This window comes from Paenibacillus xerothermodurans (genome assembly GCF_002220865.2).
Classification (GTDB): Bacteria; Bacillota; Bacilli; order Paenibacillales; family NBRC-103111; genus Paenibacillus_S; species Paenibacillus_S xerothermodurans.
Genome location: NZ_NHRJ02000015.1, coordinates 57672 through 100629, shown reverse-complemented (window position 1 = coordinate 100629; position 42958 = coordinate 57672). Strand labels below are relative to the sequence as shown.

Annotated in this window: 44 protein-coding genes, 1 rRNA gene and 1 pseudogene; 16 read left to right on the top strand and 30 right to left on the bottom strand. The window is 51.2% G+C overall.

Features of this window, described 5'->3' with window-relative positions; genetic code table 11:
* The 7 genes from CBW46_RS18030 to CBW46_RS18000 all read right to left on the bottom strand — a co-directional run.
* Positions 1 to 80: ribosomal RNA gene (locus CBW46_RS18030) — 16S ribosomal RNA — on the bottom strand; the annotation flags it as partial.
* Between the two features lie 347 nt (positions 81 to 427).
* Positions 428 to 1540, bottom strand: a complete 1113-nt coding sequence (gene tsaD, locus CBW46_RS18025; protein ID WP_089201358.1) for a tRNA (adenosine(37)-N6)-threonylcarbamoyltransferase complex transferase subunit TsaD — start codon at positions 1538 to 1540, stop codon at positions 428 to 430.
* 25 nt (positions 1541 to 1565) lie between these two features.
* Entirely contained in the window at positions 1566 to 2006 is a 441-nt protein-coding gene (gene rimI, locus CBW46_RS18020; RefSeq protein ID WP_089201366.1) for a ribosomal protein S18-alanine N-acetyltransferase, read from the bottom strand.
* A gap of 69 nt (positions 2007 to 2075) precedes the next feature.
* Positions 2076 to 2915, bottom strand: a complete 840-nt coding sequence (tsaB, locus tag CBW46_RS18015) for a tRNA (adenosine(37)-N6)-threonylcarbamoyltransferase complex dimerization subunit type 1 TsaB (protein ID WP_089201357.1) — start codon at positions 2913 to 2915, stop codon at positions 2076 to 2078.
* Complete coding sequence (tsaE, locus tag CBW46_RS18010) at positions 2912 to 3397, bottom strand: tRNA (adenosine(37)-N6)-threonylcarbamoyltransferase complex ATPase subunit type 1 TsaE (protein WP_089201356.1); 486 nt, start codon at positions 3395 to 3397, stop codon at positions 2912 to 2914. Before tsaE ends, tsaB begins: the two co-directional genes overlap by 4 nt.
* Before the next feature lie 15 nt (positions 3398 to 3412).
* A complete protein-coding gene (gene thiL / locus CBW46_RS18005; protein ID WP_089201355.1) occupies positions 3413 to 4438 on the bottom strand; it encodes a thiamine-phosphate kinase in 1026 nt (341 codons plus the stop codon).
* A gap of 286 nt (positions 4439 to 4724) precedes the next feature.
* Complete coding sequence (locus tag CBW46_RS18000; RefSeq protein ID WP_089201354.1) at positions 4725 to 4904, bottom strand: H-type small acid-soluble spore protein; 180 nt, start codon at positions 4902 to 4904, stop codon at positions 4725 to 4727.
* A 422-nt stretch (positions 4905 to 5326) separates the two neighbouring features.
* Here CBW46_RS18000 and CBW46_RS17995 point away from each other — a divergent pair, with 422 nt between their 5' ends.
* The 5 genes from CBW46_RS17995 to map all read left to right on the top strand — a co-directional run bounded on the left by CBW46_RS17995 (position 5327) and on the right by map (position 10480).
* Positions 5327 to 6280: an ATP-dependent DNA ligase gene (locus CBW46_RS17995; RefSeq protein WP_243633385.1), complete on the top strand. Its 954-nt coding sequence runs from the start codon at positions 5327 to 5329 to the stop codon at positions 6278 to 6280.
* A gap of 26 nt (positions 6281 to 6306) precedes the next feature.
* Positions 6307 to 7197 (top strand): non-homologous end-joining DNA ligase, encoded by an 891-nt coding sequence (gene ligD / locus CBW46_RS17990; protein ID WP_089201353.1) that lies wholly within the window; start codon positions 6307 to 6309, stop codon positions 7195 to 7197.
* A 242-nt stretch (positions 7198 to 7439) separates the two neighbouring features.
* Positions 7440 to 8570, top strand: a complete 1131-nt coding sequence (locus tag CBW46_RS17985) for a peptidoglycan DD-metalloendopeptidase family protein (protein ID WP_424446706.1) — start codon at positions 7440 to 7442, stop codon at positions 8568 to 8570.
* Between the two features lie 130 nt (positions 8571 to 8700).
* Positions 8701 to 9471 carry an HAD family hydrolase gene (locus tag CBW46_RS17980; RefSeq protein WP_089201351.1) on the top strand — a complete coding sequence of 257 codons (771 nt, stop codon included), beginning with the start codon at positions 8701 to 8703 and terminating at the stop codon, positions 9469 to 9471.
* A gap of 262 nt (positions 9472 to 9733) precedes the next feature.
* Positions 9734 to 10480, top strand: a complete 747-nt coding sequence (gene map / locus CBW46_RS17975; protein ID WP_089201350.1) for a type I methionyl aminopeptidase — start codon at positions 9734 to 9736, stop codon at positions 10478 to 10480.
* A gap of 343 nt (positions 10481 to 10823) precedes the next feature.
* Here map and CBW46_RS22105 read toward each other — a convergent pair whose 3' ends face one another.
* Together CBW46_RS22105 and CBW46_RS17970 are read right to left on the bottom strand one after the other, a co-directional pair.
* Positions 10824 to 10955, bottom strand: a complete 132-nt coding sequence (locus CBW46_RS22105) for a hypothetical protein (protein WP_279386472.1) — start codon at positions 10953 to 10955, stop codon at positions 10824 to 10826.
* Positions 10956 to 11110: 155 nt separating this feature from the next.
* Positions 11111 to 11426, bottom strand: a pseudogene (locus CBW46_RS17970) (transposase); the annotation flags it as partial.
* 381 nt (positions 11427 to 11807) lie between these two features.
* Between CBW46_RS17970 and CBW46_RS17965 the strand changes: the two are divergent.
* Together CBW46_RS17965 and CBW46_RS17960 are read left to right on the top strand one after the other, a co-directional pair.
* Positions 11808 to 12236 carry a hypothetical protein gene (locus CBW46_RS17965; protein ID WP_089201348.1) on the top strand — a complete coding sequence of 143 codons (429 nt, stop codon included), beginning with the start codon at positions 11808 to 11810 and terminating at the stop codon, positions 12234 to 12236.
* 3 nt (positions 12237 to 12239) lie between these two features.
* Entirely contained in the window at positions 12240 to 12686 is a 447-nt protein-coding gene (locus tag CBW46_RS17960) for a hypothetical protein (protein WP_089201347.1), read from the top strand.
* A 107-nt stretch (positions 12687 to 12793) separates the two neighbouring features.
* Here the strand turns inward: CBW46_RS17960 and CBW46_RS17955 are convergent, their stop codons facing one another.
* From CBW46_RS17955 to CBW46_RS17935, 5 genes are all read right to left on the bottom strand, one after another.
* Entirely contained in the window at positions 12794 to 15040 is a 2247-nt protein-coding gene (locus tag CBW46_RS17955; protein ID WP_089201346.1) for a hypothetical protein, read from the bottom strand.
* A gap of 30 nt (positions 15041 to 15070) precedes the next feature.
* On the bottom strand, positions 15071 to 16738 hold the full coding sequence (locus CBW46_RS17950) for a hypothetical protein (protein WP_089201345.1): 1668 nt from the start codon (positions 16736 to 16738) through the stop codon (positions 15071 to 15073).
* Positions 16739 to 16824: 86 nt separating this feature from the next.
* Complete coding sequence (locus CBW46_RS17945; protein ID WP_089201344.1) at positions 16825 to 17259, bottom strand: divergent PAP2 family protein; 435 nt, start codon at positions 17257 to 17259, stop codon at positions 16825 to 16827.
* A gap of 16 nt (positions 17260 to 17275) precedes the next feature.
* A complete protein-coding gene (locus tag CBW46_RS17940) occupies positions 17276 to 17626 on the bottom strand; it encodes an EamA family transporter (protein WP_165842370.1) in 351 nt (116 codons plus the stop codon).
* Between the two features lie 25 nt (positions 17627 to 17651).
* Complete coding sequence (locus tag CBW46_RS17935) at positions 17652 to 18497, bottom strand: decaprenyl-phosphate phosphoribosyltransferase (RefSeq protein ID WP_243633386.1); 846 nt, start codon at positions 18495 to 18497, stop codon at positions 17652 to 17654.
* A gap of 353 nt (positions 18498 to 18850) precedes the next feature.
* Between CBW46_RS17935 and glmS the strand changes: the two genes are divergently transcribed.
* Genes glmS through CBW46_RS17910 form a run of 5 tightly spaced genes read left to right on the top strand, consistent with a single transcriptional unit; the run spans position 18851 to position 26499 of the window.
* Positions 18851 to 20680 carry a glutamine--fructose-6-phosphate transaminase (isomerizing) gene (gene glmS / locus CBW46_RS17930; RefSeq protein WP_089201342.1) on the top strand — a complete coding sequence of 610 codons (1830 nt, stop codon included), beginning with the start codon at positions 18851 to 18853 and terminating at the stop codon, positions 20678 to 20680.
* Between the two features lie 28 nt (positions 20681 to 20708).
* A complete protein-coding gene (locus CBW46_RS17925) occupies positions 20709 to 21908 on the top strand; it encodes a HEAT repeat domain-containing protein (protein ID WP_165842369.1) in 1200 nt (399 codons plus the stop codon).
* A 13-nt stretch (positions 21909 to 21921) separates the two neighbouring features.
* A complete protein-coding gene (locus CBW46_RS17920) occupies positions 21922 to 23382 on the top strand; it encodes a glycosyltransferase family 2 protein (protein ID WP_089201340.1) in 1461 nt (486 codons plus the stop codon).
* A 43-nt stretch (positions 23383 to 23425) separates the two neighbouring features.
* Positions 23426 to 24244 (top strand): response regulator transcription factor, encoded by an 819-nt coding sequence (locus tag CBW46_RS17915; protein ID WP_089201339.1) that lies wholly within the window; start codon positions 23426 to 23428, stop codon positions 24242 to 24244.
* Positions 24245 to 24279: 35 nt separating this feature from the next.
* Positions 24280 to 26499, top strand: coding sequence for a hypothetical protein (locus tag CBW46_RS17910; RefSeq protein WP_089201338.1), 2220 nt, complete (start codon positions 24280 to 24282; stop codon positions 26497 to 26499).
* A gap of 29 nt (positions 26500 to 26528) precedes the next feature.
* Here CBW46_RS17910 and CBW46_RS17905 read toward each other — a convergent pair whose 3' ends face one another.
* The 4 genes from CBW46_RS17905 to gltB all read right to left on the bottom strand — a co-directional run bounded on the left by CBW46_RS17905 (position 26529) and on the right by gltB (position 32474).
* Positions 26529 to 26858, bottom strand: coding sequence for a helix-turn-helix domain-containing protein (locus tag CBW46_RS17905; RefSeq protein ID WP_089201337.1), 330 nt, complete (start codon positions 26856 to 26858; stop codon positions 26529 to 26531).
* A 161-nt stretch (positions 26859 to 27019) separates the two neighbouring features.
* Positions 27020 to 27142: an anti-repressor SinI family protein gene (locus tag CBW46_RS17900; RefSeq protein ID WP_111361090.1), complete on the bottom strand. Its 123-nt coding sequence runs from the start codon at positions 27140 to 27142 to the stop codon at positions 27020 to 27022.
* A 250-nt stretch (positions 27143 to 27392) separates the two neighbouring features.
* Positions 27393 to 27719 (bottom strand): DUF4870 domain-containing protein, encoded by a 327-nt coding sequence (locus CBW46_RS17895; protein WP_089201335.1) that lies wholly within the window; start codon positions 27717 to 27719, stop codon positions 27393 to 27395.
* A gap of 177 nt (positions 27720 to 27896) precedes the next feature.
* Positions 27897 to 32474 carry a glutamate synthase large subunit gene (gene gltB / locus CBW46_RS17890; protein WP_089201334.1) on the bottom strand — a complete coding sequence of 1526 codons (4578 nt, stop codon included), beginning with the start codon at positions 32472 to 32474 and terminating at the stop codon, positions 27897 to 27899.
* A 558-nt stretch (positions 32475 to 33032) separates the two neighbouring features.
* Here gltB and CBW46_RS17885 point away from each other — a divergent pair.
* Positions 33033 to 33611 (top strand): thymidine kinase, encoded by a 579-nt coding sequence (locus CBW46_RS17885; protein ID WP_089201333.1) that lies wholly within the window; start codon positions 33033 to 33035, stop codon positions 33609 to 33611.
* 119 nt (positions 33612 to 33730) lie between these two features.
* Here the strand turns inward: CBW46_RS17885 and CBW46_RS17880 are convergent, their stop codons facing one another.
* Together CBW46_RS17880 and CBW46_RS17875 are read right to left on the bottom strand one after the other, a co-directional pair.
* On the bottom strand, positions 33731 to 34714 hold the full coding sequence (locus CBW46_RS17880; protein WP_089201332.1) for a PfkB family carbohydrate kinase: 984 nt from the start codon (positions 34712 to 34714) through the stop codon (positions 33731 to 33733).
* A gap of 157 nt (positions 34715 to 34871) precedes the next feature.
* The gene (locus CBW46_RS17875; protein ID WP_243633384.1) at positions 34872 to 35468 is read right to left on the bottom strand and encodes a PadR family transcriptional regulator; all 597 of its coding nucleotides are present in this window, start codon (positions 35466 to 35468) and stop codon (positions 34872 to 34874) included.
* A gap of 148 nt (positions 35469 to 35616) precedes the next feature.
* Here CBW46_RS17875 and CBW46_RS17870 point away from each other — a divergent pair, with 148 nt between their 5' ends.
* Entirely contained in the window at positions 35617 to 35961 is a 345-nt protein-coding gene (locus tag CBW46_RS17870; protein ID WP_089201331.1) for a DUF1904 family protein, read from the top strand.
* A gap of 115 nt (positions 35962 to 36076) precedes the next feature.
* Here the strand turns inward: CBW46_RS17870 and CBW46_RS17865 are convergent, their stop codons facing one another.
* From CBW46_RS17865 to CBW46_RS17850, 4 genes are all read right to left on the bottom strand, one after another.
* Positions 36077 to 36670 carry a spore coat protein gene (locus CBW46_RS17865; protein WP_089201330.1) on the bottom strand — a complete coding sequence of 198 codons (594 nt, stop codon included), beginning with the start codon at positions 36668 to 36670 and terminating at the stop codon, positions 36077 to 36079.
* 112 nt (positions 36671 to 36782) lie between these two features.
* Positions 36783 to 37205: a hypothetical protein gene (locus tag CBW46_RS17860; RefSeq protein ID WP_133254012.1), complete on the bottom strand. Its 423-nt coding sequence runs from the start codon at positions 37203 to 37205 to the stop codon at positions 36783 to 36785.
* Between the two features lie 190 nt (positions 37206 to 37395).
* Positions 37396 to 37731, bottom strand: a complete 336-nt coding sequence (locus tag CBW46_RS17855) for a hypothetical protein (RefSeq protein ID WP_089201328.1) — start codon at positions 37729 to 37731, stop codon at positions 37396 to 37398.
* Between the two features lie 196 nt (positions 37732 to 37927).
* Positions 37928 to 38116, bottom strand: a complete 189-nt coding sequence (locus CBW46_RS17850) for a CDGSH iron-sulfur domain-containing protein (protein WP_089201327.1) — start codon at positions 38114 to 38116, stop codon at positions 37928 to 37930.
* 164 nt (positions 38117 to 38280) lie between these two features.
* Between CBW46_RS17850 and CBW46_RS17845 the strand changes: the two genes are divergently transcribed.
* Entirely contained in the window at positions 38281 to 38619 is a 339-nt protein-coding gene (locus CBW46_RS17845) for a hypothetical protein (protein WP_089201326.1), read from the top strand.
* A 109-nt stretch (positions 38620 to 38728) separates the two neighbouring features.
* Here the strand turns inward: CBW46_RS17845 and CBW46_RS17840 are convergent, their stop codons facing one another.
* The 5 genes from CBW46_RS17840 to CBW46_RS17820 all read right to left on the bottom strand — a co-directional run bounded on the left by CBW46_RS17840 (position 38729) and on the right by CBW46_RS17820 (position 41635).
* Positions 38729 to 39142 carry an NUDIX hydrolase gene (locus CBW46_RS17840; RefSeq protein WP_089201325.1) on the bottom strand — a complete coding sequence of 138 codons (414 nt, stop codon included), beginning with the start codon at positions 39140 to 39142 and terminating at the stop codon, positions 38729 to 38731.
* Positions 39143 to 39211: 69 nt separating this feature from the next.
* Complete coding sequence (locus CBW46_RS17835; protein WP_089201324.1) at positions 39212 to 39664, bottom strand: DUF441 domain-containing protein; 453 nt, start codon at positions 39662 to 39664, stop codon at positions 39212 to 39214.
* 146 nt (positions 39665 to 39810) lie between these two features.
* Positions 39811 to 40098 (bottom strand): hypothetical protein, encoded by a 288-nt coding sequence (locus tag CBW46_RS17830; protein WP_089201323.1) that lies wholly within the window; start codon positions 40096 to 40098, stop codon positions 39811 to 39813.
* Positions 40099 to 40176: 78 nt separating this feature from the next.
* The gene (locus CBW46_RS17825; protein ID WP_089201322.1) at positions 40177 to 40389 is read right to left on the bottom strand and encodes a hypothetical protein; all 213 of its coding nucleotides are present in this window, start codon (positions 40387 to 40389) and stop codon (positions 40177 to 40179) included.
* A gap of 376 nt (positions 40390 to 40765) precedes the next feature.
* The gene (locus CBW46_RS17820; protein WP_089201321.1) at positions 40766 to 41635 is read right to left on the bottom strand and encodes an alpha/beta fold hydrolase; all 870 of its coding nucleotides are present in this window, start codon (positions 41633 to 41635) and stop codon (positions 40766 to 40768) included.
* A gap of 279 nt (positions 41636 to 41914) precedes the next feature.
* On the opposite strand from CBW46_RS17820, the gene CBW46_RS17815 reads away from it, so the two are divergent.
* Positions 41915 to 42661, top strand: coding sequence for a stalk domain-containing protein (locus CBW46_RS17815; protein WP_089201320.1), 747 nt, complete (start codon positions 41915 to 41917; stop codon positions 42659 to 42661).
* An 18-nt stretch (positions 42662 to 42679) separates the two neighbouring features.
* On the opposite strand, the gene CBW46_RS17810 is transcribed toward CBW46_RS17815, so the two are convergent.
* A complete protein-coding gene (locus CBW46_RS17810; RefSeq protein ID WP_111361089.1) occupies positions 42680 to 42883 on the bottom strand; it encodes a hypothetical protein in 204 nt (67 codons plus the stop codon).
* Positions 42884 to 42958 lie beyond the last annotated feature (75 nt).

Sequence of the window (42958 nt, the reverse complement as noted above, 5' to 3'; positions counted from 1 at the left end):
GAAGGTGAGATCCGCTCGACTTGCATGTATTAGGCACGCCGCCAGCGTTCGTCCTGAGCCAGGATCAAACTCTCCAATAAAGTGCTGCGTAGCAGCGGTCTATCAGCTAAGCTTGTCTTAAGCTCAAAAGTAATGCTAGCGAGAATTTTCATTCTCTTCATTTGACACTCACTCGTTGTTCAGTTTTCAAAGGGCAATCCATCATTCGCCTCAACGTCTCCGTGAAAGGCGACCTGACTAATATATCACATCTGCGCTTCAATTGCAACCCATGGCAGAACTTTTTTTCACTCCAACATGGCTGCCTCAAAGCCGCAAGAAGTAATATATCAAATCTGACTCACGAATGCAAGTTTAATTTCAAAATCGATACTTATTCATATATTACACAACAAAAAATCGCCCGAATCACGGGCGATCAGGGTGTTTACACGGACCACGCTTCCAGGTCCAGCGCGGGATCCGCCTTAAGCTCGAGCGAGGACAACTGCCCCCGTTCGAGCTTAAGGTGCGCGGCGGCGGCTATCATCGCCGCGTTGTCCGTACACAAGCTGAGCGGCGGCGCGATCAGCGGAACCCCTGCAGAGGCGCAGCGGTCGGCCAGCTGCTGCCGCAGACCCTTGTTGGCGGCTACTCCGCCCGCCAACAGCAGCTGCTTCGCGCCATATTCTTGCACGGCGCGAAGCGATTTTTCAACCAGGACCTCGACCACCGAGTCCTGAAAGCCCTTAGCCACGGCGCGCGCATCAATCGGCAGGCCTTTCATGCCTGCCTGGTTCAACGCGGCCAGAACAGCTGATTTCAGCCCGCTGAAGCTGAAATCGTAAGACTCGGGCTCGAGCCAAGCCCGCGGCAGAGGCAGTGCCTCTTCCGCTTCATGAGCCAGCCTGTCGATATGAGGGCCTCCGGGATACGGCAGCTTCAATGCGCGTGCTACTTTGTCGTAGGCTTCACCCGCGGCATCGTCTCTGGTCTGGCCTATGATGCGGAAGCTGCCCTCTTTTTCCACGTACACCAACTCGGTGTGCCCGCCCGACACAACGAGTGATACAAGAGGATAGCGCAGCTCGTGCACCAGTTGATTAGCATAAATGTGGCCGGCGATATGATGAACACCGATCAAAGGCAGATCCAACGCGTATGCCAGTGTTTTCGCGGCAACAACACCAACCAACAGCGCGCCGATCAGACCGGGACCTTCAGTGACGGCTATCGCTGATAGCTGTCCAGGTCGTACGTCTGCTTTGTCCAGCGCTTCCTCGATAATCCAGGTAATACTTTCCACATGCTTGCGCGAGGCAACCTCGGGGACAACGCCTCCGAAGCGTCGATGAGTCTCAATCTGGCTCGACACTACATTCGAGAGGATCTTGGTGCCGTTCTCGACAATGGCTACTGATGTTTCGTCGCAGCTGGTTTCAATCGCCAGAATCAGGCGACGATGCGCTTCAGGCCGCACTGTGTTTTCCTCGCTATTTGCATTCCTATTCACCGGCTCATGCCTTTGTTGAGCGTCACCGGCAACATCGCTGTTTGACATTTTTGCATTCCCCTGTGAATTCGTTTTAAATGCGGTTGTGATTCGCTAGGTCGGCCCACATGACGAGGGCATCCTCCTTATTATCGGTATAATACCCCCTTCGGACCCCAACGGAGTAAAATCCCAGTTTTTCATAGAGCCGCTGCGCCACCAAGTTAGACGGCCGAACTTCCAGCGTCATGCGAGACGCCCCCAAAAAGTCGGCCAGCTGCTTCAGTTCCCGCATCAACCGTTCTCCCAGCTTTCTTCCTCGGCAGTCTTTTCGCACTGCGACGTTCGTAACATGAGCTTCATCCATAATCATCCACATGCCGCCGTAACCAATGACTTCGCCATGGTGCTCCATTACCACATATCTGGCAAATTGATTTGTCGTCAACTCATTTTGGAAAGCACCCGCGGTCCACGGTGTCGCAAATGCCTCCTGCTCGATAGCACAGATAGCCGGAATGTCGTCTAACCTCATGGAGCGAAATTCCACTGGTCCCGCCGCCTCGGTCGGTCGTCCGTTTGGCTCCACCCGTTTGCGCCTCCCTTATGATTGTTTTTGCGATAGCAGTTTGGCTTCCGCTTCCGTCAGCTGTGTGTAGTTCGGGACGAGCCGATGTGCATTCTCCACGTGTCCGGCCTGCCACTGGCGCCTTGCGAGATCTGCGATATGGCGCCCGCGCATCTCCTGTGCCACAACGCCGGATTGCCCCGGCCAAGCCCCAAAAAAGCGTTCAAGCACTTCTCCGTGAAGGGCAGTTTCACCTGCGAATAGGATTCGATCGGGCTGTTTGTCTTTTGGCAGCTTCAGTGCTTGCTCCAGTATTTCGTCCGCCCAGACGGACATCAAGCGAATGCCGTCGGGCACTTTGCAAGTCCAACCTTGGTGCGACGCCTGATACAAACCGGTGAAAGCTTGTCCCCTCCGCGCTTCGATCATTGGGACGATCCACATAGTTTCATGCTGCCGAGTGAGCTTGGTGATCGCTGATGACACTTGGTCAGCCCTATCCACAGCGGCTTGGTCACTGTGTATAAATGTTTCGCCGGCTCCGAGAGCCAGTCCCTCCAAACTCGACACACCAAGCAGTGCCAGCCCATGCGTCCAAGCGAACGTTTTGGCTACCGTCACTCCGATCCGCACGCCGGTATAGGATCCGGGCCCAACGCCTACTGCGAACGCATCCAGCTCGCTCGAATGCAAGCGGGCCTCCGCCAGCACTTGCCGGATATGAGGAAGCAAGTGGATCGAGTGGTTCCGCTCCGCTGTCGAATTGAGTTCACCAAGCAGTTCGCCGCCGCGCATCAATGCTACCGACATAGAGCTCGTAGAGGTGTCAACCGCTAGTAAAGTACCGTCATCGGCTGCATTTAAACTAATTTTCATTGTAAAATTCCGCTCTCCTTTAACTGCTCACACCAGCTGATGTACGGCTCTCCATGCGGGATAAGTTCGAACAGCCGGGATTGGTTGTCCGAATGTTGTACGCGCACAGTGAGCCGGTCGGCCGGCAGCAAATCCTCAATCAGAGATGCCCACTCAATCAATGTCACACCAAACCCGTAAAAATACTCGTCCAATCCAAGGTCGTGAGCTTCATCCGTCGTTAGCCGGTAGACATCCATATGGTAAAGGGGAAGTTTCTCCCCTTGATATTCTTTGATAATCGTAAACGTCGGGCTGTTTACAATTCCCTTCACACCGAGCGTTCTGGCTACCGCCTGTGAAAAAGCCGTTTTCCCAGCGCCTAATTCTCCGTCCAGCGTCACTACAGTGCTTGGTTGAAACTTAGCGGCGAGAACAGCTGCCAGCGCCGCGGTTTCCTCTAAATTGTGTGCGATGTAAGAATATGAGCGCGGCGCTGCCATGATCCTCAAATCCTTTCAAAAATGGTGATACCCTTTTTTCTCAATTGGTACGACATTCCCATCTATCTGAACAAGCCTCACGCCTTGAGCCTGCTCATGCACGTAGCCGATTATGTACAATCTCAGCCCTGCCTCTTTAAATTTCATCTGCATTGCGATGGCATGCTCAGCACGCATGGTACCAACCAACTGATAGTCTTCGCCACCGAATAAAATATAATCAAGGGGACTCTTGTCGGCCTTTTGAGCATACGTTAAAAGCTCGTGCGCCACTGGGATCCGTTCCTCAATCAGGTCAATGCCAACACCCGAAGCCTCCGCGATTTCCCATGCTTCGCTGGCCAATCCGTCACTCACATCATTTAAGGCGGTACATGCTCCAGACTGCTGCAGCAGCAGCCCGGCTTCAACTTGTGGTTCCGGACGGCAGTGCGCTCGCACCAAGCTCTCATATGCGTGCCACTGCTGCGGCCATGACTCGGCCGCTTCCGCGCGGCTAAGCAAGTAGTCCAAGCCCGCTGCTGAACAGCCAAGCCAACCGGTTGCCACCAGCACATCACCAGGACCGGCGGTGGAGCGAAGAAGTGCCTTACCGGCTTCGACCTCGCCGATTACAGCTACCGTGATCGTAATGCCGGAGGCCGACGCCGTGGTGTCACCGCCTGCGACAACGACGTCATACTTGTGCGCGCACTCGTACAAGCCCTCGTAAATTTGTGCCAGCCTTTCCGCTGGGGTTCCGGCCGGAAAGCTTAATGCCACCAGCGCATAACGAGGACGCGCGCCCATGGCCGCGATGTCGCTGACCGCTGCAGCCATGGCCTTATAGCCGATGTCGCTGCTGCGCATGGTGATATTTTTGAAATGTACGGTTTCGGCCATTGTGTCACAGGTCATTACAAGCTGGTACCCCGCCGTTACGTTAGCGACAGCCGCATCGTCGCCGATCCCCGTGCTGATGCCGTGCGTTCGTTCGAAGGCCGGTGATTGCTTACCCTCCGTTAATAAGCGGATCAATGCAAATTCATCCAATGTGCTCAAGCCAAATCCGCCTCCGTCACGTATTGCTCCTATTATAGCCCTCCCGATGCCACGCCGCAATACGACACGAAGAGCCCTCCACCTTCAGCATTCAAGGGAGGGCTTGGACATCATTAATCAGCACTATAATCCGGCATGGACGTGGAGAGCGGGTAAGCATACACACTACTCCGAGCCGAGCGCTGTTCCTGCCTGCGCGGCGGCCGCGTGTATGTGCACAGCGCTCGTCGATCAGCCGGGATTGCAAGAAGTTGATCTGTGAGCTTTAGCAGTAGTTCCGCAGTTTTTACGCTTCTTGCAGCTCTGTCACGGACACAACCCGCCTGACCTCGGGCTGCTCCTCCATGTGTACGCTCGCCGTAGCTTGTTCAGCGTCCACACTATCAATCCAGACCGGCGTACCATCTAGCTTCACGTCAATTCTGGCTTCCGACTGAAGAATTTCTTTTGCACGAGTTACTTGCACTGTGAGTCTCACCTCCTGCCGCAATTGCACGTCGACATGAATTTAGGCTGCGCTTTTTTACGCTATCGACTTCAGTTGTATCATTCCTCATGTCTCGCGAATCATTCATACCTTGAGCTCAGACAGGGCATCATAGGTTCATTGTGGCAGACTTTGTCTATGAAGCAAAAGGAGGCACACATGCACATTAACACGCCATGGCATAGGGCCGTCATCCGAAGTTACGCGTGCGTCCGTCCTAGGGCGTTCGCCGATATAGAGACAAGTGCCATATCCTGCCGAAAGCCCTATGAGCAGGACAGTAGAACACTAGGAGCCGGTGTTGAGATAGGTGCCAGTACTCAGGTGCGGCAGGAATGGGAGAAAAAAGTAAGCACGTGTAACTATTCGTTAGGAGTCATGCGGGTGAGAAGCGAGACAGGGTGGAGTTCGCTAAAGATGAGGCAGCCTTCATTATGACCATTGAGCTGCCAAAAGAGCCAATGGCTCCAATCGCCGTTGACGCACTGCCGGTTGGGAACGATTGGGGTTATCAAATCAAATGGGATGGCGTCCGGCTGCTCGCACGGGTGGAGAATGAACGGGTGGAGCTTTTTTCAAGACGGCTTCTGAATAAAACCTCATTGTACCCGGAAGCGGTAGCGCTGCTTCAGCCATGGTTAAAGCAGAATTGCTTACTCGATGGCGAAGCCGTGATTTTTGATCAAAGTCGCCAGCGGCCGAACTTCCAATTGATTCTCCAGCGGGAACGCTCCCGATCGGGACCTAACGCCGGGCCGTCGGTTAGAACTGGAAACCACTTTATTTATGTGCTGTTCGATCTGCTGCATTTGAATGGAGAAGACCTCCGACAACTGCCGTTTGCCCAGCGCCATCGCATGCTGCGGGAGCTGGTACCGGAAAAACAGCCGCAGTTGTTTGTGGCAGACTTGTTTGATAATGCCAAGGCACTTTGGAATTGGGTGACTGAGGCCGGCTGGGAGGGTGTGGTTTGCAAGCGGCTAACGAGTCCATACAGCTCCGGTAAAAACCACAGGGACTGGTACAAGAAAAAAACAGCGCTCGAGTTCGAAGTAGATATAGCCGGCTTAATCATACGTGGCGGCCAAGTAGCCAGCCTGGTTATGGTGAAGGACGGCGTCTTGTTCGGCCGGGTAGCCTCAGGCTTGAACGAACAACGCAGAAAGCTGCTGTTGGAAGAAGGCCTGAAAAGACAATCCGAAGCCCCAATTTTCACCGATCTGCCGATGGATTTAAAAAAGGAACAGATTCTGTGGCTGCAGAGGCCGTTCGGCTGTACAGTGACCGGTTTGGACATGACCGATGACGGACATCTCCGCCATCCAAAAATCGTACGGCTGCATGACATGCCGTGAACACAATATGATAGGAGTGTTGTGACTTGGCTGCTGCAACAAAAAATAAGGGCGTCGTACTGATTGAAGGCCAGGAAATCACCGTTACCAACCCGGACAAGCTGCTGTGGCCGGAGATGGGCATCAGTAAAGTTATGTATCTCGAGAAGCTTATGGCTCTCGCGCCCTTTTTACTTGAATACTGCCGCGGACGCTACTTAACAACAATCCGGTACCCCAATGGGTATGCGGGAAAATCATTTTACCAAAAAAATGCACCGGATCCTCTTCCCGACTTTGTGAAAACTGCGGAGCTTGGTGATGTGAACTATGTAGTATTGGATTCGCTGCCGACATTGCTGTGGCTGGGTAACCTGGCCTGCTTGGAGTTCCACCCGTCGTTCACCCGAATCGGAGAAGAACTGCCGGCGGAATGGCTGATAGACATCGATCCGAGTGTGGATCCGGAGCCGCGCATCATGGAGGCCGCTGAAATCATAGGCGAGTCGTTGGATCGCATGGGTATTAAATCCGTCCCCAAAACCTCAGGGGCGACCGGTGTGCAAATCTACGTGCCGATAGCACGCCAGTATACATTCGATCAGCTGCGCAAGATCGGCCATTTTGTCGCGCAGTACGCAGTGCAGAAGCATCCAAGGCTGTTCACCATCGAACGGATGAAAAAAGATCGTGGGACGTTGATCTACATCGACTACTTGCAGCACTGGCATGGGAAAACGTTGTCCGCCCCCTATACCCCCCGCGCGCGACGCGCCGCCACCGTATCCACCCCGCTCCGTTGGGATGAAGTGGCCCGCCGATGTGATCCACGGGATTTCAATCTTCTGACTATACAGGACCGGCTGAACAGCCTGGGTGATCTGATCGGTCAGACGCCTGCGCAAAATTTAGAGCCTGTGCTGTCGTTCATCGACTAAAATGAATCCAACAGCTACGGCCGCAGGATCTTGTACCGAGAAGAATTCGACAGCAACGGCCGAAGGATGGGTGTGCCAAGCTGCAAAATAATAATTTTTTGCATCACAGGGAAATATATGAAGGATCTTGCATGAAGGGTGTGAGCTGTTACCACAGGGATTTGCATGCCTGACGGTTCATCGATTGCCCTTTTTTGCATTTGTATGAGGGCTGCAGTATTCCGAAAGGAGCTATCATGCGATTGAAATGGTTGCAAAGTCAGTTCACACTGGTCATCATTCCAGGGGCGAATTCGGACGTTACGCGGATTAAATTATCCCGCGGGGCATTGGCCGGTCTAGCGCTAGGGCTGCTGCTCGTGGCCGGTGCAGGCCATTGGTTGTACAGCATGCGTTTACACTCAATGGCGTCCGCAAGTGTGGCTGAATCAAACTTACACATCCAAACCCGCCAGCTTCAACAAGACTTGGCCAGCAAAAACAGAACGATTGACGAATTGCAAAAAAAGGTCTTCGAACTCTCACAGCAGGCAGCAGAGCTACGCAGCAAAGTAGAAGAAATAAAGCAGCTGGAGTTCGATCTGCGGCAGCTGACAGCCACGGACGAGTCGAGTGGTTCGGGCCAGTCCATCACGCTGCGCACAAGTCGAACCACCGAGAAGGAATCGGCAACCCAGCATGATACCTCGGGCGCGTCGTTCGGCTCGTCAATTGTCGACGGCGCCGGGGGTGCCGGGACTGTCTCCGCTATTAGCTCTGCGGAGATGAAACGTGCCATTACCTCAACGCTGACCGCGGCCTCCCCCGCCTTGACAGCCGGATTTAATGGATCGGCGCATCAGGTATTAGTACATCATATCGGCGGGCTGATCCATAATACCGATGCCTGTTACGTATCCTTGCAAGAGGATATGCATGCCTTGCATGCGCGATGGACGCAAGCCAAGCAGCGTTTGCTCAACCAACGAGAGCAAGCACTCCGAATCCCAAGCCTATGGCCGACCGTGTCCCGGACGGTGACATCGAATTTCGGCTACCGAAAAGATCCGATCACCGATAAGCTCAGCTTTCACCGGGGCATAGACATCGCGGGCAAATTGAATGATCCTGTGTACGCTGCAGCCAGAGGCATTGCGATTATTGTCGGTTGCGATAAATTTCATGGCCACCACGTAGTGATAGAGCATGGCAACGGTCTGCGCACCTGGTACATGCATCTCAACAGAACTGTTGTCCACCGCGGCCAACAGGTCGAGCGTGGCCAACAAGTAGGAAAGCTTGGATCCTCCGGCCGTAGTACGGGCCCTCATCTTCACTATGAAGTGGTGCGCAATGGACAAAGTACCGATCCCAAAGCTTATTTGCCGAAATAAAGTAGCAATCCAAGGAACCCAATCATATAAATGGAACTACTCAAAGGACTTCGGCAGGCAGCTCAAAGCCGTCAAAAGTGGGATTTTACCATACGCCGTGGTATAATTGTGAGAAAAAACGGAGTTTGCTATGACAAAACAAACCATTTTATTCGACCTAGACGACACATTGATACATTGTAATAAATATTTTGATCTGGTCATTGATCAGTTTGCGGACCTGATGGAGATGTGGTTTCACTCGTACCAGATTCCTGTCGAAGATATCAAAAACAAGCAGGCGGAAGTAGATCTTAAACGCGTTTTAATCAGCGGATTTGAACCGGATCATTTTCCCCAATCGTTCGTTGATACCTATCTATTTTTCTCCGATGTGACCGGACGCTCGCAACGGCCGGGGGAAATCGAACGTTTGACGGAGCTGGGCAGAGGGGTGTACGGACATAGCATTGAACCTTACCCTTTTGTGTTCGAGACGCTAACTGAATTGCAGGCCGAAGGCCACGTGCTGCATCTATATACCGGAGGCGACCTGGAAATTCAAATGCGCAAGGTGACTGAAGCTGGCTTAGTGCGTTTTTTTGGCAGCCGCATCCATGTCGCACGGCATAAGACTATTGATTTCTTGGAGGCGCTTATTCGTAAGGAAGGTTTCGGCCGCAAATCCACCTGGATGATCGGGAATTCGCTGCGCACCGACATTACACCGGCTTTGACAGCGGGCATTCATGCGATCTTTATGCCCGCGGTGCAGGAGTGGGCTTTTAACAACGTAGAAGTGAACATAGAGCCGACAGGTGCGTTTTTGACCCTAAACTCTCTTCGCGAAATACCGGAAGCGATCCGCAGTTATATCGCTCGGGGCAGCGCGTTCACGACAAAACCGGCTTCTAACGAATAGCCTTCAATGGTGGCGATAACTTTCAGTGTGAGAATCCCACAGAAGTGGCGTCCGCGATAAGAAAAAAGCTGACAGACTAGCTTAAGATTTACGTTCCCATGACAGCGGCCGTCTGAAGGATAGCTTGACATTGTGTCGACAAATACTTATATTCGTACGTAAAACTATGACTAAAACCCGGAGAACACATTGTCCTTGTGAGAGGGGCGCGGTGTTCTTTATCTTTTTTGTAACGGAAAAAATATGACGGGAGTGCTTATCGATGATTGTTATCAAAACGCCAGAAGAAATTGAGCTGATGCGGAAAGCCGGAGAGCTGCTGGCTGCCTGCCACAGAGAAATAGCAAAGTTAATAAAGCCTGGAGTGACTCCGCTTGAAATTGATGCTTTTGTTGAAAAGTACTTGGCGGAGCATGGGGCCACACCAGAGCAAAAAGGGTTTCATGGGTATCCTTTTGCCACCTGTGCTTCGGTTAACGATGTGATTTGTCATGGTTTTCCCAACGACACCCCATTAAAAGAAGGGGACATCGTGACAGTTGACATGGTGGTAAAGCTAAACGGCTGGCTCGCCGACTCCGCATGGTCTTACGCTGTGGGCAGCATATCTCCGCAAGCTTCCCACTTGCTGAAGGTCACGAAAGAATCGTTGTACCGAGGCATTCAGCAAGCTGTTGTCGGCAATCGGATCGGCGACATATCGCACGCGATCCAAAGCTACGCCGAAGCCGAAGGGTTGAGTGTGGTGCGTGACTTTATCGGGCACGGGATTGGCCGGGAGATGCATGAAGCGCCCCAGGTTCCTCATTATGGTCCGGCGGGAAAAGGGCCGCGCTTAAGAGAGGGCATGGTGATCACCATTGAACCGATGCTCAACACCGGCGCTTATCACACTCAGGTGGATCTGGATGGTTGGACGGCAAGAACTATAGATGGCGGCCTATCGGCTCAGTATGAGCATACTATCGCTATTACAGCGCACGGACCGGTTATTTTAACAGAACAGTGACAGCCTCTCACAGGCGGACCGCAGCAAGCTCGGACGGCCGCATTGGTCCAATTAGATGAGTTAAATGCCTCTAGATCGCCTGACCGCGAACTGGAGGCTTGTTTGTGGTCGCGGGGCTTATGCGGATAGGTAGGATAACGCACTGGCCTACTTTAAGGTATTGGCCGCGGACCGACAGGATCACGCACCCATCGAATCTTGCCCGTCCACGTGGAAACTGTTAATCTTGCTGAAATCAAGACTAAGGAACCACACAAAACAAACCGACTTAGCTCTAATCGGCTTCGCCGGTATTTTTTTTGTTACCGGGTATTTGGTAATAAACAGATTTAATTTAGGCCGATCAAATATCAGGAGCAAGAATATTAAATGTCGCTGACAAATGATTTCTTCTGCGGCCTCGATCATAGTCAGCCAATTTATTTGGCGATAAAAACACGGCTTCAAAGGCGGCCGCTACCGATTTCCACCCCATTCTCATTCCCTCTTACTGTTCTGCACTCGTCTTATCCGTTATTTCTTTCTTTCCTAAGCGATCTGCGATTCGGTATTCATATCCATGAGCACCTTTGTAGTATTCCGGACACATTTCTCCACCACAGACTCACATGAACGATTGTTGAGGCACTGCTGTCCGGCATAGTCCTCGATCCGGCTTACCGCAACGGCGGGGCGACGAATATAACGGCCAATGTAACCCAATTGAGCCTTGATATCTCCTGTTTGCTTCCGGGCGTACACATAGAAGCCTTCTTCATTTTCCGCGAAGGCCTTCTGGAGCAAATGCTGTGCGGTTTTCTTTTCCGTCGGACTCAAGCACCGCAGAATCAATTTAAGTACGACCTTTTGCCATTGTTGTCGCAACATTACACACGGAACGTAGTCATAACTTCTTCCATTCTCCATCGCCTTTCATGCCACCCATGGCGGCCAGCATATGGATATGCATGAGCATTGTGCAAACCGGCCTTTGCATCGATACGGAATCACTTTCATGTCATGACAGCCTTGCCAGACTAAATAATTTGAATATCTTCCTAGGATTTACTCAATTGCCGAACTTTTCTGCTTCTTTCGGACAGCACGGAAACTGCCATTTTACAGTCAAAATGGCAGTTTTTTTATTCCCATGATATGGTACTAATTTCATGATTGATCAATTATATCACACAAGTACGATACTATATACCTTAGTAAAATTTGTCGAAATAGTTCCTTTGAACTATAGTAGCTTTCCCGGAAAGGATTATAATGGAAATGCAATCAATCAACGGGGAGAGGCAGAAACAGACCCATACCTGGGTCAAAGGTTTCATTAGGTGGAAACATGGTGAAGTATTTAATTATGGCCGTCATTTTGTTTGCAAGTTTCATTCCCACAGCCGGTGCTATGGCATCGCCGCTTGCGCCAGGCACAATCAAAACTACCTGGCTGTGGAACACGTCGCTCGTCAACAGTCCTGAAAGTCGCAATGAAATATTGGAATTTGCCGCAGAGCAGCATGTAAGCCGGATATATCTGCAGGTTGATCCGGATGTAGCAGTCGACGCTTATCGTGCTTTTATAAAACAAGCCACGAGCTTAGGTGTGCAAATTCACGCATTGGACGGTGCTCCGGATTGGATTTATCTGGACACGCGCCATCGCATGACAGAGACCATCAATTGGGTCAAAGCGTACAACCGGGAGGTGACTGAAGAAGAAAGGTTTACCGGCATTCAAATGGACATCGAGCCATACATATTGCCGGAGTGAAATATGGATCGCGATGCTATAGTGCAGGGCTGGCTGGACACGCTGACCTTGTTTGGAAACGAAGTGAAAGTAGACACTGCCTTAGCGACCAGCGCCGCGCTTCCCTTCTGGCTTGATGAAATCCGGCTGTCGGAGGACGAGACCTCGCTCATGGAGGCAATCATGAATCAGTTGGACGAAGTCACCCTGATGTCCTACCGGGATACGGCGGATGCGCTGCAACAAATAACGGCCTCCAAGCTGGTGCTCGGAGACCGTCTAGGCAAAAAGGTATTCGTAGGCATAGAGACGAACCCTACGTCGGAACCGCCCCACATCACCTTCCACGAGGAAGGCCGTGCCGTTATGGAACGCGAACTACAGGCTATTCATGAATTGCTATCCGTTTACCCCTCCTATGCGGGAGTTTCGGTCCATGATTACGCCGGATGGCGTAATTTGAAGGAATAAGATTGTCACAGCAGGTTGAACCTCCAATATATGATGCCGGGAGTTCAACCTGCTTTTGCATGTCCGGCGCCTAGCCGGACGATACGTTTATTCTCTCTCGCGTTAGTTTAACTTTTTGGCGGCCGGGTATTTCCGAAAGCTTCCTTGATCACGTGGTAGCTTTGCTTGAGCCGCTCATGATAATCGACCTCATCCCAGTGATCCCATTCGTAGTTCAGCGGCTCGACAGCTGCCGAAGCCGGTGCGCTCGCGGCACCGGAAGTGCTGCTCGCCTGCAAATGCGGCTCAATGCGGATACCGTCCGCTTCTTCCGTTTCTACAGCCTGTTTTCCGTAAGGGTAACTCCAAACGTGCGCTTGGCTGGGATCGGTAAATCCGAGAAGCATCCATGGCAGGCGGATTTCTATGACGGATCCGTCCGCATACCAATCAGCTAAATTGTTGAACTCAGGGTGCGCCGGATCGGTTATTCCTCTCATCAGCTTACCAGCTTCCAGACTGTCAAACGGTATCGTTTGTTTGGTTGCCGGTAATTTTAGCTCCCGGCTGACAGCCAGCATCCATGGCAAAAACTTGCCATTGCCGTCTTGGCCGAGCTCGGGCTGCCACGGTATGAACTTTTTACGGTGCCCATTCAACCAAGTGAAATGATCATACGCGCTGTTGACGTAAATGTCAGAATCCTTGTCACCTTTGAGCGACAGAACAAACTCCTGTCCGGCACTATAGGTTACTCCCGGAGTCTTGTCCGCTGTTTGGCTTCCTCCGTCGAGGGTGTCGAAACCGATACTAATATTGTCCTGTCCGACGTTCCAATTCGAGCCATCCTGTTTTTTCAACAGCAAGTGTACATACGCTTCATCGTGCGAGGTTGTGAGGCTGTAGCCAGGATACATCTGTGTGACCGTATCCTTCTGACGGTCCCAGTCATCCGTTTTGCCGTCCAGCATGATTTGATCATCCGGCGATTTGCCCGGTTCCATCGATACAACGCCAAAATGTTCTTCATTGGTGAGCATATTGCGCCACATCGGACGCCTGTCCGCAGGCAGCTCAAGGTCCATGGTGTTCCAAGTGATCTTAAACCACTCATCATGCCAGGCGAACAGTATCGCCCCGTCATATTTTTCATCGTAAATACTTTCGTGTAATTCTGTATTGATCTTACCCTGTTCCGCTTCGGCATGCATGCCCTGATTTCGGTTCAAAGGCCCGTAATGCGCCATACCGCGTGAGCTCGGTACACCGTATTCCGCCACAATAACCGGGATTCCCTTGTGATGAGCACGCAGATCATTCAGATAGCCGGCATATGGATTGATTTGACCCTTCGCATCCTTATATATCTGATACTTCTCCTCATACTTGAGGAAATCGGGATAATAAGGGTACACATGGTATGACGCAAAATAGCCCGCCGTCCATTTATCCGTAGGAGCTACGTTCATCGGATCTACCGAGACCATATCTTCGTTCTCGGAAGGCTCGTTCGGATGCGTAAGTGGATCCGTCGTCACCCAGTTGGTAAAGGACACCGGGTGCTGCCAGCCATATTTCATCTCCTCCTGCGCCAATGTGTCAAGCATTTGCGCCAGCCAGTTTTCGAACGGTGCGGCTCCCTCCTTGGACTCAAAGTAAGTGCCCTTGTGCGGCTGCATACCCGGATGGGCATCGTTTGTTACTTTTACCACGTGAGGATCCCACTCTGTACCGACCACCCATCCGAGCAAATACGCGGACACGTCGGTGGTGTATTTGCCTGAAGCACGGCCGGGCTTCTCTCCCCGCTTTAAGTCACCGTGGATTGCGTTCACGGCGTCCTTAATTTCCGTCTGGAACGCCTCCACAGCGTCCTCGGACATGGCATCTTGGGCAGATTCGCCTGCCTGCAATTGTTCCTCCGGCGACCAAATTCCCTGCATTATGTAAAGCGGCTTCTGCTGGCCGCTGTTGAACTCCGCCAAAGCCTCATAGAAAAATGGCGGCAAAATCGTGTAAACCCGTACTACGCTGACATTCATGTCTTTCATCTGCTTGAACCAGCGCAAGTAGTCTTCCTTCGCAGGGCTGAGCTCCCCAGGCGCATGGCCTGGAGTGGTCGCCCCCAAATTGACGCCTGACCAAAACTGCTGTTTCCATTGCGTACCGTCATAAACCGCCAGATGTCCATCCTGCACCGCCGCGATCCGCTTGATGTCCTGATCGACCTGAATCGGCTGGGTGATGACGGTAGCCGCTTGACTTTTGCTCGCGTCCGTCCCAAAGTTAGGCACAACAAATATCCAAAGGGCAGCGCATATCACAATTAAGCCTAGAGCCCCGAGTCCTATCCGAATCTTTGTCTTTTTATCCATGACTAGCTGGGTCTCCCTCCATTGGTTTCCTCACTGCTTCTGTACGCACACGGACGTGCCTGATTTCATTAACGTCATTTTCTCCTGCTGGCCGCTGCATTCCAGTGGAGTTTGTTCCTTAAATGCAATGCCCCACTGCTCGAACCGCTTCTGGTTGGACCAGCTGTAAGTGAACTCTGCCGGTATCGGCCCGGAAGCTGACACGGTCTGGAGTTCCGCCAACTGCGTACGAAGCGTCTGAGTCCACTTCCACTGGGTGGAAGTGTACGAGGTGCCTACAAGCAGCGTGTTAACGGCGATGACTCCGGCCAAAACCCAGCTGACGCCAGTCATCGCGCGATTGCCTTTCAAGCTAAAGCCAAGCCACAGGCAAAGCAGCGGAATGAACCACAGCTGTGGCACGTACCGGGCCCACCACGACGCCGGATTCACAAGCACCGATATAGCCAGCACGACCATGACACCCAGCGCTGCCATTGTCGCTCCGGCCCTGACACGGAACGCTAACACAAGCACCACTAGCGATAGCAGAAGTACCCCGCCGAATAAAGGCCCGAACCCGGACACTGCGACATCCGGCTCTCCGTATGCTGCCAGTTCGTTTTTGGAAAATGTAAAAGGAAGCTTGAAAACGGTAGGTTTCTTTTCCGTACTGTTTCCCGTAGTGGCAGCGAAGTACGAATGCACCACCTGATCCAGACGGTTCATCGTCTCCAAATTCCGGGGAGTAAAGTTTTTCACGACATCGACTTTGCCTTCACCGGCCAAGGGATACAGAGGATTACCTTGCGTTACCGTGTTGGTGACGTAAGGGTTAAAACCGACCAACAGCACAGCGGCCAAGCTGCCAACCGCAGCGATCTTAAACAACTGCTTCAACCGGTCGAACTGCTCGCTCATGTAGAGTGCGATGAGCAGCCCTATGGTGATTACACCCGCATAGGCGATAGCGGTAAATTTGATATTGATCACAAAAATCATCGCCGCACTAAATGCCGATAACAGCAGCCATCCCGGCCTCGCAAAGATGAGGCAGGCAAGAGCGACCATGCACAGCAGCATGGAGGCCAGCAATCCATCCACGTAGTAACTGAACATTTGATAGATACTCACGGGATTAAGAGCAAGGAGTGCAGCTACCATGACAGCTCTCCATGTTTTTCCTGGCTTCAGCGTGAGCAGCGCAGCTAAACTGAGCAAAAAGGACGCTGCTATCGCCAACAAGTTGAACACCTTACTATGCTCTATTAAACCGGTCGCTGTGTATATCACCGCCGCCGCCATCTCGCCGGCACGGGCATAGTGGTTCACCCACTTGGAATGTCCGGTAGGTACTTCCAGCGGTTCGTCATACACCGGATTCCAACCTTCGTTCAAATAAATGATCGACTCTTGGTGGTATGCTTGACCATCGTAGGATAAGTCGTAAAACATGCCGCTCAACCAGAAGAACGCTGCAAACAGCACGGATGAAGCGATTATCGCTTCGGCAAAAAGACGTCCCGGGCGCTCCGCATTAATGGTCTTTACCGCAAGCCATCCCGTTCCGGCTGCGACCGCGACGACCAGCACAATATGAAACGGCGTCATCGGTATTTTTACGAAAAACAACAAGGCAGGTACTATCAAAGCCCCTGCGATAAAAGCTAACAAAGTTAAGCCTGTTACTAAACTAAATGCAGACAGTCGATTTCTCATCTCCTAACGCCTCTCCTCGATACTTAATTTATTCACCAAGCGGCTGCCGCCGCAGTACCTTAGATGAATCAGGCCCATGAAACGAGTCATAGCACAGCTGAGGCACCCCAGGCCAACAGCGTTCCGAGCGCCAATCCACCGAGCACTTCAGGACGCGTATGCCCCTGCTTCTCCCGCAGCTTTACTTGTTCAGCCACTGCGGTGGATTCCTGGGCCAACCTGTTGACCCACTTCGCACTTTCCCCCACCGCGCGGCGGAGTCCAACTGCATCGATCATGACAACGTAAGTGATCGCAACCGCCAACCCAAATAAGGGCGTTCCAAAGCCATGCTCAAATCCTATCAGCATCGTAATTGAAGAGATAACGGAGGTGTGTGTGCTGGGGAAGCCGCCATTGCCGATATGCTCACGGGCTTGATCTCCAAAGCGCAGCCGGTTGATCAGATATTTTAATGCACCGGAACAAACCCAAGCGATGAAAGGTAAGGCGGGATACAAAAGATTTATAGTAGCGTTCATACAATCCCCCCTTCCCTCACGACCGGGCAATCAGCAGCACGCCGGCGCAAATCACGACTGCTCCTGCCCATTTTTGAATAGAAATCGTTTCCTGAAATAAATAAAAGCTCAGCACCATGACCAAAATATAGCTCAAGCTTACCATCGGATAAGCCGTACTGAGCGGAAACCGCCTTAAGGCCAGAAGCCAAAAGACAGAACTCAACCCGTAACTGGCGAGCCCGGCCACGACCGGCCAAGCGGTCAGCAGCTTAGCACCGATCGCCGCAGACGCATCGCCGGTTTTTAACGACTCGATACCCCACTTCATAAGTACCTGCCCCGCTGCGCCCAGCGCAATCGAGGCAATCAACCATATGTACTTCATGTTAGGGCCCCCCTTTTTCGTCTCTCTATTTATCAAAGTAAAGCAAAATGACCGCGACCGAGAACCCATACAGCACTACCGTCATCAGGATATGCTTGTCCTCCAACAGCAGCTTCTCGGGTCGTCCGCCCTTGCCTTCCATGTGAACCAGATACAGGTACCGGAATATGCCGTACAGCACGAAAATCAGCGTCCACATCAAGTGAATGGTGTGACCCGAATTAAATGTAAACAACGCGTAACTCATAATAGTTGCCGTTGTGACGATAGCAGTCATCTGATTCAGCAAGTCCATTGAGTAAAACTCGAGCACCTTGCGATGTGCGCCTTTGTCTCCTTGCAACAAGTACAGCTCATGCCTGCGTTTACCGATTGCGAGAAACAACGCCAGCAGCAGAGTACATATGATGAACCACGGGGTAAGCGGAACGCCGATCACAAGGCCGCCTCCTACCGCACGAAGCACGAAGCCTGCCGCGATAATCAGCAAGTCAATAATGACGACATGCTTTAACCGAAACGAATACGCTACATTCAAGCAAAAATAGAACAGTAGTACAAAACCAAATACAAGTTGAAAACGGAAAGCAAGCAGCAGGCATACAGCCAGCAGGACAAAGCTGAATCCGAGGGCAGTTTGCGGATGGAGCGCACCCGATGCCAGCGGCCGGTTTCTTTTTTCAGGATGCATACGGTCTTTTTCCCGATCCACGTAATCGTTCAACACGTATACGCAGCTCGATACGAGGCAGAAGAGAATGAACCCGATGACAGCTTGTCCGAGCATGGAAAGGTCTGCATCACGGATAGAAAAGATCAAAGCTGCGAACACCAGCAGATTTTTGGTCCATTGTCTGGGACGCATTAGCATGAAGTACGAGCTTAAAAAAGGTCTGCTCACACCCTCTTTAAGCTTGATTTCGGCTTTGGATTGTGCCATTATGACGCTCCTTTACTTGAGGGGTTTACAGATGATACCACCTGTTGTCGATTCATTATAAACGAAAGAGCAATACGTTATAAAGAACAATATTACGTCGTTTTATGGAGAATTACAGAGGAATTGTCCAGAAAATATTCGTTAAAACGAAAAAATCACGATTAATGGATTTCTAATTTACTATCATTTGCGCTATACTTTCGATAACGTTCGTTATAACATACTTGCATCAGGGGCGTTGTGAGCATTACCAGTAAAAACACCAACGAGGAGGATACAATTTCATGTGTGGTATTGTCGGATATATCGGGAAGCGCAGCTCCCAGCAGATTTTAGTAGAAGGTTTAAAGAAGCTTGAGTACAGAGGATATGATTCAGCGGGTGTGGCCGTACATACAGGAGAAGGCCTGCACATAAGCAAAGCCAAAGGAAGAATACGCGAGCTGGAAAACAAGCTGGAGCTTCAACCGCTTGAAGGCTTCGCGGGAATTGGGCACACACGCTGGGCAACACACGGGAAGCCGTCGGACGAGAATTCGCATCCTCATGCGGATCAAAGCATGAAAATATCGGTAGTTCATAACGGTATTATTGAAAATCATATGCAATTGAAGGAAGAGTTGGAGCAGCTTGGTTATAACTTTTTGTCGGAAACTGACACCGAGGTTATCTCCCACCTCATCGCGCATTACTACCAGAACGACCTAGTTAAGGCTGTGCAAAAAGCTGTCAGTCGAATCAAAGGCGCGTTCGCAATTGCCGTCTTGTCAGAGCACGAGCCGGACAAGCTGATCGCCGTGAGATGGGCCAGCCCGTTGATTATCGGCGTCGGTGAAGGCGAGAACTTCATCGGTTCTGACATTCCTGCAATTCTGGAACATACACGTGATGTGTATATCCTCAGTGACGGTGAGATGGCTGTGCTGACCCGCGATAAAGTTGAGCTAATGACTTTGGAGGGCAACTTCATCGCCAAACAGCTGCTTCGCATAGATTGGGACGTTATGCGTGCGGAGAAAGACGGCTATGATCATTTCATGCAAAAAGAGATCGCTGAGCAGCCCCGCGCTTACCGCGACACCATGTTGGGACGTATCGACAAGGAAACGAAGGGTGTCGTACTGCCGGAGCTCAACATGACATTAGAAGATATTCACCAGATTCAGCAAATCCAAATGGTGGCGTGCGGTACGGCATACCACGCCGCGCTGGTAGGAAAGGCCGTCATTGAGAGAATGACCCGCATTCCGGTTGAAATTGATGTAGCGTCCGAATACCGTTACCGTCAGCCGGTTATCCGTGAGAACACATTGGTCATCGCGGTCAGCCAATCCGGTGAAACAGCCGATACATTGGCAGCCATGAGGGAAGCTAAGCTGTGCGGAGCGCGCGTGATGGCGGTCACGAACGTTGTCGGAAGTTCGGTAGCAAGAGAAGCTGATGACGTACTGTACACTATGGCAGGGCCGGAAATCGCCGTAGCTTCGACAAAAGCCTACACCTCGCAGCTGATTGCACTATATTTGTTCGCTATCTATGTATCGCAAAGCTTGAACACCATGGATGCTATGACTCGCATGGAACTGCTGTCCACCATGGAAAAGCTGCCGGAGCAAGTAGAAGGCATGCTGGAAGATACTAGAACCATTCAGCGTATCGCCGGTGAATTGGCGGATCGTAATCACCTGTTCTTCATCGGTCGCGGACTGGATTACATGGTAGCTATGGAAGCTTCTTTGAAGCTGAAAGAAATTTCCTATATTCACTCCGAAGCGTACGCTGCCGGGGAACTGAAGCACGGCTCGCTAGCACTTATTGAGGATGGCACTCCGGTGATAGCGATCGCTACACAGGAAGCTCTGCTGGAAAAGACAATCAGCAACATCAAGGAAGTCAAAGCACGCGGAGCGTATGTCATCGGCGTGGCCTTAGAAGGTAACATGGAAATGGCGAAGACCGCCGATGAGGTCATTTATATTCCTCGCACAGACGCTTTGCTCACATCAACGCTCTCCGTTGTCCCTCTGCAGCTGCTTGCATACTACGCTGCGCTGGCACGCGGAAATGATGTGGACAAGCCAAGAAATCTGGCGAAGAGCGTCACAGTCGAATAATCAGACGTGTGAGAGGAGACGAGACCGTATGTCAGACCCATTAGAATCATTGGAATCGGCCTTATATGTGGTCATCGTAATAGGAGTGCTCATCGTCGGAGGGTTGTCCACTTTGTACATCCTTCGGGCACAGAGCCGCAAGCTGGAAGAGGATACCGCATTTTATTTGGACAAGCATCAAGATTACTTTGCATACCTCAGTATTAACATAGACGGCCCGGGGGCTCTTTTGCCCCCTCCCGGCCCGCTCGCTGAAGCGGAGCTGAAGGCCATACAGAAGAAGCTGCTGGAATGGATCGAAACTATTGAAGGAGCTCATCGCGGTAAACTGACCAAGCTGTGCAGGGACATGGGACTTGTGGAGCTCGAACGCGAGCGGTTGGCCAGCAAACGACATTGGGACCGAATTGACGCAGCCTACCATCTGGGGATCATGCGCGCGCCGGAATGCACGGGTGAGCTGATCAATCTGCTTGAGCAGGAAGCCGAGGGCTCCACCGCGTTCGTGGTCGCCCGTGCCGCCGCCAAGTGCGCCTCGGAGCATGGCGAGCTGCGCCGTCTTGCACTCCGTCTGGCAAAACACCACCCGCAGAGCCATCAGCTCATCGCGGATATCATAGCGTCCTCTGCATTAGATCCGACACATGTGTACCTTGACTTACTTCAGTCGAACGATGCGGAATTGATAAACATTGCTCTGATCGGCGTATCCGGCCGCAGCGAGTCTGCATTGTTCCCGGTATTGGAAAGGCTGGCCTCATCCGAGCACAAAGAAGTCCGTATCAAAGCATCCAAACAACTTCTTGAGTATACCCATCTAATGCCTCAGAAACGCATTGAGGGATTGATCTATCACCCGGATTGGGAAATCCGGGCAGCGGCGATTAAAACAGCAGGCCTTCAAAAGCTGCCTGTATTTACGGATGCGTTGAAGCGCGGCCTATCGGATGACAGCTGGTGGGTAAGGCACTACAGCGCAAAGAGCTTGGCCCAATTGGGCTTGGATGGCTTCCGGGTGCTGTGCGAGGCGGCAAGCGGCGCAAACAATGCACAGTCCCGTGACACAGCATGGGATGCTATCCATGACGAGCTGGAACGCGCTGCCGTGCTAGCATCCCGGGATTTTCGGCATATTCTGCACTTCAATGAGTTATCCCACATGTACGAAACCATCTTCAACGAACCATATGCCAGCCATCCCGTTAAGATGCTCCCCATCAGCTCGTAGAAAGGAGTTCACGATGAGACATTTTTTACTTGACTACGGGTATGTCGCGACCTGCTTGATCGTAGTGTCCAGCTTATTTTATTTCGTTGTGCTGGCCATGTCTTCGCAGGGAATGATCGCCCAAATCAAAAGCTCCTCGTATGCCCGGTTTCGGGAATTGGCGGGGTCGGAATATGTGCCGCCCGTTTCCATCTTGGTACCTTCCTACAACGAAGAGCTAACCATCATCGAAAGCGTACGTTCTTTAATGGCCCTGGAATTCCCGGTGTATGAAGTCGTCGTGGTGAACGATGGCTCCAAAGATCGCACGCTCCAGGTGCTGTTGGACGAATTCGGACTCACGCCCTCCCGGCTATCCGCATCCCGGAATTTGGTGGAGTCCAAGCCTTTAAAGGCTATTTACACGAACCCTCAGTACCCGAAACTGGTCGTTGTCGATAAAGACAACGGCGGTAAAGCGGACGCACTCAATGCAGGTATCAACGTGGCGAAGTATCCGCTCATCTCCACCATTGATGCGGATTCCGTGTTGGAGAAGGACGCGCTGATCCGCCTTGTCAAAGTATACATGGAAAATCCCGAACAGCATATCGCTGTCGGAGGCAACGTGCGTATCGCTAACGGCAGTTCGGTCCGCGACGGCCGTGTCACCTCGGTGCGCTTGTCATCCAAGCTCTTGCCCGCAATGCAGTATGTTGAGTACATGAGGGCCTTTCTGGGCGGAAGGATCGGCTGGAGTTCCATGAACGGCCTCTTGATCGTATCCGGCGCCTTCGGTCTCTTCCGTAAGGATTACTTGATCCGTGTCGGCGGCTACGAAGCGGATTGTCCCGGCGAGGATATGAATATCGTGATGAAGCTGCACCGCTACATGCTGCAAAACAATCTGCCTTACCGCATTCTTTTCTGCCCTGACGCGGTGTGCTGGACGCAAGCACCCGACACGTTAGCGGTTCTCGGCACGCAGCGCCGACGTTGGATTCGCGGAAACCTGTGGAATATTATCCACTTCAAAGCGATGATGTTCATTCCCAGATACAAGATCATAGGCTGGCTTGCTATGCCCTACACACTTATTTATGAAACTTTAAGCCCCTATATCAAGCTCTCCGGCCTGGCCGCCCTCATCGCGTATGTCGTTCTTGATATGACCCAATTACCAGTACTGCTTGCATTTCTATTGATAAACTTGCTCATTGGGCTGGTATTCACCGCAGGTGCGCTGATCATCGAGCACATAGCGTTCCGTCAAAAGATGAGTTCCCGGGACGTGCTGAGAATGATCGGCTACTCGATGCTGATGGGCCTATGGTACGATCAGTTGAACGCCCTGTGGAAGCTGCAGGGTCACATAGACTATCTGCGCAAAAACAACAGCTGGGGCAACATGGTGCGCCGCAGCTGGGAAGACGAAAAGCCAAACCCATCTGAAAAAACCACTCAGAGCAATTCGACGAAAGCTCATGCGGTATAGGGTAGAAACATCAATTTAGATCTGAAGGAGTGTGTTTGCGAAAATGAAGACGCCAACCAAGGTCCAAAGCAATCTGTCCAACCGTCTGAATCAACAGGTGCAGAATTTGCTGCAAGCCCCTGCATGCACCGAGTGCGGAGTAATCATCGCACAGGTCCACAAAATGGGCCCTGTGGAGCTCCAAGATCTCGAAACACGCCTTGGTATGGAAAATGCAAGCATGACGGCTATATCAAGCTACGAGGAATGGGAAAAAGCGTTGGTAATACTGTTGCCCGGACAAACTCTTGCTTACGCGCATTTCCTGTCGTTATCAGTTAAAGATTACTTGCAGGGCGCGGAGCTTTTAACCGGCAAAATGGGCGTTGCGGGGTTCCCCGAGAGCGCTGAACCTAGTGAGGCAACGATGGCCGAGTTTCTTACACTGGTGATGGGCGAGCCTGATTCAGCCGGTCAAGACATCAGCGTGTACAGCCGGCAAGCTAATGTCAATGAGGCACCCTCGATCGTCATGATCGACCAAAACACCGATCTGCTCGACTTTATGCAGGCCCGGCTCGGCCATCAGGGTTATGACGTACGCCCTGCACAAGACGGCCGTGAGGGGCTGAATCTGATCAATGAAACGCCACCCGATATCGTCATTACGGAACTGACCCTACCGGCGCTTGACGGCTATCAATTGATCCACCGGATCCAACAGTCGAAGGAGCTGAGAAATCACTGCAAAATCATGGTACTGACCGACCTCGGCCTGGAGCATGAAGTCAGCAAATGTTTCGATTTGGGAGTATCCGATGTGGTGAAAAAGCCGTTCTCGCCCGTTGAGCTGGAAGCGCGGATACGTCGGCTGCTCGCATAGCATTATCTGATTCTGAACCGAAGGAGCGCACGACCATGACCCGGACAACACCAGCGGCCACATGGCTGCTCCGTCTAGCTTTGCTTTTCATAAGCGGCCTCATTATATGGCACTATTGGCCGGCCCAGAAAGTCGAATCCGTGCGATCCGCCGATGGTTTGAAGGTCAAGTTTCGCACTCAGGCAGATCATCTGGAAATCTACGACAACGGGGAATGGGCCCCATTTTTCATTAAAGGTGTCAATCTGGGCGCTGCACTGCCCGGCTATGATCCGGGCCAGCTGCCCATCACTAAGGAGCACTACCAGCAATGGTTTAAAATGATTCAAGATATGGGTGCCAACACAATTCGTGTCTACACGATTCTTCAACCGGTGTTCTACGAAGCTCTGGTGGAGTATAACCAACAGCACGAAGACCAACCATTATACTTTATTCAAGGCGTGTGGTCCCCTGAAGAGGATCTCATTCAAAAGCGGGATGCGTATCTCGATGATATATACAACAAGTTCCAGAAGGAGATATTAAACGCAGTAGCGGCCGTGTATGGCACGGCTGATATCCCCGCGGAATATGGCAAAGCTAGCGGAAGCTATCGGCATAACGCAGGTCCGTATCTGGTCGGGTGGCATATCGGCACGGAATGGGATCCGCAGATGGTGAAGTCCACCAACGCAAAGCATCAAGACAGGACCGGCTTCGAAGGCACCTACGTATCTGTAAAGCCGGGCGCAACACCTTTTGAAAATTGGCTGGCGGAAATGCTTGACCATCTAGCCAAGGACGAAGTGCAGTTTGGATGGCAGCACCCGCTGGCGTTCACCAACTGGGTCACAACAGATCCGCTGAGCCACCCTGGTGAAGTCCTCGTGCTCGAAGATGCAGTGAGCGTGGACGCCACCCATCTGCAGGTCCATAACTGGTCAGCCGGATATTATGCATCCTTCCACGCGTATCCTTACTATCCTGATTTCTTCCGGCTGGATGAGACGCTTCACGATGTGAAGGAAGCCGACGGAACCCCGAACATATATAGAAGCTATCTGCGCGAGCTAAAAGCTCACCATGCCGGTATTCCGGTGCTGATCAGCGAATACGGTGTTCCTTCCTCGCTCGGTGTGGCACATCTGGGATCGATGGGTAGACATCAAGGCGGACACAATGAGAAAAACCAAGGCCTAATCAATGCATCTCTGACCAACGATATCTACAATGAAGGCTTGGCCGGTGCGATCGTTTTTTCATGGCAGGACGAATGGTTCAAACGCACGTGGAACACGATGCACTTCGAAATCCCGCAAAATCGCCGCAAGCTGTGGCATAACGTGCTTACCAACGAGCAGCACTTCGGAGTAATCGCCGAGATGGCCGGTAAGGAAAACCGACTGATTATTGACGGTGATGCGAGCGATTGGACATCGTTGAAAAAGGACGAAAAACAGACACTCCAGGCGTTGCCGGGCTGGAAAGAGATCACCATGACTCACGATGAGGCATACGTGTATATACATGCTGAACTGGAAAAACCGTTTGATCCGGCAAAGGAAATACTGTACATGGGAGTAGATACTCTGCCCGGAGGCAATAAACACGGTAAGGAGCTCGGCAGCAAACAATTGGACGAGGGCTTGGAAACGGTGTTTGAGCTTGGCAAGCAATCCGAGGCTGAGCTGAAGATCGCTTCCAATTACAATCTGCACACACGGCTGTATGGCAAGCAGTACGGCATGCTGCCGGTGACCGCGCAGCAATTCAGCGATGACTCCGGCAAGTTCGATCCTTGGATGCTGGCGGTCGGGCTGGAGCTAACTCCACCGGACGCCAAGAAATATTATCCGTTTGAAGAGGTTTCTGCCGGAAAGCTTGCCCGAGGTACCACCAACCCCGAGTCACCTGAATTCAATTCCCTCGCGATGTGGCAGATGCAAGGGCAAACGCTTGAGCTGAGAATTCCCTGGATGCTGTTAGGTTTCTCTGATCCGAGCTCATTGCAGGTTATCGGTTACGGCCAGAAGGAGGGTAAGCTGTTCGCGCAAACGACAGAAGGAATCCGATTGGTGCCCTGGATCGTTCAGCGTTCGGACAACAGTGTCATCGGTCTGGGCAATCAGGATTCGGCCACATACCCGGTCACTAAGCTCCCTATTTATCGCTGGAAGGCCTGGGACAAAGTACAGTATGGAGAACGAACTAAACAAAGCTATGACATGATGAAAGAAACTTTCCATCAATTAAAGAAGCCTGCTGACCAATAGGTCGGCAGGCTTTAATTGTGTTTCTGGGGCTATCTATGTAATTGGTCTTTCCGCCATTTGTTATACTGCAAAAACTCTAAAAACTGCTCCTTGCTGATCCCGGATTGCATAGCTTCCTGAACCAATTCCACCCATTCCTCATCCAACTGCTGATAACGAGTGTTTTTACTCTGCAAAAAAGATTCAAGAGGCACGTCCAGAACAGCACAAACCTTTTCAAGGAAATGAATGGACGGATTCGATTGAATGTCCCGCTCAATGGAACTTAAATAGGACTTTGCTACCCCGGCCTTTTCAGCTAATTCCGTTAGCGTGAGTCCCTTTTGAATTCGCATTTGCTTCACACGTTTGCCTATCATGGTAGTTACCCCTTTTTTGCGGTCTGACGTCTCTCCCTATATTTTAACAAAAAATTTGCATTTAGGGCACTAAAATATAAAAAAAATAACGTTTGAGAGCGTTATCATTGTGACAAAAAATTTTATGTATGACTGGTGTGATTATTGTCTTGTTTTTGTACTTATTGAATGAAAATCCGGACTTCTTCCTTCGTTAGACCGATGTCGCGTGCTGCTATCATCAGTTGGACCCAGTTGTCATCGAGATGCTTGTCGGATGTTAGTGTATCACGTAAAAAAGCCATTATTTCCATCCCTCCAGATTTCGGTAAAACTTGGTTTGGTACAAATATTCGCACATGCATCCGATTAAAAGAGGGTAAGTTGATAGATTTTCTAAACTTTAACATTTCATACAATAAAAAACTACCTCTCTACCCCCATAAATTGAATCATTACACTATTACCGCAATTCCGACAAATTGAAACACATATAACTGAAATATTTCAAAAAAATCCCAGGCAAGAAACCCGCAGGGCGCGCCAATGCTGTTACTACTTTATCAAGCGGATGGACAGCGGATAACGGTATATCTCGCCCTTGTAGGCTCTGACGGCGGCCACAATGACCACAATCAACCCAAATATGCTAAGCGCAATTATAAGAACGAAGCCGATCAAGATGATGGACAATAAGCTTGATATAAAGCAGTAGATCGCTAGGGAAATTTGAAAATTAAGCGACTCCTTCGCGTGCTCTCCTACATACCACGATTGGTCCTTCTTCAACAGCCAAATAACGAGCGGAGCGATAATAGGAGCTACGAAGCATAAAACGTGCGAAAGTACGGCTAGCAATTTTTCTTCCTCTGTTTTCACCATTCCACACCTCCTGAAGTGCAAAACCAACGTTTGATCTGAAAAAATGTCATACCCAGTATAGCAAATACACCAGCGCTGGAGAACCGCACGAATGACCTATAATGACGGACATTGATGAAAAAAAGGGACACAACATGATGCTCATGCTGTATCCCTTTAAAGACGAAAAACGTGCTATTAGTTACCGCTGACGCGGGACACATCTTTCGTATTTTCTTCGAATGCGACCAACATCGCTTCCTGTTGGCTTAAGCCGGAACGTTTCACACGCTCGATGGCCTCGAACATACGTTTGTAATCCTTTGGTATCACCTTGACGAATTTCCACACGTATTCCCCCCAGTTTTTGAGAACGCGGTCAGCGACCTCACTGCCTGTGAAGGTTTCATGCCACTGGATCATAGTACGCAGTTCTGCGGCTTCGTACGTCTCTTCGATCGGTTCCAGCAGCACCATGTCTTGATTGCAGTTGTCCTTAAAGGTACTCTGCTCATCCAGTACATAAGCGATTCCCCCCGACATACCGGCCGCAAAGTTGCGGCCTGTCGGTCCGAGTATAACCACGCGCCCGCCTGTCATGTATTCGCAGCCATGGTCGCCCACGCCTTCGACTACCGCACGCACGCCTGAGTTCCGCACGGCAAAACGCTCGCACGCAATACCGCGGATGTACGCCTCACCGTCGGTTGCCCCATACAATGCGACATTGCCGATAATGATGTTTTTCTCTGCCTTAAAGGAGCTCTGACTTGGCGGGAAAATCGCCAGCTTTCCGCCTGACAAGCCTTTGCCCACATAGTCATTGGCGTCGCCTTCCAAGGATAACGTGATCCCTTTTGGTATGAATGCACCGAAGCTCTGACCCGCCGATCCGTTAAAATGAATACGAATCGTATCATGCGGCAGGCCCTCCATTCCATAGCGGCTCGTCACCTCGCTGCCGAGGATCGTGCCGACAACCCGATTGACGTTCTGAATCTGCAGAACAGCATGGACGTGCTCTTTTCTTTCAAACGCAGGCTTACAGATTTCAAGAAGCTGAGTCATATCCAGAGATTTCTCAAGTCCGTGATCCTGCCGTTCCGAACAGAAGCTGCCCACGTCTTCGCCTACATCCGGCTTGTGCAGCAGCGGCGACAGGTCAATGCCCTTGGCTTTCCAATGCTCTACCGCTTGTGTCATTTCCAGATACTCGGTGTGCCCTACCAGTTCCTCTATGGTGCGGAAACCGAGCTCCGCCATCAACTCACGCGCATCTTGAGCAACGAAGTGCATGAAATTGACGAGATGCTGCGGGTCTCCCACGTACTTTTTGCGCAGATCCGGATTCTGTGTGGCCACTCCCACCGGGCAAGTGTCGAGTTGACATACCCTCATCATGATACAGCCTAACGCGATCAATGGCGTTGTCGCAAAGCCGTACTCTTCGGCCCCGAGCAGCGCTGCGATGACGACGTCACGGCCGGTCATCATTTTGCCGTCCGTTTCCACCGTCACCCGGCTTCTCAAGTTATTCAACAGCAAGGTTTGCTGCGTTTCCGCGAGACCCAGCTCCCAAGGCAGCCCAGCGTGACGGATACTTGTCTGTGCCGCCGCACCCGTTCCTCCGTCATACCCGGAAATCAAGATGACATCCGCTTTACCTTTGGCCACACCAGCGGCAATGGTACCTACGCCCACCTCAGAAACGAGCTTCACACTGATGCGAGCGCGCGGATTAGCATTCTTCAGATCGTGGATCAGTTCGGCCAAGTCCTCGATTGAGTAAATATCATGATGCGGAGGAGGTGAGATCAGGCCTACGCCCGGTGTGACGCCCCGAACCTCGGCAACCCACGGGTATACTTTGGTGCCCGGCAGCTGGCCGCCTTCACCCGGCTTCGCACCTTGTGCCATTTTAATCTGTATTTCATCAGCATTCACCAGATAATAGCTGGTCACGCCAAACCGGCCGGATGCAACCTGCTTGATCGCGCTGCGCCGCAGGTCCCCGTTTTCGTCCGGTGTGAACCGGTCCGGATGCTCGCCGCCTTCTCCGGTGTTGGATTTACCGCCGATTCGGTTCATCGCGATTGCGATATCCTCATGCACTTCCTTGGAAATCGATCCGAACGACATAGCGCCTGTCTTAAACCGTTTGAATAATGACTCGACCGGCTCTACCTCGTCGATCGAAATCGGAGCGCGTCCGGATTTAAATGAAAACAAAGAACGCAGCACCATATATTGTTCATTTTCTTTTTGCACCAATTTCACGAATTTCTTGTACATTTCATAGTCATTGTTTCTCACCGCGCTCTGCAGCGCGTGGATCGTTTCCGGATTATACATGTGCTCTTCAGCATTTTTACGCCACTGCAGCTCACCGCCGGTGTCCAGACCCTGGTTCTCGAGGAACGCCCGCTTATGCCGCATGATAGCTTCTTGCGCGATGATGTCAACTTTTATGCCACCAACCGGCGTGTATGTCCAAGTGAAATATTTGTCGATGACGGATTGATCAAGACCCACCGCTTCAAAAATTTGGGCTCCACGATAGCTTTGGATGGTAGAAATACCCATTTTGGCCAACACTTTTACGACACCCTTGGTGGCCGCTTTGATGTAGTTGTACACGGCCTTCTCACTGGTGATGTCTTTCAATTTATTGCTGCGAACGAGATTTTCAAGCGTATCCAACGACAGGTATGGATTGACCGCACTCACACCATAGCCGAGCAGCAGAGCAAAATGATGCACCTCACGCGGCTCGCCGGATTCAAGCAGCAGCCCTACCTTCGTACGTGTGCCCTCGCGAATCAGGTGATGATGCAAACCGGACACGGCCAACAGCGCAGGAATAGCGGCATGCTCCGCGTCTACGCCACGGTCGGACAAAATAATTATCGTAGCGCCGCCGGCAATAGCCTCATCCGCCGCAGCATACAGCTCATCCATCGACCGTTCCAATGCTTCTGCTCCCTCAGCCGGATTAAAGAGAATAGGCAGTGTTACGGTACTGAAGCCCTCGCGCTTAATCTCACGCAGCTGTGCCAGCTCCGCATTGGTCAGAATAGGTGTCGCCAACCGAATCTGACGGCAGCTCTCCGGCTCCGGCTTGATCAAATTCCGCTCAGGTCCTAACGTGGTCCCCTGTGCTGTAATGATCTCTTCAAAATTCGCGTCGATCGGCGGGTTCGTCACCTGCGCGAACAGCTGTTTGAAATAGCTGTACAACAGCTGCGGTCTATCCGAGAGCACGGCGAGCGGCGCGTCATAGCCCATGGAGCCAATCGGGTCGACACCTGTTTTGGCCATAGGCTCGATAATCCGGCGCAGATTTTCGGATGTGTACCCGAACGCCTGCTGCATCTGCTGTACCGACTCACCTGCAGCCGGTACTTCTGCCGCTTCCGGCAGGTCCTCAAGCGAAATCAAGTGCCGGTTCAGCCACTCACGGTAAGGCTTCTCATTAACGATTGCGCTCTTGATCTCCTCATCCGAGACGATTCGCCCTTGCACGGTATCTACGAGAAGCATGCGTCCGGGCTGCAGGCGCTCTTTGCGGAGAATGCGTTCAGGAGCGATATCCAAGACGCCTACCTCAGAGGCAAGCACGATCAAGTCGTCGTTCGTCACATAATAGCGCGCCGGACGCAAACCGTTACGATCCAACACGGCGCCGATCATTCTGCCATCTGTGAATGAGATTGCCGCTGGGCCGTCCCATGGCTCCATCAATGTGCTGTGGTATTCGTAAAATGCTTTCTTGTCATCGCTCATCGTTTGGTGCTTGGACCATGGCTCCGGAATCATCATCATCGCCGCATGCGGCAGGGAACGTCCCGACAGCATCAAGAATTCCAGCGTATTGTCAAACATTTGGGAGTCGGACCCCGCCGTATCGATGATCGGCAAAATCTTTTTGACATCGCCCCCGAACAAGTCGCTGTCGATCATCGCCTCACGGGCATGCATCCAGTTCACGTTACCGCGCAGTGTATTGATCTCCCCGTTGTGAATCATATAACGGTATGGATGAGCGCGCTCCCAGCTTGGGAACGTGTTGGTGCTGAAGCGGGAATGGACAAGCGCCATCGCCGTTGTAAACGCTGGGTTTGTCAGCTCCATATAGTAGCTGTCAACCTGTGCCGGGGTCAACATCCCTTTATACACAATGGTACGGCTGGATAAGCTTGCGACATAAAAGCCCTTTCCATTATCCAGAGCGCGGACCGAATTTTCCGTCAATTTACGTATCACGTACAGCTTGCGCTCAAATGCCAATTCATCCTGCCCGTCGACATTAGCGCCGATAAAAATTTGCCGCGCAAAGGGCTCAGAAGCCACTGCAGACTCGCCTAACGAGGAGTTATCGGTCGGCACCGTTCTCCAGCCAAGAAGCTGCTGTCCGGTTTCCTTAATATGTCCCTCAACGATTCGCTCACAGGCAGCGCGCGCTTCTGCGTCCTGCGGCAGAAACAGCATGCCGACGCCATACTTGCCGGGTTCAGGCAGTTGAATGCCGGCCTCGGCACATTCAGCTTGGAAGAAACTATGTGGAATTTGCAGCAGGATGCCTGCTCCGTCCCCAGTGCTGCTCTCAGCACCCTGACCGCCGCGGTGATCCAGATTGCACAGAACCTTCAACGCTTGACCGACTATTTCGCGGGAAGGAGTTCCCTTAATGTTAGCAACAAACCCGATACCGCATGCATCATGCTCAAACTGTGGATCGTAGAGACCCTGCTTAACTGGAAGTCCATTTCTGTTCATGTTGTACAACCTTTCTCCCATGTAATAATTTGTACCAGTGTTATTAACTGAGATTTGGTCGCGGCGTCAGGCAGTAAAAAGAGTCTCCCGTCCTAGACAAAAACACACTTTCACCCGAATCTCCAGAAAATTGCGACATTTTTAGCAAGCACATTTTACAAATAATATGTCTTATATTAACATCTGATACCTGAACGATCAATGGAGTTTTGCCGCAAAAGGCCACTTATTTAACATCATATGTTAGTTTTTCGCTCATCTAATAGAATCTATTTATCACGTCAGATGTGCTAAGAGGATTACATCATCCGGATGCCTAACCCTGCTGCAGGTCACCGAAACTACCGCGACCGGTATAGATCATTTCCCAACACCGCATATAATTTCCCGAAAAGTTCGACAGAAAGCTGTTCTATGCCTTCCGCCGCTAAACTAAGCCATAGGGAAAAGGAGAGGATATCTGGTCGGCTGCACAAGCCCCAGCCATCCCCTATGCTCTAACTCAACACCTGTGCTATGATAAATAAATACTTTCAGCAGAGAGGACTGGCAAGACATTTGGCCAAACTATATTTTCGCTACGGCACGATGAACAGCGGGAAATCCATCGAGGTTCTCAGAACGGCCCATAACTATGAGGAGCAGGGTAAGAAGGTTCTCCTTTTCACGCCTCATCTGGACGACCGCTATGGAGTTGGGACGGTTGCGTCCCGAATTGGTATGCAAAAAGAAGCGATTGTCATCGACGATACGACAAATATGATCGAGCTTGCGAAAGCTGAGAAGCCCAATTGTATCCTGATTGACGAGGCACAATTTTTGAATAAGGAGCAGGTACAGCAGCTGACGGAGATCGTGGACGATTTGGACATTCCGGTGATAGCCTATGGGCTGCGCGCGGATTTCAAGGGGACGTTATTCGAGGGCAGCTACCATCTGCTCGCGATTGCCGATAAGATTGAGGAGATCAAAACGATATGTTGGTTCTGTGACAAAAAAGCAATAATGAACATGCGATGCGAAGACGGCCGCCCTGTATTTGAGGGCCAACAAATCCAAATCGGCGGCAATGAAAGCTATCTTCCGGTATGCCGCAAATGCTATGCATCAAAACGAAAGGAATCCCATAGTCTGTAATAGGGATGTCCAGCCCCAGAGGATGAAGCGAGATGGTTCACACGCCTTGCTTTGTCCTCTTTTTTCAAGGATAAAAAAGAGCGATTCCAAACCACCGGATGGGTAGTTAGAACCGCTGATTATCTCACAGACAGCATCTCGATTTCCGCCAATGTCGGCAGTGCGGGAATCGCACCCCGACGGGTGGTCGTGAACGCACCGGCTTTATTGGCGAACGAGAAAATATCACGTACCGTATCCTCATCCGTAAGAGCGGATTCAATCGATTCGGCCGTGATGCCATGCTCGACCAGCTTGAGCAGCATAGCACCAACGAAGCTGTCGCCTGCGCCTGTCGTATCCACCGCTTTCACCCGTACTCCGGGTATGGAAGTCATCGCCGTTCTCGTCAATACGCAGCACCCGTTCTCGCCCAATGTTACTACCAGAGCCTTCGCGCCGAGCCCGAGCAGATACTGCACGGCTTCGGGAGGCTCCTTGCCCGCAAGAAACGCGGCTTCCTCCTCGCTCACCTTCACGACATCGGCCAAGCCGATGTGCTCTAGAACCACACGCCGCATAGTTTCTTCATCAGGCCACAACGCGGGCCGCAGATTCGGGTCATAGGAGATCAGGCCGCCGGCAGCTTTCACCCTCCGCGCTGCTTCCAATGTTGCAGCCCTGCATGGATCGGCGATCAACGACACTGAGCCGAAGTGGTACACGGCCGCATCGTCCAGCCACGCAGCGTGCAGCTCCGCGGGTTCCAACAGCATATCCGCAGCAGGCCCGCGGTAAAATAAGAAGTCGCGCTCGCCGTTCTCTCGGAGTGATACAAAAGCGAGACCGGTACGAGCAGCGTCGGTCTCGACCAGCGCTGCCTCCACGCCGGCATCCTCCAGCGTGCCGTGCAAATACCGGCCGAACGGGTCCCGGCCGATCTTCCCGATAAACCGGGAAGATCCCCCGAGTCTGGCCACGGCCGCCGCGACATTGGCAGGCGCTCCGCCCGCCGCCCGCTGAAATGCCGGCACCTGCGACAGCGGCCGCCCGTTTTCCTCCGGAACAAAATCTATTAATATTTCTCCTAAACATACGATTCGCTTAGTAGGTCGAGCGAGCATACAGTTCCTCCGTTGGTCAGTTTCGAAATTTCATTCAAGCAATTCATCGCAAACTTGTATACTTTCGGGACGAGAAAATTAGTGCTATAGCACCAACACAGCATGAAGTCATTATAACACGAAAATGATGACTTCCATATGGAGGAAGCGGAGGAAATTATGGTTCGGGCCGTTCAGCGCATTGGCCCTGTTCCTCATCCAATATATGCATTACCCATGAGCACCATTCCAGCTCCAATTGCGCGCCGGCGATCGCCCTTTTTATCAATATGTAATTACCGAAATATGGCGACCGCAGACCGGGTTCCCCGTCAGATAGTCCCGTTTCCCGCTTTAGTTCGGCGAGCTGTGCGTTATATTTGGCCAGATGATTCTGAAACAGAGCACGGCGCTCCGCTATCAAGTGTCTGGCCTGCCGCGGCTCAGCGAGCGACAAACAATAAGCCTTTAGCAGCAGCTCGTCGCGTTTCACCGGTTCATCCGCCTGCTCCGGTAACCATGAACGCAGCTTAGCGAGTCCCGTCTCGGTGATCGAGTATATCTTTTTATCAGGCTTTTCCTTTTGTGTCACCTGCACAAAACGAACGCAGCCCAGCTGTTCCAGCTTAGCCAGCAGCGGATAAATTTGACTATGCTTGGCCCTCCACAGAGGTTGAATTTGCTGCATCAGCTCATAGCCTGTGCGCGGCTTGACGGAGAGTAAAGCCAGCAGACCATAGGACAGTGTATTCATAGCGCCTCCGACTTCCGGCATTAACGTTGACATCCGCCCGGAACCATAGTACTATTTTGACGAACCTAATTATATGTAAAAATGTACATATACGCAAATGCCAGCGGCTTCTCCTGTACGTTTGTTGATCCGCAGCACCGCATTTATCTCATATAGGGAGACGACCATCATGCCTTATTTACGATTCACAGGATTCGCGGGTGATTCTCTCAGATTGCTTGCTCCACGCATGACGCAGGAATTCGCACAACTGGTGAATATAGAAAGAGAGAAAGTGAAAATCGAGCTGATCGCCAGCGAGGCGATTACTCAAGTGCCGCTAAGCCTGCAAATTATGATGTTTCCGAGAAAGCAGGAGACGCACGATGCGATAGCCGCAGCACTGCATCATATCCTGCGCGAAGCCGGCTATGATCAGGTCCATATTTTTTTCGTGCTGCTCACTCCCTCGCTGTATTATAAAAACGGAGAGCCGCTCACTGCGTATGAGCTGCACAACTCTGCCGATGGATAACGCATGGTCCGATCTACGTATTTTATAAATGAAACATGAAGAAACCTGCGAGCCCTTTCCGCGATGAAAGGACCGCAGGTTTTGTTTTTTGTTTCTACCTTGGCCGTTCTTGGTTTTATGAGTGGATTTGACCGAAATTTGTTTCATAATGGTGCTGCTGCTGCGACTGATGTACTCCGGCGTTCATCGTCCGCATCGTGTGGTCGGCAAGCTGAGGCGATTGATAGAAGCCGCGGTAATTCATATACTGGAACATTTCCCAGGCCATTTCCTGGCACATGTTCGCCGAAGTCGCATGATACATACGAATGTCACGGTCCGCGCACTCGGACGCCCTATACATGCCTATCGCGGATCCGGCTTTGTGCAAGCTCAAGGCAACCTGCGCTATAGTTCCGTCGGATAGCCGTGTGGCGTTCGGGTTGGGTGCAGGTATGTGCGGCCGATGTAATCCGACTTGCGGATTCTCATAGATGCGCAGATCCGGCGTGTGACCCATCATGTTGATACCGCGCCCCTGCAGCAGGTTGATGGCGTAATTGTAGCTTTCGATCATTCGTCTTTGTTGGTCGTACAAAATATCTTTCAGGTGCGTGTCTTCAGCCATCGAGAACAGCAGACCGTACAGCTCGATATGAGCGCCTTTTGTGCGGACCGCCTCCTGAGTTTCCAAATATTCGTGTGCAGAAAAACGCTGCTGCGTTTGCATAAGCAACCTCCTGAATGTGGGCTTAAAGGATGTAATTACAACGCGTAGCATGTCCCAAAACCAAAATGTTATGTACCTTGAACGAACGTGGGATAGCCCGGAGAATGTCTCCCTAATGCTTTTTACCAGCCAATTTACATATAATTACCTCAGTTAACCACAGGAAAAAGGATGCTACTATTGCAGCTACAAAATAGAAATGAGTTTCATTCCAGTAATGGGTGAGATTTTCTAAATGATCGAAATAAACGATTAGACTTATTATCAACACAAATGCAAAACCAAATAATAGATGATATATCAAAGAAATCAACCTCCGCCTGGTTTCTTGAAATTTCTTAGTTAAATGATGAATTAAGATTGAAATGGGTACACCATAAAATAATGTAACGACAAAAACAATAAGTGCAATAACAACACTTACTGCAATTACATCATCTTCCCCAATAGATAATAAAAATAACAAGAAAATCGTGGATAAAATAGTTGAAATGATACTGGCGATTATTTTTCTAGCCATTGTTTTTCGTAACACTATCCTCCTCCCCTTCCTAATTTTTATTTTATAGTATACTTCATAGTCCGAATTTATAAGTATATATGCCTACACTGCAATGCATCCCTATAGCAGCTGTTTGACACTGTCGGCGTGTTCGAATAAAAAAAAGGATTGCACGCCTGTGAATACAGAACGTGCAATCCTCTCGAGTGTGACCGAAGCGCTCTTATTGATACATAACTCCAGCGTTGGCCGGCTGCACTTGAGCTTGGTCGATGCCCTGCATTGTGATATTAGCCACCTGCAGCGCGGTTTGCTCCAGCTGCTGACAAACTTGAGCGCACTGCTGCATACGCTGCATTGCAACTTCGTGCGCCTCCAGCATAGCTTGAACCATCTGAGCAGTTTGGGCTTCACGTTGGGCCAACTGCGCAAGCATGGCGTTATTTTCTTGTTCGCGCTGCAGGATTTGCATATAGGCTTGGTTGGATTGCTGCGTTTGTTGCATTAATTGCTGAAGCACTTGCTGACATTGGCGGGCCTGTTGAACTAAGTTGTACATACTCTCTAATTCCTCCTACAGGATGGTTGGTTTTTTTATACCTCAATTAGCTTTCTTTATTGAATGACATTTTATGCAAACAAAGTTCGGCCCTTTTCGCGCAATGCTGCGAATCGGGCCGATAGATGTGGACTCTTATGTAATTTTGATTACTTGATGTGACCGGTTAAGCAAACGCAGGCGCACAGTGGACATGTCATGCCCTTACTTTACTCTCAAATTGTCCCCGGTGCGCGCCGGTACAGTACGGCTTGTTCGGCGACAGGCCGCATCTGCATAGTGCGAATTGCTCCTTGGTTTCCATAGGCTTACCTTCGCCGTCCAGCAAAGTAACATCTCCGCTAACGAACAATGGGCCATCGTCCATGATTTTGATTTCCGCCATTTCCCTCACCTCCTTTCACTCTACTTCCACATTCATATCCAGAAATCTGAGTTATAAACTCGGGCCAATGCCTAAATAGCTGACGTTGATACTTTCCGATGTAACAAACAGCGCGCTGATAGCGTCCTATAATAGAGTTACCTTTTTAAAGGGGGAATGAATCCGTGGCTACAATCGTTCGTCATACACCAACCGGCCGCCTTTATGTGCTGGTAGGAACCGGCTTTGGCGCAACTCATGCGGTAATGCCAAGCGTGCTTGGGGGGAGTTTGTTTCCAACTGAGAAGGTGCAGGAGATTCCGGTTGCCGCTGTCAGCGACTCCCTCGGCAACATTGCCTGGCTGTATACGCGGGAACTGCAGGTAGTGGAAGTGGATGGAACGGCGATCGGAGATTACTTCAGCGACAACGGGAGCGCTGACCCAGCTGCAAGCTGCTCGGAGAATGCCGTGGAGGAGGTTTGTCCCGGATGCCTGTTCGCCGTTAAGCGAGATGCGGCTTAATGTCCATCGTGCGGGCTGACACTTATCCAGCTTAGCCAGGAAGACAGCGATGACACCGGGCGAACCTAGCGCGGATGCGGTCCAAAATGTGGTGGTATAGGCGTGGTCGTCATATGAGCCCTTTCGCGCGCGCCAGAATCAGACCGATGCCCAGCCTGACATCCGGCCATGTTCCATTGCCGACATATTTGAGGGCGTCATCTACGTTTACATACAACACATAGATTTGTTCGTCATTGTCCAGGTGCTGCTGCTGCTGCCTGATGATATGGTCGGTGAAATACAGCGTAACAACCACCGGATTATTGGCCACGCGATATGTCCCGAGCTCCTTTAAACTGCCTGCGATAAGCCCCGTTTCCTCGCTCAGCTCCCGCAGTGCCCCCTGCCGCGGCTGCTCAGCGTGCTCGATTCTACCGCCGGGCAGCTCGTAGGTGAATTTTCTTTTTCCCTCGCGGAATTGTTTGACAATGACCAGTTTGTTATTATGTATGGCTACGACTTTCACCGCCCGTGTCTGCATATGCGACAAGCCCCTCCTTCTGCCAGATCACCGCGGTTCGTACCTGCTCATACCCGTAGGGCTGTTCAGCTACGATTTCCCAATCACGAGGGACAGGATTCCGGCAGCAATAATCGGGCCTACAGGTACGCCGCGGAAAAACGCCACTCCCAAAATCGTGCCCAACATTAATCCTGTCACCAGCGTGGGTTGATTAGTCATAACTACAACGCCCCGGCTTCCTAAATATGCAACCAGCACCCCTACAGCGACGGCGATGAGCGACTTCCAGTGAGCCAACGTCTGCAGCAGCGCAGGTAGTTCTATGTTCCCGCTGGCGAGCGGAGCAAGGATTCCCATTGTTAATATGATAATTCCAACGGAAACCCCGTACTTTTCAATCCACGGAAAGACTTGATGCAAATTCACAACCCGTATCAGGAGTAGTACCACGGCAGCAACGGCAATGGAATTGTTATTGCTAAATATCCCTAATGCGGCGAAAACCAATATCACGATTGCAGGCAAGTCTAAGTGCGACATAGTCAGGGCTCCTCCACTGCTTATTCATCACCCGCACGCGGTCTTAACGTGAAATACGCCTGTGCGTTCCTAGCCCATAGTGCACTAACAAAGAAAACCCAACGGCAGTCGTAAAACGCTGTTGGGTCTACTTTGTGTTGAATTTGTTAATTTATGCGTGCGTCATGCCCTTTCGGATCGTTCGGCGAGATCTCCGGTATGGGATTGGGCTTAGGAGTGATCTCGGGAGTCACACCGGGGTTGATCTCGGGCGGCGATTTCGGCGTAATTTCGCCCGGCGGATTTGGCTTGATTTCAGGCCCCGGCGGTCTCGGTGTGATCTCAGGCGGCGTCTTTGGCGTGACTTCCGGCGGTACGCTGGGGTTGCGCTCCGGACCCGGCTGAGCCGGCTGCCCACCTGCATCTCCAGTAATCAAATCGGTTTGTGTTGACAAAATAAACACCTCCCTCTCTTATTTATTAAACCAAAGAGGGGAGGTGTGAACGGTTATTTGCAAGAGAACCCGTGGTACTTATTTGAAACTGGCTAACATACCGCTGATAAATGAATATAAAAGATAAATTGCAAACGCATACACACCAATTAGCGAGATTATACGGCCTACCGTATACGGCGGCAAGCCGGTGCTATTCTTTCGGCCTTTCACTCCCGCCATGGTATCATATCGCGTGACTCCGTTCCCCAAGCCTTCTCTCTGTTCCACAGCTGTCTGTTCTTTTGTCAATCGAATTACCTCCTGTAGTTTCAGATTGCGGGCGGTGACGTGCTTCATTGCGACTCGTAAAACTGATATCAGGATGGATCAGAAGACAAACTTCTTACTCTTTTTACTACATACAGCCATTATATGAAACAGACACTTTATTCCAACACTAAAAAACCTTGCTTCTTCAACAAATTCCGATGCTAATCACACTGTGATTTATCCTGCATCTAATGTGATGTTATGTGCCGCGCAGGGCCAAAAGACCGCGGTCACCGCGGCCTCCGGATGGCGACCAGACTTGCATTCGCACAATGCCCGCCGGTGCCGAGGCTCCCATGCAATCAATTCCTGGGTGGACACGCAGGGCCATAACGGGCCAATTTCCAACCGCCGCCTACGTATAGTGCTGCTCCTCATGCACCTCGGACTCCTGCCGCCATACGGGATAAGCGCCTATCTCTCCGCCGGTGTCCGATACATCATGGTCGCGCGCCTGCTTTGCATAATCCATCCAAGCTCGAATGCTTTGCTCCAACCTGGCCGGCTCTTTGGTGACGAGCTGGTGGCCCGCTCTATCAATCAGATGCAGTGTGCTATTAGGTAAGCTGTGCTGCAGGGTCAAGGCGTATCGGTGGAACGCATGATCCTTCTGGCCATATAGGAGGAGCGTAGGCGCGTGGATATCTTTCAGCCGTCTCGTACAAGAGTAGTCCAAGCTGCTGGCAAAATACTCGTACATGTTGCGGACATTGCCATGCGCGGAGTGCCTGAACTGATTTTTGAATGTCCACATCATATCGGCGTTACCTGCGGAAATGACTGCCGCGACAGCATGTCTGCTTCTCAGCTTTGCCAGCTGCAGCATCAGTTTGATGAGACTGCGATTGTACCAATCACTGAGCTCCGGCATCGAGCTGATCAGAATTCCGCCGAGAAACTGCTCGGGATAGGTCAGCAGCGCATGCATGGCTACACTCCCGCCTTGAGAGTAACCGCAGAGGTATGCCTGGCGCAGCCGCAGCTTGTCCATCAGCTGTCTAATGTCTTCCGCGATCAGCGGATAAGTGACTTGTGCTGCGGATGGCGCGCTCTGGCCGTGCCCCCGAACATCCAATGTAATCACCTGAAATGAATCCGATAAACGTGCACGCAGATACGCAAAACAGTCGCCTGTCAGCGCGGGAGGGTGTATGCATATAATCGGCACGCCCTTTCCCATTTTATGGTAATGAATCCTCGTACCGTTGACTTCCGCCATCGGCATGTTAGAACACCTCTCTTTGTGCCTTTGTTACGGTTAAGGTGTCCTAAATGATCCAATTCATGCAAGTGGCCCCGCTCAGCGTGGGACACGTGAGTCTGCGGCGAATACTCAGGCTCTTGTTGGATGTCGCTCGTTTCTTTTTGCCAGATAAATGCCAACATCAGTGCTTTAGTAGTAAAAAAAATTACCAAAAAATAGTTATTATGGCGCGTGTCAGTACAAGTAATGGCATGGTAAAATGTGTGAAGTTTTTCATACTGATATCCCTAGGAGGAAACTATGAAAAGAGCTGCAAAAATCGCACTTCTGGCGTTAACAGGGGTGACGCTCCTGTCAGGCGGGGCATATGCGGGCGCTAATTCAGAACTCATACAAGCCTACCTGAATCACAGCATGACATTCAAAGTGGACGGTAAAAATTGGACCCCTATCGATCAGGACGGTAACCGGCTGTATCCGATCGTATACAACGGCTCTTCGTACCTGCCGGTACGGGCATTAGGTACGGTAGTCGGCGCGAGCGTCGGCTGGGATGAAGATACCAGCACGATCTTGATCGCCCGTCCGGGAACAGCACCTGTCCTGGATACGCCGCCAACCGCTCCCCCGCCCGTACAGAGCACGAACAGTACGAATGCCGATGACGGGGTCGAAAAACTGAAGCTGGACGAGAATTACAGCCCGGAGGAAGCCAAACGCATCCTGACGAAATACTTTGATCAAACATTAAGAGATTATTACAATAAAAAGATTTCAGCCGCAAGCTTATACACGTCGGCTTATGTCGGCTCGTTCCAAGGAAATTTTGATTTGGGTGACTCGCACACGCTGACCGGGTATGAAGTATTGGAATACCCCGAGTATGCCGCGGGCAACCAATTATCGTATCTCCTCATGGTGAACGTTAAAGTCGTAGACGTGCTAACTAAAGAAGAAACAACGGAGAATATCCGTTTCAAAATTATTTTGACCGCTGAAGACGGGTTTATGAAAGTTGCGCAGGCTTATCCGATGCCGGTGTTTTGACGATGCACTAAATACGTATTAATATTTACTCGCTTCGGCAGTATCGTCCTCAGCTTCGTCAGTGTCGTCCTTACCGTCGAAAGCGTCCTCAATGTTGTCAATCGTCTCCTCCACCCATGGGCTCACCATATCGGTAGGAGCTATATCCTGCTGCTCCTCCGGTATGGTAATACCGGCAAACGTGTTGGAAACATCGGGCTCTCTATGTTGTTTGTCCATCATTGCTCCCACCTTTATCAAAATTGACTTACACGTTATTACCCGCTCGCCGCACCTGTTTAACAGCAGTGACGGGCA

Excerpts from the sequence above, each read along its gene's own strand:
- tsaB (WP_089201357.1), bottom strand. The coding sequence starts at position 2,915 with ATGAAAATTAGTTTAAATGCAGCCGATGACGGTACTTTACTAGCGGTT.
- CBW46_RS17955 (WP_089201346.1), bottom strand. The coding sequence starts at position 15,040 with ATGGATAAAAAGACAAAGATTCGGATAGGACTCGGGGCTCTAGGCTTA.
- CBW46_RS17940 (WP_165842370.1), bottom strand. The coding sequence starts at position 17,626 with ATGAAGTACATATGGTTGATTGCCTCGATTGCGCTGGGCGCAGCGGGG.
- glmS (WP_089201342.1), top strand. The coding sequence starts at position 18,851 with ATGTGTGGTATTGTCGGATATATCGGGAAGCGCAGCTCCCAGCAGATT.
- CBW46_RS17950 (WP_089201345.1), bottom strand. The coding sequence starts at position 16,738 with ATGAGAAATCGACTGTCTGCATTTAGTTTAGTAACAGGCTTAACTTTG.
- CBW46_RS17880 (WP_089201332.1), bottom strand. The coding sequence starts at position 34,714 with ATGCTCGCTCGACCTACTAAGCGAATCGTATGTTTAGGAGAAATATTA.
- CBW46_RS17810 (WP_111361089.1), bottom strand. The coding sequence starts at position 42,883 with ATGATGGACAAACAACATAGAGAGCCCGATGTTTCCAACACGTTTGCC.
- CBW46_RS17870 (WP_089201331.1), top strand. The coding sequence starts at position 35,617 with ATGCCTTATTTACGATTCACAGGATTCGCGGGTGATTCTCTCAGATTG.
- map (WP_089201350.1), top strand. The coding sequence starts at position 9,734 with ATGATTGTTATCAAAACGCCAGAAGAAATTGAGCTGATGCGGAAAGCC.
- CBW46_RS17840 (WP_089201325.1), bottom strand. The coding sequence starts at position 39,142 with ATGCAGACACGGGCGGTGAAAGTCGTAGCCATACATAATAACAAACTG.
- CBW46_RS17855 (WP_089201328.1), bottom strand. The coding sequence starts at position 37,731 with ATGTACAACTTAGTTCAACAGGCCCGCCAATGTCAGCAAGTGCTTCAG.
- CBW46_RS17915 (WP_089201339.1), top strand. The coding sequence starts at position 23,426 with ATGAAGACGCCAACCAAGGTCCAAAGCAATCTGTCCAACCGTCTGAAT.
- CBW46_RS17965 (WP_089201348.1), top strand. The coding sequence starts at position 11,808 with ATGGTGAAGTATTTAATTATGGCCGTCATTTTGTTTGCAAGTTTCATT.
- CBW46_RS17980 (WP_089201351.1), top strand. The coding sequence starts at position 8,701 with ATGACAAAACAAACCATTTTATTCGACCTAGACGACACATTGATACAT.
- CBW46_RS17905 (WP_089201337.1), bottom strand. The coding sequence starts at position 26,858 with ATGATAGGCAAACGTGTGAAGCAAATGCGAATTCAAAAGGGACTCACG.
- CBW46_RS17865 (WP_089201330.1), bottom strand. The coding sequence starts at position 36,670 with ATGCAAACGCAGCAGCGTTTTTCTGCACACGAATATTTGGAAACTCAG.
- tsaE (WP_089201356.1), bottom strand. The coding sequence starts at position 3,397 with ATGGCAGCGCCGCGCTCATATTCTTACATCGCACACAATTTAGAGGAA.
- CBW46_RS17835 (WP_089201324.1), bottom strand. The coding sequence starts at position 39,664 with ATGTCGCACTTAGACTTGCCTGCAATCGTGATATTGGTTTTCGCCGCA.
- tsaD (WP_089201358.1), bottom strand. The coding sequence starts at position 1,540 with ATGTCAAACAGCGATGTTGCCGGTGACGCTCAACAAAGGCATGAGCCG.
- CBW46_RS17815 (WP_089201320.1), top strand. The coding sequence starts at position 41,915 with ATGAAAAGAGCTGCAAAAATCGCACTTCTGGCGTTAACAGGGGTGACG.
- gltB (WP_089201334.1), bottom strand. The coding sequence starts at position 32,474 with ATGAACAGAAATGGACTTCCAGTTAAGCAGGGTCTCTACGATCCACAG.
- CBW46_RS17945 (WP_089201344.1), bottom strand. The coding sequence starts at position 17,259 with ATGAACGCTACTATAAATCTTTTGTATCCCGCCTTACCTTTCATCGCT.
- CBW46_RS17935 (WP_243633386.1), bottom strand. The coding sequence starts at position 18,497 with ATGCTAATGCGTCCCAGACAATGGACCAAAAATCTGCTGGTGTTCGCA.
- CBW46_RS17850 (WP_089201327.1), bottom strand. The coding sequence starts at position 38,116 with ATGGCGGAAATCAAAATCATGGACGATGGCCCATTGTTCGTTAGCGGA.
- CBW46_RS17900 (WP_111361090.1), bottom strand. The coding sequence starts at position 27,142 with ATGGCTTTTTTACGTGATACACTAACATCCGACAAGCATCTCGATGAC.
- CBW46_RS17820 (WP_089201321.1), bottom strand. The coding sequence starts at position 41,635 with ATGCCGATGGCGGAAGTCAACGGTACGAGGATTCATTACCATAAAATG.
- CBW46_RS17895 (WP_089201335.1), bottom strand. The coding sequence starts at position 27,719 with ATGGTGAAAACAGAGGAAGAAAAATTGCTAGCCGTACTTTCGCACGTT.
- CBW46_RS17960 (WP_089201347.1), top strand. The coding sequence starts at position 12,240 with ATGGATCGCGATGCTATAGTGCAGGGCTGGCTGGACACGCTGACCTTG.
- CBW46_RS17920 (WP_089201340.1), top strand. The coding sequence starts at position 21,922 with ATGAGACATTTTTTACTTGACTACGGGTATGTCGCGACCTGCTTGATC.
- CBW46_RS22105 (WP_279386472.1), bottom strand. The coding sequence starts at position 10,955 with ATGGGGTGGAAATCGGTAGCGGCCGCCTTTGAAGCCGTGTTTTTATCG.
- CBW46_RS17910 (WP_089201338.1), top strand. The coding sequence starts at position 24,280 with ATGACCCGGACAACACCAGCGGCCACATGGCTGCTCCGTCTAGCTTTG.
- CBW46_RS17925 (WP_165842369.1), top strand. The coding sequence starts at position 20,709 with ATGTCAGACCCATTAGAATCATTGGAATCGGCCTTATATGTGGTCATC.
- rimI (WP_089201366.1), bottom strand. The coding sequence starts at position 2,006 with ATGAGGTTAGACGACATTCCGGCTATCTGTGCTATCGAGCAGGAGGCA.
- CBW46_RS17875 (WP_243633384.1), bottom strand. The coding sequence starts at position 35,468 with ATGCCGGAAGTCGGAGGCGCTATGAATACACTGTCCTATGGTCTGCTG.